Annotated in this window: 50 protein-coding genes; 22 read left to right on the forward strand and 28 right to left on the reverse strand. The window is 64.4% G+C overall.

Annotated features, from left to right (window positions below):
* Window positions 1-280 precede the first annotated feature (280 nt).
* On the reverse strand, window positions 281-670 hold the full coding sequence (locus PMI42_RS25640) for a hypothetical protein (protein ID WP_008139477.1): 390 nt from the start codon (window positions 668-670) through the stop codon (window positions 281-283).
* A 302-nt stretch (window positions 671-972) separates the two neighbouring features.
* On the opposite strand from PMI42_RS25640, the gene PMI42_RS25645 reads away from it, so the two are divergent.
* The gene (locus PMI42_RS25645; RefSeq protein WP_008139478.1) at window positions 973-1,230 is read left to right on the forward strand and encodes a DUF2798 domain-containing protein; all 258 of its coding nucleotides are present in this window, start codon (window positions 973-975) and stop codon (window positions 1,228-1,230) included.
* Between the two features lie 49 nt (window positions 1,231-1,279).
* Here the strand turns inward: PMI42_RS25645 and PMI42_RS25650 are convergent, their stop codons facing one another.
* The 3 genes from PMI42_RS25650 to PMI42_RS25660 all read right to left on the reverse strand — a co-directional run bounded on the left by PMI42_RS25650 (window position 1,280) and on the right by PMI42_RS25660 (window position 4,547).
* On the reverse strand, window positions 1,280-3,067 hold the full coding sequence (locus PMI42_RS25650; protein ID WP_008139479.1) for a chloride channel protein: 1,788 nt from the start codon (window positions 3,065-3,067) through the stop codon (window positions 1,280-1,282).
* A gap of 8 nt (window positions 3,068-3,075) precedes the next feature.
* On the reverse strand, window positions 3,076-3,729 hold the full coding sequence (locus PMI42_RS25655) for an L-fuculose-phosphate aldolase (RefSeq protein ID WP_193376349.1): 654 nt from the start codon (window positions 3,727-3,729) through the stop codon (window positions 3,076-3,078).
* Between the two features lie 191 nt (window positions 3,730-3,920).
* Window positions 3,921-4,547: a MarC family protein gene (locus PMI42_RS25660; protein WP_008139481.1), complete on the reverse strand. Its 627-nt coding sequence runs from the start codon at window positions 4,545-4,547 to the stop codon at window positions 3,921-3,923.
* Window positions 4,548-4,690: 143 nt separating this feature from the next.
* Between PMI42_RS25660 and PMI42_RS25665 the strand changes: the two genes are divergently transcribed.
* The 4 genes from PMI42_RS25665 to PMI42_RS40115 all read left to right on the forward strand — a co-directional run bounded on the left by PMI42_RS25665 (window position 4,691) and on the right by PMI42_RS40115 (window position 8,417).
* A complete protein-coding gene (locus tag PMI42_RS25665; protein ID WP_008139482.1) occupies window positions 4,691-5,260 on the forward strand; it encodes a YciE/YciF ferroxidase family protein in 570 nt (189 codons plus the stop codon).
* A gap of 186 nt (window positions 5,261-5,446) precedes the next feature.
* Entirely contained in the window at window positions 5,447-5,830 is a 384-nt protein-coding gene (locus tag PMI42_RS25670; RefSeq protein WP_008139483.1) for an Hsp20/alpha crystallin family protein, read from the forward strand.
* Window positions 5,831-5,838: 8 nt separating this feature from the next.
* Window positions 5,839-8,256: an endopeptidase La gene (gene lon / locus PMI42_RS25675; RefSeq protein ID WP_008139484.1), complete on the forward strand. Its 2,418-nt coding sequence runs from the start codon at window positions 5,839-5,841 to the stop codon at window positions 8,254-8,256.
* Between the two features lie 5 nt (window positions 8,257-8,261).
* Complete coding sequence (locus PMI42_RS40115) at window positions 8,262-8,417, forward strand: hypothetical protein (RefSeq protein WP_008139485.1); 156 nt, start codon at window positions 8,262-8,264, stop codon at window positions 8,415-8,417.
* A gap of 70 nt (window positions 8,418-8,487) precedes the next feature.
* Here PMI42_RS40115 and PMI42_RS25680 read toward each other — a convergent pair whose 3' ends face one another.
* The 9 genes from PMI42_RS25680 to PMI42_RS25720 all read right to left on the reverse strand — a co-directional run bounded on the left by PMI42_RS25680 (window position 8,488) and on the right by PMI42_RS25720 (window position 20,112).
* Complete coding sequence (locus tag PMI42_RS25680) at window positions 8,488-8,790, reverse strand: HU family DNA-binding protein (RefSeq protein WP_008139488.1); 303 nt, start codon at window positions 8,788-8,790, stop codon at window positions 8,488-8,490.
* 357 nt (window positions 8,791-9,147) lie between these two features.
* Window positions 9,148-10,380: an acetyl-CoA C-acetyltransferase gene (locus PMI42_RS25685; RefSeq protein ID WP_008139490.1), complete on the reverse strand. Its 1,233-nt coding sequence runs from the start codon at window positions 10,378-10,380 to the stop codon at window positions 9,148-9,150.
* A gap of 125 nt (window positions 10,381-10,505) precedes the next feature.
* Complete coding sequence (locus PMI42_RS25690; protein WP_008139492.1) at window positions 10,506-11,969, reverse strand: GH1 family beta-glucosidase; 1,464 nt, start codon at window positions 11,967-11,969, stop codon at window positions 10,506-10,508.
* 126 nt (window positions 11,970-12,095) lie between these two features.
* Window positions 12,096-13,178: a DUF3376 domain-containing protein gene (locus PMI42_RS25695; RefSeq protein WP_008139494.1), complete on the reverse strand. Its 1,083-nt coding sequence runs from the start codon at window positions 13,176-13,178 to the stop codon at window positions 12,096-12,098.
* Window positions 13,179-13,225: 47 nt separating this feature from the next.
* Window positions 13,226-15,475, reverse strand: coding sequence for a patatin-like protein (locus PMI42_RS25700; protein ID WP_008139496.1), 2,250 nt, complete (start codon window positions 15,473-15,475; stop codon window positions 13,226-13,228).
* A gap of 185 nt (window positions 15,476-15,660) precedes the next feature.
* Window positions 15,661-16,638: a Bug family tripartite tricarboxylate transporter substrate binding protein gene (locus PMI42_RS25705; protein ID WP_008139498.1), complete on the reverse strand. Its 978-nt coding sequence runs from the start codon at window positions 16,636-16,638 to the stop codon at window positions 15,661-15,663.
* A gap of 107 nt (window positions 16,639-16,745) precedes the next feature.
* On the reverse strand, window positions 16,746-17,591 hold the full coding sequence (locus tag PMI42_RS25710) for a fumarylacetoacetate hydrolase family protein (protein ID WP_008139499.1): 846 nt from the start codon (window positions 17,589-17,591) through the stop codon (window positions 16,746-16,748).
* Window positions 17,588-19,216 (reverse strand): bifunctional 3-(3-hydroxy-phenyl)propionate/3-hydroxycinnamic acid hydroxylase, encoded by a 1,629-nt coding sequence (locus PMI42_RS25715; RefSeq protein ID WP_008139501.1) that lies wholly within the window; start codon window positions 19,214-19,216, stop codon window positions 17,588-17,590. The genes PMI42_RS25710 and PMI42_RS25715 overlap by 4 nt, the downstream gene beginning before the upstream one ends.
* Window positions 19,213-20,112 carry a VOC family protein gene (locus tag PMI42_RS25720; RefSeq protein ID WP_008139504.1) on the reverse strand — a complete coding sequence of 300 codons (900 nt, stop codon included), beginning with the start codon at window positions 20,110-20,112 and terminating at the stop codon, window positions 19,213-19,215. Before PMI42_RS25720 ends, PMI42_RS25715 begins: the two co-directional genes overlap by 4 nt.
* Window positions 20,113-20,244: 132 nt before the next feature.
* Between PMI42_RS25720 and PMI42_RS25725 the strand changes: the two genes are divergently transcribed.
* Window positions 20,245-20,943, forward strand: coding sequence for a GntR family transcriptional regulator (locus PMI42_RS25725; RefSeq protein ID WP_008139505.1), 699 nt, complete (start codon window positions 20,245-20,247; stop codon window positions 20,941-20,943).
* A gap of 31 nt (window positions 20,944-20,974) precedes the next feature.
* Here PMI42_RS25725 and PMI42_RS25730 read toward each other — a convergent pair whose 3' ends face one another.
* The 7 genes from PMI42_RS25730 to PMI42_RS25755 form a co-directional block, all read right to left on the reverse strand.
* Window positions 20,975-21,382 (reverse strand): hypothetical protein, encoded by a 408-nt coding sequence (locus tag PMI42_RS25730; RefSeq protein ID WP_008139507.1) that lies wholly within the window; start codon window positions 21,380-21,382, stop codon window positions 20,975-20,977.
* Window positions 21,383-21,443: 61 nt separating this feature from the next.
* Complete coding sequence (locus PMI42_RS40120) at window positions 21,444-21,611, reverse strand: hypothetical protein (protein ID WP_008139510.1); 168 nt, start codon at window positions 21,609-21,611, stop codon at window positions 21,444-21,446.
* Window positions 21,612-21,744: 133 nt separating this feature from the next.
* Window positions 21,745-21,978: a hypothetical protein gene (locus PMI42_RS39750; protein WP_008139512.1), complete on the reverse strand. Its 234-nt coding sequence runs from the start codon at window positions 21,976-21,978 to the stop codon at window positions 21,745-21,747.
* Entirely contained in the window at window positions 21,975-22,274 is a 300-nt protein-coding gene (locus tag PMI42_RS39755; RefSeq protein WP_008139516.1) for a hypothetical protein, read from the reverse strand. The genes PMI42_RS39750 and PMI42_RS39755 overlap by 4 nt, the downstream gene beginning before the upstream one ends.
* A 159-nt stretch (window positions 22,275-22,433) precedes the next feature.
* Complete coding sequence (locus PMI42_RS25745; protein ID WP_008139518.1) at window positions 22,434-22,847, reverse strand: hypothetical protein; 414 nt, start codon at window positions 22,845-22,847, stop codon at window positions 22,434-22,436.
* Window positions 22,848-22,907: 60 nt separating this feature from the next.
* The gene (locus PMI42_RS25750; RefSeq protein ID WP_008139520.1) at window positions 22,908-25,385 is read right to left on the reverse strand and encodes a TonB-dependent receptor; all 2,478 of its coding nucleotides are present in this window, start codon (window positions 25,383-25,385) and stop codon (window positions 22,908-22,910) included.
* Window positions 25,386-25,548: 163 nt separating this feature from the next.
* Entirely contained in the window at window positions 25,549-26,907 is a 1,359-nt protein-coding gene (locus PMI42_RS25755; protein ID WP_008139522.1) for a histidine kinase, read from the reverse strand.
* A 192-nt stretch (window positions 26,908-27,099) separates the two neighbouring features.
* Here PMI42_RS25755 and PMI42_RS25760 point away from each other — a divergent pair, with 192 nt between their 5' ends.
* Together PMI42_RS25760 and fghA are read left to right on the forward strand one after the other, a co-directional pair.
* A complete protein-coding gene (locus tag PMI42_RS25760) occupies window positions 27,100-27,720 on the forward strand; it encodes a response regulator (protein ID WP_008139523.1) in 621 nt (206 codons plus the stop codon).
* A 78-nt stretch (window positions 27,721-27,798) separates the two neighbouring features.
* Window positions 27,799-28,644 carry an S-formylglutathione hydrolase gene (fghA, locus tag PMI42_RS25765; RefSeq protein WP_008139525.1) on the forward strand — a complete coding sequence of 282 codons (846 nt, stop codon included), beginning with the start codon at window positions 27,799-27,801 and terminating at the stop codon, window positions 28,642-28,644.
* A 185-nt stretch (window positions 28,645-28,829) separates the two neighbouring features.
* On the opposite strand, the gene PMI42_RS25770 is transcribed toward fghA, so the two are convergent.
* Window positions 28,830-29,396: a DUF3280 domain-containing protein gene (locus PMI42_RS25770; RefSeq protein WP_085969775.1), complete on the reverse strand. Its 567-nt coding sequence runs from the start codon at window positions 29,394-29,396 to the stop codon at window positions 28,830-28,832.
* 57 nt (window positions 29,397-29,453) lie between these two features.
* On the opposite strand from PMI42_RS25770, the gene PMI42_RS25775 reads away from it, so the two are divergent.
* The 6 genes from PMI42_RS25775 (at window position 29,454) to PMI42_RS25800 (ending at window position 34,305) form a co-directional block, all read left to right on the forward strand.
* The gene (locus PMI42_RS25775) at window positions 29,454-30,635 is read left to right on the forward strand and encodes a lanthanide ABC transporter ABC transporter substrate-binding protein PedA1 (RefSeq protein WP_008139529.1); all 1,182 of its coding nucleotides are present in this window, start codon (window positions 29,454-29,456) and stop codon (window positions 30,633-30,635) included.
* Window positions 30,636-30,643: 8 nt separating this feature from the next.
* On the forward strand, window positions 30,644-31,612 hold the full coding sequence (locus PMI42_RS25780; RefSeq protein WP_008139531.1) for a YVTN family beta-propeller repeat protein: 969 nt from the start codon (window positions 30,644-30,646) through the stop codon (window positions 31,610-31,612).
* Complete coding sequence (locus PMI42_RS25785; RefSeq protein WP_008139533.1) at window positions 31,609-32,415, forward strand: lanthanide ABC transporter ATP-binding protein PedB/LutE; 807 nt, start codon at window positions 31,609-31,611, stop codon at window positions 32,413-32,415. The genes PMI42_RS25780 and PMI42_RS25785 overlap by 4 nt, the downstream gene beginning before the upstream one ends.
* Window positions 32,412-33,260 (forward strand): lanthanide ABC transporter permease protein PedC, encoded by an 849-nt coding sequence (locus PMI42_RS25790; protein WP_008139536.1) that lies wholly within the window; start codon window positions 32,412-32,414, stop codon window positions 33,258-33,260. The genes PMI42_RS25785 and PMI42_RS25790 overlap by 4 nt, the downstream gene beginning before the upstream one ends.
* The gene (locus tag PMI42_RS25795) at window positions 33,257-33,871 is read left to right on the forward strand and encodes a hypothetical protein (protein ID WP_008139538.1); all 615 of its coding nucleotides are present in this window, start codon (window positions 33,257-33,259) and stop codon (window positions 33,869-33,871) included. Before PMI42_RS25790 ends, PMI42_RS25795 begins: the two co-directional genes overlap by 4 nt.
* A 134-nt stretch (window positions 33,872-34,005) precedes the next feature.
* Window positions 34,006-34,305: a copper-binding protein gene (locus PMI42_RS25800; protein WP_008139540.1), complete on the forward strand. Its 300-nt coding sequence runs from the start codon at window positions 34,006-34,008 to the stop codon at window positions 34,303-34,305.
* A gap of 98 nt (window positions 34,306-34,403) precedes the next feature.
* Here the strand turns inward: PMI42_RS25800 and PMI42_RS25805 are convergent, their stop codons facing one another.
* Window positions 34,404-34,961 carry a PQQ-dependent catabolism-associated CXXCW motif protein gene (locus PMI42_RS25805; protein ID WP_008139541.1) on the reverse strand — a complete coding sequence of 186 codons (558 nt, stop codon included), beginning with the start codon at window positions 34,959-34,961 and terminating at the stop codon, window positions 34,404-34,406.
* Entirely contained in the window at window positions 34,958-35,839 is an 882-nt protein-coding gene (locus PMI42_RS25810; RefSeq protein ID WP_008139542.1) for a substrate-binding domain-containing protein, read from the reverse strand. Before PMI42_RS25810 ends, PMI42_RS25805 begins: the two co-directional genes overlap by 4 nt.
* Before the next feature lie 128 nt (window positions 35,840-35,967).
* Here PMI42_RS25810 and PMI42_RS25815 point away from each other — a divergent pair, with 128 nt between their 5' ends.
* Together PMI42_RS25815 and PMI42_RS25820 are read left to right on the forward strand one after the other, a co-directional pair.
* A complete protein-coding gene (locus PMI42_RS25815) occupies window positions 35,968-36,894 on the forward strand; it encodes a quinoprotein relay system zinc metallohydrolase 2 (RefSeq protein WP_008139544.1) in 927 nt (308 codons plus the stop codon).
* A gap of 97 nt (window positions 36,895-36,991) precedes the next feature.
* Window positions 36,992-37,810, forward strand: a complete 819-nt coding sequence (locus PMI42_RS25820; protein ID WP_008139547.1) for a quinoprotein dehydrogenase-associated SoxYZ-like carrier — start codon at window positions 36,992-36,994, stop codon at window positions 37,808-37,810.
* Window positions 37,811-38,013: 203 nt separating this feature from the next.
* Here the strand turns inward: PMI42_RS25820 and PMI42_RS25825 are convergent, their stop codons facing one another.
* Window positions 38,014-38,373 carry a hypothetical protein gene (locus PMI42_RS25825; RefSeq protein WP_008139550.1) on the reverse strand — a complete coding sequence of 120 codons (360 nt, stop codon included), beginning with the start codon at window positions 38,371-38,373 and terminating at the stop codon, window positions 38,014-38,016.
* Between the two features lie 87 nt (window positions 38,374-38,460).
* Between PMI42_RS25825 and PMI42_RS25830 the strand changes: the two genes are divergently transcribed.
* The 4 genes from PMI42_RS25830 to PMI42_RS25845 are packed head-to-tail and all read left to right on the forward strand — an operon-like array spanning window position 38,461 to window position 41,281.
* Window positions 38,461-39,441 (forward strand): ABC transporter substrate-binding protein, encoded by a 981-nt coding sequence (locus tag PMI42_RS25830; protein WP_035966627.1) that lies wholly within the window; start codon window positions 38,461-38,463, stop codon window positions 39,439-39,441.
* 1 nt (window position 39,442) lies between these two features.
* Entirely contained in the window at window positions 39,443-40,180 is a 738-nt protein-coding gene (locus tag PMI42_RS25835) for an ABC transporter permease (protein WP_008139553.1), read from the forward strand.
* Window positions 40,170-40,880 carry an ABC transporter ATP-binding protein gene (locus tag PMI42_RS25840; RefSeq protein WP_008139555.1) on the forward strand — a complete coding sequence of 237 codons (711 nt, stop codon included), beginning with the start codon at window positions 40,170-40,172 and terminating at the stop codon, window positions 40,878-40,880. Before PMI42_RS25835 ends, PMI42_RS25840 begins: the two co-directional genes overlap by 11 nt.
* Window positions 40,881-40,927: 47 nt before the next feature.
* Complete coding sequence (locus tag PMI42_RS25845; protein WP_008139557.1) at window positions 40,928-41,281, forward strand: hypothetical protein; 354 nt, start codon at window positions 40,928-40,930, stop codon at window positions 41,279-41,281.
* An 8-nt stretch (window positions 41,282-41,289) separates the two neighbouring features.
* Here PMI42_RS25845 and PMI42_RS25850 read toward each other — a convergent pair whose 3' ends face one another.
* From PMI42_RS25850 to lanM, 4 genes are all read right to left on the reverse strand, one after another.
* Complete coding sequence (locus tag PMI42_RS25850) at window positions 41,290-41,499, reverse strand: hypothetical protein (protein WP_008139558.1); 210 nt, start codon at window positions 41,497-41,499, stop codon at window positions 41,290-41,292.
* Window positions 41,500-41,588: 89 nt separating this feature from the next.
* On the reverse strand, window positions 41,589-42,494 hold the full coding sequence (locus PMI42_RS25855; protein ID WP_008139560.1) for a DUF6662 family protein: 906 nt from the start codon (window positions 42,492-42,494) through the stop codon (window positions 41,589-41,591).
* 25 nt (window positions 42,495-42,519) lie between these two features.
* Window positions 42,520-42,600 (reverse strand): pyrroloquinoline quinone precursor peptide PqqA, encoded by an 81-nt coding sequence (gene pqqA / locus PMI42_RS25860; RefSeq protein WP_012029362.1) that lies wholly within the window; start codon window positions 42,598-42,600, stop codon window positions 42,520-42,522.
* A gap of 171 nt (window positions 42,601-42,771) precedes the next feature.
* Window positions 42,772-43,164 carry a lanmodulin LanM gene (gene lanM, locus PMI42_RS25865; RefSeq protein WP_008139562.1) on the reverse strand — a complete coding sequence of 131 codons (393 nt, stop codon included), beginning with the start codon at window positions 43,162-43,164 and terminating at the stop codon, window positions 42,772-42,774.
* A 342-nt stretch (window positions 43,165-43,506) separates the two neighbouring features.
* On the opposite strand from lanM, the gene PMI42_RS25870 reads away from it, so the two are divergent.
* Together PMI42_RS25870 and PMI42_RS25875 are read left to right on the forward strand one after the other, a co-directional pair.
* On the forward strand, window positions 43,507-45,171 hold the full coding sequence (locus PMI42_RS25870; protein ID WP_008139564.1) for a methanol/ethanol family PQQ-dependent dehydrogenase: 1,665 nt from the start codon (window positions 43,507-43,509) through the stop codon (window positions 45,169-45,171).
* A gap of 10 nt (window positions 45,172-45,181) precedes the next feature.
* Window positions 45,182-45,538 carry a c-type cytochrome gene (locus PMI42_RS25875; RefSeq protein WP_008139566.1) on the forward strand — a complete coding sequence of 119 codons (357 nt, stop codon included), beginning with the start codon at window positions 45,182-45,184 and terminating at the stop codon, window positions 45,536-45,538.
* The last annotated feature ends 108 nt before the right edge of the window (window positions 45,539-45,646 follow it).

The raw sequence follows: 45,646 nt of genomic DNA on the forward strand, positions 1-45,646 counted from the left end.
CCGGCTCGCGAACAAGACGACCACATGATCGCCCCTCAAGGATGAGCCGGGATGGGCGATACATACGACAAATCCGAATTTCGGTAAAGTGGAATATTTTTACAGCAGAGGATTGACACGCGCGCGAAACAGGGGCGAACGGCGGATCGTCCGCAAGCAATAAAAAGGAGCGGTGCCGGGCACCGCTCCTGAAATGAAACCGGGAAACGCGTGGGTCAGACCAGTGAACCGGTCCGCGCCGGTACGACGACGTCGAAAGCGAGCGCCCGATACGGCCGTATCAGTAGCCCGGATCGTAATAATAAGGATTACCGCCGTAATAGCCCTGACCGCCGTAATAGGGACGCGGGCGATAATAATAGTGGTCCTCATAATAGTCGCGGCGCCGCTGCTCGGCGATCACCCCGCCGATGATGCCTGCCGCGGCGCCCATGAAGGCAAGGCCCGCTGCGTTCGAGCCGCGACGATAGTGGCGACGGCGTGCGGCGCTGAAATCGGTGACGTCCGAGGAGGCCTGGCCGGCCGTGACCGCCTTTGCGGACTCCGCCCTGGCCGCTCCCGAGGACGCCGCAGCCGAGGGCGATGCAGAGGTCGCGACCAGTGCCAGGCTGGCGAACGCAGCCAGGACCGCGTTGCGGCCGGCGGCGGAAATCATGGGTCTACCACTCATCTTGACCTTCCTCTGTTCTTACCTAAACACACGTCAAACACACATATGAAAGCGGTCCATAACGCGCAAACCACTGAAATGGTTTCGTGATCGCGGCAATCTGCCACGCTTTGAACGATTGTAAACCGAACGGCCTGATCCAGCTTGCACCACTCAACCTGAGCGGATAATGAACAGCCGCGCCGTTTTTCGGTCGCCGTAAGCGTTTCACGTGAACCAACGCATCAACCGACGCCGTCGGGATCGATGCACTTTTCAGGGTTCAACGTGACTGACGCGTCCTTTTCTTCAAGAGAAATCAGATGATTGCGGTTCGCAAACTGCCGGCGCGCTATGCGCCGATCGTAATGCCATTCGTGCTGTCCATCCTCATGACGGCCGTGGTGTCGGTCATTTCGACGCTCCGAAGCCTCGGCGCGACGCCGGCCTTCCTCGCGACATGGCCGGGCGCCTGGGGGCTGTCATGGCTCGTCGCCTTTCCAACGCTGCTGATGGTGCTGCCGCTGGTCCGCCGGATCGTGGCCTGTATCGTAGCTTCCCCATCTCAACCAGGCCGATAGAAGGCGCGGACGGCGGCGATGACGCCCGCCGTCCCGCTTCCGCGTGACCTTACGACAGCGCCCCCAGCACGCCGCGCGTGGCCTTGTCGATCTCCTCGACATAGCGGCGGCGGGCGAAGGTCTCGGTGAGGAAGCCGACCACCTTGCGGCTGTCGGTGGAATCGACCACCGCCAGCATTTCGGCTTCGGCCTCGTCGAACACCGCCATCGCCGATTTCACGTTCATCTCCGGGATCAGCACGATGTCGATCAGGCGGGCGAGCTCGATCACCTGGATGTCGTCGGCGATGGTGTCGAGATCGCTGGAGAACAGGTCCGGCAAGAGGACGAGGCCGACATATTCGTCGGCATTGTTGACGATGACGACGCCCGGCCGCGAGCCCAGCGCGAATTCGCGGCGCACTGCGGCAATGGTCGTGGTCGACGGCACCTTGCCGACGTCGGAGCGCATCAAGCGCTCGACGGTGAGGTTGCGCAGCCAGCCGACGTCGTTGGCGCTGCGGATGGTCTCGCCGCGCAGATGCAGGCGCCAGGTCGAGAAGGAATGGCCGAACATGAAGCGGACGCAGATCGAGGTGACGATGCAGCCGGCCAAAACCACGGCGGTGACGTCGACGTTTCGGGTCATCTCGAGCACGAGGAACGACATCGTCAGGGGACCGCCGACGATGGCGACCCCGAGCGTCGCCATGCCGGTCAGCATCGCCACCAGCGGATCGATGACGAAGTCCGGACTGATCAGCAGGAGCACCGCGGCAAAGAACTTTCCGATCAGGCTGCCGACGAACAACGAGGCGAAGAACAAACCGCCGCGGAAGCCCGAGGCGAGCGAGATGAGACAGGCCGTCACTTTGAGGGCGATGATCAGCGCGATCAGGCCGATCGTCATGTCGTGAAACAGATCGAGCACCATGGCGCCGTGGCCGGCCGCCAGCACCTGCGGCGTGATGATGGCAAAACCGCCGACGATGAGGCCGCCGATCGCGGGGCGGAGCCAGACCGGCAGCCATTTGAACAGGCGCTCGAACATCGAGGACGAGCGCATCACGGCAATGCCGACGCCGCTGGTGACGAGCGCAAGCCCGATCAGCGCCAGATATTGCTCGACGCCGACGGCGCTGACCTTGGGTATCTCCAGAGAATACGGCGCGCCGCCGAGCCATTGCGCCGTCAGCGCACCGGCAAGCGAGGCCGCCAGGATCGGCGCGGCGCTGCCGACCGAATAGACGCCGACGATCAGCTCGCAAGCGTAGAAAGCACCCGTGATCGGCGCGCCGAAGGCAGCTGCGATCGCGGCGGCGGCCCCGCAGCCGACGATCAGGCGCAGATCGTTGCGGCGCAGGTTGAAGAACTTGCCAAACAGCGAGGCGATGCCCGAGCCGATCTGGGTATAACCGGCCTCGAGGCCGACCGAGGCGCCGCAGCCGTTGGAGATCAGCGTCTGGCTCGACACCACCACGCTGTCGCGCATCGACAGATTGCCGCCGCGCAGCGCGTTCGCCTCGATCGGGTCCACGGCGCTGGAGATCTTCATCCGCCGCCGCGACCATTCCATGATGCCGAGCGCCAGTCCGCCGAGCGCGGGCGCGATCAGCGCCGCCCAGGGACTGACACGCGCATTGGCGGACAGGCGGACATCGACGGGAATGCCGTAGATGACCATATGGGCGATCTGCGCGATCTCGGCCATCAGCGTCACGATGGCGCCGGCCAGCGCGCCGATCACGAGGGCCAGCGGGATCAGGTAGAACTCGTTGCTGCGCAACAGCGCGCGCAGCCGAACCATGACGCGGTTCGATCCCTTGCGATCGGTGAGATGTCTGATCCGCGCGAACACCGCCTGCCCTAACCTTCCGACAGGCCGTAGCCGGCCATGCGCTGGCGGACCCGCTCGATCTCGTCGCTGGAGAGCAGCGGCGGTTTCCCGATCTGGAGGCAGCCGTGATATTGCCGCGCCAGCGTCTCGACCTCGACGGCGAGCCACATCGCCTTGTCCAGCGTCCTGCCGATCGCGATCATGCCGTGATGGTCGAGCAGGCAGGCGAGCCGGCCTGACAGCGCCCGCAGCGCGTGCTCGGACAACTCCGCCGTGCCGAAAGTGGCATAGGGCGCGCAGCGGATGCTGTCGCCGCCGGCGGCCGCGATCATGTAGTGCACCGGCGGGATGTCCATGCCCATGATCGCCAGGATGGTGCAATAGGTCGGGTGGGCGTGGACGACGGCGCTGACGTCGTCGCGCGCTTTCAGGATGTCCAGATGGAAGCGCCATTCGCTGGACGGCTTCTGGTGGGGGGCATGCGAGCCGTCCATCGCCATGAAGACGATCTGGTCCGGCGTCATGGCCTCATAGGGCACGCTGGTCGGCGTGATCAGGAGCCCGTCCGCATGCCGGACGCTGATATTGCCCGAGGTGCCCTGGTTGATGCCGAGCGCGTTCATGCGGCGGCAGGCGTCGATGATGGCCTGTCTCTTGGCGAGCTCGTCCGCTGTCATCGACATCCCGATTTCATCTCGATTTCATCTCGCTTTCTTGGCGATGCACGTTTGTTAGACCGGGAGTACGTCAAAGCAATGCGGCAGTGCAAGCGAAAGCGGCCCGGATCGCGCGCCAACGTCCCGACAGGCCGCGCGCCTCACGAAATAGACCGTAAAATCAATAATTTAACAGATTGTCGCAGCCTGATGGCAGGCTAAGACAGGCTCGCCCGTACCGCCGCAATTCCGTTGATCACGAACTGCACCGAATAGGCCGCGAGCAGCATGCCGAGCACGCGCGACAGCACCGCATTGCCGGTGCGCCCGAGGGTGCGCGCGATCAGGCTGGCGGAGACGAAGCACAGCATGCAGAGCGCGCACACCGCGAGGACGATCGCGATGATGATCGCGAGCTTCGCTCCGTAGCCGGCATCGCCCGTCAGCAGCAGCGTGGTCGCGATCGCGCCGGGGCCGGCCATCATGGGGATCGCCAGCGGGAACACCGCGACGTCGGAGGCGTGCTCCGAGGTCGCCTTGTCGGCCTCGCGGGCCTCGCGATGCGGGCGGTCGCCGAAGATCATCTGGTAGGAGACGCCGAACAGCAAAAGCCCGCCGGCGATCTGGAAGGCGGGGATGCCGATCCCGAGCTGGCGCAGCAGCCAGTTTCCGGCCAGTGCGATCATGATCAGGATCGAGGCCGCGATCAGCGGCGCCCGCAGGGCGATCGTGCGCTTGACCGTGTCGGGCATGCCGGAGGTCGCGGCAAGGAAGGCCGGCGCAAGGCCGACCGGATCGACCACCAGCAGCAGCGTCACGAAGGCGGACAGGGCGAAGTCGAGCATGCGGCGGGGTCTCATTCGGGGTGCAGCCGCAATCCATAATGGCTCGAGACGGCCTTCGCGAGGAACATTTGCCCTCGCAGAGTCTTGGTCGCGCGAGGATTGAGGACGGGATCGCCTTCCCGTCCCCCTCAAGAGGAGGATTTATGGCTAGACAAGCAAAGAAACGTGCGAACCCGAAAAAGAGCGCGGCGCGCCGCCCGCGTCAGGCGCCCAAGATGCTGAGCGACCTGTTTCTGGAGACGCTGAAGGACATCTATTACGCCGAGAACAAGATCATCAAGACGCTGCCCAAGATGGCCAAGGCCGCGCATTCGAAGGACCTTTCGGCGGCCTTCAACAAGCATCTGCGCGAGACGCAGGGCCAGGTCAAACGTCTGGAGCAGATCTTCAAGATGCTGGACAAGCCGGCGCGCGGCAAGCCCTGCGAGGCCATCAACGGCATCACCGACGAGGGCGCCGAGATCATGAAGGACTTCAAGAACGCCCCTGCCCTCGACGCCGGCCTGCTCGCAGCCGCTCAGGCCGTCGAGCATTACGAGATCTCCCGCTACGGCACGCTCCGCACCTGGGCCGAGGAGCTCGGCATGCCGGAGGCGGCAAGGTTGCTCCAGGCGACGCTGGACGAGGAGGAGGCAACCGATCACTCCCTGAGCGAGCTGGCGACTTCGGTCATCAACCTCGAAGCGGAAGAAGAATACCGCGAAGCCGCCTGATCGGCGCGGCTCGCCCCATTGTTGCCTTTGACGCCGCGGAGCATCTCCGCGGCGTCGATGCGTCTGGCCGCAAGGGTCTGTTACGGTTCGAGAGGCAGGCATGCCCAAAACGCGCGATGCTGGAATTCCGGGGAACCGTCCCCATATCCTCGTTTTCCAACCGCAGCGCCTTCCCCGAGTTTTGCCATGCAACCGAAAAATCCCCTCGACTGGATGCTGTCCGAAGCCCTGGACTCGCTCACCCGCGCCGAACGGCTGCGCCAGCAGTTCGGCCGCCAGGAAGCCTGCTGGGAGCCGCCGATCGACGTGCTCGAGACCGAGCATGAGCTTCTGATCCTGGTGGCACTTCCCGGCGTCAATCCCGACAATGTCGAGACTGTCATCCTTGACGGCGTGCTCGTCATCTCCGGCCAGCGCACGCTTCCGCCGGAGCTTCGCAACGCCCGCATCCACCGGCTCGAATTGCCGCAGGGGCGTTTCGAGCGCCGCATTGCATTGCCCCTTGGCCGCTACGCCATCAGCCGCTTCGTGATGGACGGCTGCGTCGCGCTGCGCCTCGCCAAATCCTGAGGTCGATCATGGCCACCGAACAGATGAATAACGAACCGACGAATTCCCAGAACGGTCCCGACGTGAAGATTCCCGAAGACGCACTGATCATCATTCCCGTGCGCGAGATGGTGCTGTTTCCCGGCGCCATCGCGCCGATCGCGATCGGCCGGGCGAAGTCCATCGCCGCCGCGCAGCAGGCGCTGCGCGAGCAGCGGCCGGTCGGCATCGTGCTGCAGCGCAGCCCCGAGATCGAGGAGCCCGGGCCGGACGATCTCTACCGGGTCGCGACCATCGCCAACATCGTGCGCTACATCACCGCGCCCGACGGCACTCATCACATCGTCTGCCAGGGCGTGCAGCGCGCGCGCATCCTCGACTTCCTGCCGGGGACGCCGTTCCCTGTTGCGCGCTTCCAGCAGATCCCCGAGCCGACCACGAGTTCGCCCGAGATCGAGGCGCGCGCCCTGAACCTGCAACGCCAGGCCATCGAGGCGATCGAGCTGCTGCCGCAGGCGCCGCCCGAGCTGGTCGCGATGTTCCAGAGCACCACCGCGCCGGGGGCGCTGGCGGACCTGGCGACCTCGTTCATGGACATCAAGCCGCAGGACAAGCAGGAGGTGCTGGAGACCATCGACCTCACCTTGCGCGTCGAGAAGGTGTCGAAGCACCTGGCCGAGCGGCTGGAGGTGCTGCGCATCAGCAACGAGATCGGCCAGAAGACCCGCGCCACCTTCGACGAGCGGCAGCGCGAGGCGATCCTGCGCGAGCAGATGGCGACCATTCAGCGCCAGCTGGGCGAAGGCGACGGCAAGGCGGCCGAGGTCGCCGAGCTGACGGCTGCCATCACCAAGGCCAGCATGCCGCCGGAAGCGGACGCGCATGCGAGGAAGGAGCTGCGCCGCTACGAGCGCATGCCCGAGGCTGCCGGCGAGTCCGGCATGGTCCGCACCTATCTGGACTGGCTGATCGAGCTGCCCTGGGCGCTGCCCGCGGAGAAGCCGATCGACATCAAGGAGGCGCGCCGCATCCTGGATGCCGACCATTTCGGCCTGGAGAAGATCAAGAGCCGGATCATCGAATATCTGGCGGTGCGCAAGCTCGCCCCGCAGGGCAAGGCCCCGATCCTGTGCTTCGTCGGCCCGCCCGGCGTCGGCAAGACTTCGCTCGGACAATCCATCGCACGCGCGATGGATCGCCCCTTCGTGCGCGTCAGCCTGGGCGGCGTGCATGACGAGGCCGAGATCCGCGGTCACCGGCGTACCTATATCGGCGCGCTGCCCGGCAACATCATCCAGGGCATCAAGAAGGCCGGCAGCCGCAACTGCGTCATGATGCTGGACGAGATCGACAAGATGGGCCGCGGCGTGCAGGGCGATCCCTCGGCCGCCATGCTGGAGGTGCTCGATCCCGAGCAGAACGGGACGTTCCGGGACAATTACCTGGGCGTGCCCTTTGACCTGTCGCGCGTGGTCTTCATCGCGACCGCCAACATGCTGGACCAGATTCCGGGTCCGCTGCTGGACCGCATGGAGCTGATCAGTCTCGCCGGCTACACCGAGGACGAGAAGCTGGAGATCGCTAAGCGCTATCTGGTGCGGCGGCAGCTGGAGGCCAATGGCCTGACGGCCGAGCAGGCCGAGATCGAGCCGGAGGCGCTGAAGCTGGTCGTCAAGGGCTACACCCGCGAGGCCGGCGTGCGTAACCTCGAGCGCGAGATCGGCAAGGTGTTCCGCCACGCCGCGGTGCAGGTCGCCGAAGGCTCGGCTGCGAAGGTCGTGGTGACGCCCAAGGACATCGCCACGGTGCTCGGCCAGCCGCGCTTCGAGGGCGAGATCGCGCAGCGCACCAGCATTCCGGGCGTGGCCACCGGCCTTGCCTGGACGCCGGTTGGCGGCGACATCCTGTTCATCGAGGCATCGCGCGTGCCTGGCCGCGGCGGCATGATCCTGACCGGCCAGCTCGGCGAGGTCATGCGCGAGAGCGTGCAGGCGGCGCTGACGCTGGTGAAGAGCAAGGCGCCGCAGCTCGGCATCGATCAGTCGCTGTTCGAGAAGAGCGACATCCACGTTCACGTTCCCGCGGGCGCAACCCCGAAGGACGGACCGAGCGCGGGCGTTGCGATGTTCACGGCGCTGACGTCACTGCTCACCAATCGCACGGTGAGGAGCGACACGGCGATGACCGGCGAGATCTCGCTGCGCGGGCTGGTGCTGCCGGTCGGCGGCATCAAGGAGAAGGTGGTGGCTGCGGCCGCTGCCGGATTGAAGCGGGTGATGCTGCCGGCGCGCAACAAGCGGGATTACGACGACATCCCGAAGAGCGCGCGGGACAACCTCGAGTTCATCTGGCTGGAGCGCGTCGATGAGGCCATTGCGGCTGCGCTCGAACCGGTCGAGGCCCAGGTCGGTGCGAAAGTCGGTGCGAAGGTCGAAGCAGCGGAGTGAAGGCGATGAAGAAACTGCTGGAAAAAGCGAAGAACTCGGGCATAACGCAGCGGCTGCGCCAACTGCTCGATCGTGCCATCGACCGGGTTCGCGATGCACTTGCGGCACCGGAGCCGCGGCTTCAGCCGGTCCCGGTCCGGATCAGGCGCCGCAAGGGCTGAACCCCTCCGCTTCAGCCCTCGCGGTCGTCGAACATAAAAGGCCCCCTCCTGCGAGGGGGCCTTTGCGTTATCAGGCCACGGCGTCCTTGGCGGCCTTGACCGGGCGGGCGCGGACGATCTTCCGGGCCGGCTTGGCCTTGAACATCATCTCTTCACCCGTAAACGGGTTGGTGCCCTTGCGCGCCTTGGTCGCGGGCTTCTTGATGACCACGAACTTGGCGAAGCCCGGCACCAGGAACAGGCCGTTCTTCTTGAGCTCCTTGTGGCCGACGTCGGTCAGCGTCTCCATGACGCTCTTGACGTCGCGCTTGGAAAGCTCGGTGGCGGTCGCAATCTTTTCGATCAACTGCGATTTGGACATTTGGGCTGGCATCGTGTCTCCTCTGATTCGTTGCCGGTTGCATATTAGACCAACCGGAGAAGGCCTATAGCCTTCTGCACAGTTTTGTCGCGGTTTTACGGGCTTTTTTGGCCCCCTGTGGCAAAAAACCCTGCATTTTAGCTGCTTCCAGAGCGGGAGAAGCCTCAGGCAGCGGATTTTACCTTGTTTCAAAGGCCCGCACGCAGCCTTGCTAAAGCTGATTCGCGGCTTTCGACAAGCGATGAACGGCCTCTTTGTGTGAGGAGAAGCGCGTTTCGCCCTAGAAAATAAGGGTCAGATCGCACCGCAGCCGCGTTTGCTGGTGCTCTCCCTCTCCCCGTTCTCACGGGGAGAGGTGAAGAAAGAAGGCTAAATGCGCTCGATGATGATGGCTGGCGCCATGCCGCCGGCCGCGCACATGGTGACGAGACCGCGCTTGAGGTCGCGCCGTTCGAGCTCGTCGAGCACGGTGCCGATCAGGATCGAGCCGGTCGCGCCGATGGGATGGCCGAGCGCGATCGAGCCGCCATTGACGTTGACCTTGGCGCGGTCGAGCTTGAGGTCGCGGATGTATTTTACCGCGACCACCGCAAAGGCCTCGTTGATCTCGAACAGATCGATGTCGTCGATGGTGAGCCCCGCCTTCGCCAGCACCTTGCGCGTCGCCGGCACCGGCGCATTCAGCATCAGGGTCGGCGAGTCCCCCATATTGGCCATCGCCACCACGCGGGCGCGGGCTTTAAGGCCATGCGCGCTGGCGTAAGCCGGCGATGCAAGAAGGATCGCGGCGGCGCCGTCGACGACGCCGGACGAATTGCCGGCGTGATGCACGAAGTCGATGTTCAGGTCCGGATATTTCTGCAGGATCAGGCCGCGATAGGTCGTGCCCTTGTCGTCGAGCGCATAGTCGGCGATGGCGGGGAATGCCGGCTTCAGGCTGCTGAGCCCCTCCATCGTGGTCTGCGGCCGCGGATACTCTTCGTGGTCGAGCGCGAGGCTGCCGTCCTCGCGATAGACAGGCACGAGGCTCTTCTTGAAGTGGCCGCCGGCAATCGCCTGCGCGGCGCGCTTCTGGCTTTCGAGCCCGAGCGCATCGACGTCGCCTCGCGTGATGCCTTCCATCGTCGCGATCGCGTCGGCGCAGACGCCCTGATGCGATTGCGGGTGCCGTGCGCGAAGGCGCAGATTGCCCGAATCCATCATCATCGGACCGCCGCCGCGACGTCCTTCCATCGACATCATCTCGCAGCCGCCGGCGATGACGAGGTCTTCGCTGCCCGACATGATCGAGCTTGCTGCCATGTTGACGCTGGTGATGCCGGAGCCGCAAAAACGATCCAGCGTCACCGCACTGGCGCGGACGTCGTAGCCGGCATCGAGCGCCGACATGCGGCCGAGATCGCCGCTTTGCGTTGCAACCTGCGCGCTGCAACCCCAGACGATGTCGTCGACGTCAGCCGTGTTGATGCCGGTGCGATCGGCGAGCGCGCGCAGCACGGTTGCGCCCAGCTGCTGCGGATGAATGCCGGAAAGTGCCCCCTTGCCGGCCTTGCCGACGCCTCGCGGGGTGCGGCAGGCATCGATGATCAGCGCGTCGGTCATGGGCGTCGTCCTCTTGTTATGAGTGTTGAGGACGGTTTTGAATCAGGGGGCCAGTGGAGTCAATGTGCGGCGTTCACGTCCCTCACCCGGATTTTCCGCTGCGCGTAAAATCGGACTGCCTCGCGCTACACTCCCGCAGCGTTCCTTGCGATGACGTTGCGATAGTAGCTGGCGCTGAGCTTGGCCGTCCGCACCTGGGTGTCGAAATTGACGTGATAGAGCCCAAAGCGCTTGCTGAGCCCGAACACCCATTCAAAGTTGTCCATCAGGCTCCAGAGGAAATAGCCGCGCACCGGCACGCCTTCGGCGGTGGCGCGCTGGAGCTGGGCGAGATAGTTGCGCAGATACATGATGCGGTCGGTGTCGTAGATCTTGCCGTCGGGCGACACGACGTCGTCACCGGAGGTGCCGTTCTCGGTGATGTAGATCGCATCCGTCTTCCAGATCTTGGCCGCCAGCTTCGGCACCCAGTAGATCGTCTCAGGCGCAATGCGCAGCCAGTCCGAACTCATGTGCGGGAACGATTTCGGGATCGGCAGCGGCATGAACCCCGCGCCCTGGTCGGACGGCACCACGTAGTTCTGCGGCGCGTAGATGTTGAGGCCGAGGAAGTCGACCGGCGATCCGATGATCTTCAGCTCCGCGTCGGAGTATTTCGGCGCGTCGGCACCCGCATATTTCAGGAAGGCGTCGGTGTACCGGCCCGTCATGATGACGTTTAGATAGCCGGCATTCATCTCACGCAGCGCGATCTCGGCGGCGCGGACATGCTCGGGCGTGTCGAGCGCGGGAACGCAGACGTCGATATTCTCGGCCGGCCCGACCCTTGTGCCGCGGCGGCCGCGCGCGCGCACCGCCTGCACCGCGATCCCGTGCGCGAGCGCGCTGTTGTGCCTGACCTGGTTGACCTCTCGCTGCGGCAGCGTCACGCCGGGCGCGTCGATGCCGAGGCCATAACCGAACTGCACGAAACGGCCGCTCTCGTTCAGCGTGAACACGTTCCTGACGCGATCGGTCAGCCGCTCGGCGACGTAGCCGGCGTAATCGCCGAAGATCTTGCAGGTCTCGGTCGACCGCCAGCCGCCAAAACGGTCCTGCAGCGATTGCGGCAGGTCCCAGTGATAGAGCGTCGCCCACGGCTCGATGCCGTTCTTCAGGAGCTCGTCGACGAGGCGGTTGTAGAAGTCGAGCCCCTTCGGGTTCGGCTTGCCGTCGCCGTCGGGGAACACCCGCGGCCACGCGATCGAGAAACGATAGGCCTTGCAGCCGAGATCCTTGATGAGCGCGATGTCTTCCTTATAGCGATGATAGTGTTCGTTGGCGCGGTCGCCGGTGGTGGCGTCCTCGATCTTGCCGGGGATGCGGACGAACTTGTCCCAGATCGAGGCCCCTCGCCCGTCCTCGTCGACCGCGCCCTCGACCTGATAGGACGAGGTCGCCGTGCCCCAGACGAAGCCCGCCGGGAAACCGCTGCCGCGACGCGATACCGCGGCCGCCTTGGCCTCGGCGAGTTCAAGAGGACCTGCCACACTGGCTGCGGACAGCCCCGCGATTTTCGCGAACTGGCGACGCGAGACCTTGTCCGACATTGATGCTGCTCCGCTTCTCTTCGTTTCGGGCCGGCACAATGACCAGCCGGAGCCGGTTTGAAAAGTGGGGTCAGCACATTCCTGATAGCAGGAATTCTCCTTTCCATGACCTCATGGCGCCGGCTTCTACAGGATCTTGCATAGCCCCCATCGCAGCCACTCCTGCGCTTCGGGCGCAACCGGGCATGTGATCACGCGAAGACCCCCACTACGAAGCGCCAGCAAGCCCAGGGCAGCCAGCACGAGCACCACAAAAGAGAGCAGGAACACGGCGACCTTGACCCACCCTCGTCTACCCACGATCAGGTCCCCGGTGATCAGGCTGGCCATGTGCAGGAAGAAGGTTACGGCAAGAGCGGTCAAGCCGAAGGTGCGGGCCGGCTCTGCGGACAACAGCAGCGCACCGACGATGATGACCGCCTCGAAAACGTAGAGCAAGACGAGCCAGTGACGGTACAGCGACTTGCTGAGGCTGCCGGGCGTCGAAACGGTGAGCAGCGCCTGGAGCGCGCGGCCCCCGCGGGCGACCCATATCATCCGCGACATTGGCAGCCGATATCGCTTCTCGGATTCCTCCAGCATCTGACCGGTAATGGCCAGCGCACGAGCGCTGGTTCGCAGCGTCGCCCCGCTATCGAGCTTGCGGTCGACTTCATAATGATCCCGCACATAGTTGAGCATTCCCTCGTCGCCCAGAACCGCCTTCAATGCCTGTGCGATCTGCGTGCGTCGCAGCCCGCTGGCGGTCAGCGAAAGCCGGCCCCAGAGAGCCTCGAAGGCCCCCTCGAGCGACGCGTTCTTCTGCTCCGCGAGCGCACCGGCGAAACGATCGATCAGCTCGTCATATCCCTCGGGCTGCATCTCCTCGCGCACGATCGTGCGTTGCGCCTCCCGGAGCAGCGCATCTCTGATCGGCTTGACGTCAGGCGCTGGAAACAGCGTGTCCAGGATCCGCTCGCAACCGTCCAGCCGGCCCCACATGATGTCGTTCCGCCGCCACTGCGCATCGAGAAAGGCTCCGAAATGAAACAGGGCCGTACCGGCAAGCTTGCGCCGCTGATGGGCGACGGCGCCCTGGTCGTGGCGCTCGTCGATCAAGCTCGAGGCATCTTCGGGGCTGATACGAACCACCTCGACGGTCGACGGCTCGCCGGTTCCGGTGTCGTAGTAGAGCGGGAAGCTCACCTGGTCGTATTCGTCGAACCGCATGTAATAGGCGGCGAGAAACTCGCGCAGGGCTCTTCCTTCGACCGTGTTCAGGCATTCCTCGTAGCCGAGACCGCGACAACCCCGATCTCGATGATCACCTTGTACCGGTCCTCATTCAGCTTCGGGACGAGCCTCGGCTGGCCGAGCAATCCATGAACCGACAGGTCCGTCGGGAGCGGAGGATGGACCGCCTTGGCGTAGGCACCTCGCATATACTCGATGTGACCTTCCAGCTCCGCTTGGAGGCGGGTCTGGTTTGCCGCCGACGCGTATTCAAACAGTTTCTTTGCTCTGGCGAACACGTTTTCCTGGAGGGTGCGCAGCGGACTTGGAGTCGGCAAGTCGTTCGAGACCGGCACCGTCGTCCCCGGCCCGGCCCCCGCCGCCAATTCCGAAACGGTCCCCTCGCCAAGAAGGAGACAGAGCACCGGATCGAGCTCGCTTCTGACGTCGTCACGAATCCCGGGAAATGGCAGCTGCATGACTTTACGGATCTCGTCGATCGCTTTGCCAAGCCCATCGGCCAGGCAAACCATCGCAGCGAGGAGAGGCTCGCGTTCGATGGCTCCAAGCTCTTTCCATCGCTCGCGGAGGTGCTTCTCGATGTCGGATAAATCCTGCTTTGCCTCAGGCAGCTTGAGCTTGAGCACAAGGCTCCGGAGCTGGTGCACCTTGCGCAGAATGAAGCTCGCACGCCTCAGGTAATACTTGATGTCGTAGTCTTCGAGAAACGCGTTCACAGAGTCGGCTCGACCGTCCGCGTTATCCCTGGTCTCGTAGTATCGCCGCTCGCGCCACAGACGGGCCATGGCCTTCAATGCGTAGAGACGATCGGATTGACGATCGACATCCCACCAGACGGCCAATTGCTCCGCGATATAGTCCGTCGCGGTCATCATCCGCAGGTGTCGATATGGCAGGAACGCAGCGCCGTAATACCTGACCATGTCGCGCAAGTCGCGAGAGCGCCAGGAAGGCACCTGGTTGTTCTTGCCTAGCTGAATACGCGCGAAGGGGTCCTCATCGCGCTCCTCGATTTCGATTTCGACCTGACGGACGATCCGTTCGACCCGCTCGATGCGCCGGTTGCGGGCCAGCACGGCCTCGAGATCCTCCCTGATCGTCTCGTCCTGCGGGATCGTGAAGAGCGCCCCCAGGGCGTTTTCGATCGCATCGGGCTTTCGGTCGTAATCCTGGCGATCCAGTTCCGGATTGGTCGGAGACGGCTCGACGTAGATCAGCTTGCGTTCCATCGGAAGCCCGCCGAGGCGCGATGACAGCGCATCGACGACATAGGTGAACGGCTTGTTGTCGAGATAGCCGCCGTCCCCAAAAGCGCGCTTGCGCCAGCGGTCACCTTCGGTATCCGCAGCGGCCAGCCCGGTGAAAAACGGCTTCCATTCGTCGAAATCGATTCTGCCGCCGATCGGGCGCGCGTCGTTCAGGCGTTGCGCGTCCGCCACGGACATCGGCTCGAACGCGAACGGGAAGGACGAGGTACAGCGCGCGGCGAAGGCGAGAAACGGAATGTACTTGTCCGCAAAATGAGGGGCCTGGAAGTGGTAGACCTGCTTGTACCGCTTCTCGTAGACCACCTTGTCGAACAGGCGCAGGGGGACGACGGCACCGCGAATGTCCGTCGTCGTGATGAACAGGTCGATCTCGTCGACGAGTGGATGCTCAGCCGCGCCCGTCGCGGGAGGGGCCTTCGTCATGCCCTGAAACGCTTCGACCAGCTTGACGTACATGCGATCGCTGTTGAGCAGCGATTGCGGCGGGCCATCGGTCCTGGCGTATTCCAGGCCCTCATAGGAAGCCTTGTCGTTGAGCAGGCCGTCGATATCGCCCTCCTGGATCCACAGCCGCTTCAGGGGCGCGAATTCCTGCCCTTTGGCAAGGGCCTTGGCGAGAAACAGGCCATTGATCCCCCCGGCCGATGTGCCCGCAATCGTATCGACCACGAAGCGCGTCCGCGGGCCCGGAGGCGCCGCCACCCGCTCGTCGAACGGGTCGCAAACGAGGTCCGGGTGCAGCTGGTGCGTGAGATAGCGTGCAGCCAGATCCTCGTCGCGCAGCAGCCAGGACGCCTTGCGGTAGACGTCGCGCGTGCGCTTGCTGCGCGGCTCGTCACCGCCCTTCGGCGTCGCGCAGGCCATCTCGTACAGCTCGTTCGTCACGCCGTTAATGTAGATCGCGAGCGAAACGCCGCCATACATGACGACGCCGAAGCGCACCTCGCGCGAATAGAGATTGGTCCGCGTCGCGGACGTGCAGGCAACCGTCGCTGGTCCAGTCATCCTCGCCTCCCAGATTCAAGCAATATTTGATCCGGCGGCCGACCCTCTGATCTTACGGCGCAATTAAAACGATCTGCAGCTCTCCATATGGACGGGTCTGCCGTGCCTGCAATTTGTAGGAGATAACGGACATTTACGCAACCATTTCGTGGAATTGCGGCACGGCGCGCGCCGCCATCCGTGCGCTATTCCGGCTCGATGCCGAGCCCCTGAATGATCTTGCCGGACGAGACCAGCTGGTCGTCGAGGAAGCGCTTTGCGCCGGCCGTCGTCACGGCATCGCCGACGCTGACATCGAAGCCGAGCGTGGGCGCGCGCTCGCGGACATCCGCCGAGTCCAGGGCGCGCGCAATCTCGGTGCTCAGCTTCTCGACGATGTCGGCGGGCGTGCCGACCGGGGCCATGAACATGAACCAGCCCTGGAGATCGACGCTTTGCAGCGTCTCCGCAATCGCGGGAACGTCCGGCAGGGAGTCGATTCGCTTGGCTCCGGCAACGGCAACCGGTCGCAGCGTACCCGCCTTGATGAAGGCCTCGGCGATCGATGCCGACTGGATCGTCACCTGGATCCGGCCCGAGATGGCGTCCTGCACTGCATTCGTGGTCGTGTTGTAGGGGATGAGGACAAAGCCGGTCCCGGCGCTCTTGTTGATGGCTTGAGCGATCAGGCCCGAGAGGTTGCGCGCACCGTCGACGGCGAGGCTTAGCGAACCCGGCGCCGATTTTTCGAGCTTGATCAATTCCGGCAGCGTATTGGCCTTAACCTCGGGATTGACGAGAAGGACGTGGTTGCTCTTGGCCACCATCGCGACCGGCACGAAGTCCTTCACGGGATCGTAGGGGAGTTTCTTGAAGGTGTAGGGGTTGGTGACGAGCGCCGCCGATGTTGCGAACAGGAATGTGTAACCGTCCGGCGCCGCACGGGCGACCGACTGCGTGCCGACGAGGTTTGCGGCCCCCGGCCGATTCTCGACGATGAACTGCTGCCCGAAGACCCGCGAGAGTTTTTCGGTGATGAGGCGGCACATCACGTCGGGGCTGTTGCCCGCCGGCTGCGGCACGACGACGGTCACGGGCCGCTGCGGCCACGATTGCGCGAAGGCCGGAACAGAGCAGCAGAGCGCAACGCCGGCGAGCAGCAGACGACGGGATAGTCCAGACATGGTGTTCCTCCCTGGGGACGCCGCTTTGCGGGCTTTTATTGTTGGTCTGCATTGAGGAGCGTACGGGGCAGCACGCTCCTCACGCCGTCGCCGGCTGCCGTCTTCGATCAGGTTTCGTCTGCGACGACATTCCTGAGCACGCCGAGGCGCTCGACCTCGATCTCGACGACATCGCCGGGCTTCATCCAGAGCGGCGGCTCGCGCCGCGAGCCAACGCCCCCCGGCGTTCCGCTGACGATGACGTCGCCGGGCTCGAGCCGCGTGAACGTGGAGCAGTATTCGATCTGCCGCGGGATATCGAAGATCATCTGCTCGATGCGTGCTTCCTGCATGACCTCTCCATTCAGACGGGTCTGCAAGCGGAGCTTGTCGAGCGGACCGAGTTCGTCCGGCGTCATCATCCAGGGACCGAAGGCGCCAGTGTCCGCAAAATTCTTGCCCGGCGTGAACTGGCTCGTGTGACGTTGGAAATCGCGGACGCTACCGTCATTGTAACAGGCGTAGCCCGCGACATGGGTCATGGCGTCAGCGCGGGAGATGTAGCGACCGGCCTTGCCGATGATGACCGCAAGCTCGCCCTCGAAATCGAGGTCGGTCGAGACGCGCGGCCGCACGATCGGCTGCAGATGTCCGGTCTGGCTGTTGGCGTAGCGTGGGAAGATGGTGGGATGCGCGACTTCCGCGCGGCCGGTTTCCTTGCGATGGGTCTCGTAGTTCAGACCGACGCACAGGATTTTGTCCGGATTCGGAATGACCGGCAGAAAGGTGACCTTCGAGGTCGGGGTGGCAGCAGCCCCCGATCTTGCGTCTGCCACGCCCGACAAGCCGGCGCCGATGGCCGCCCTGAGGTCGGCATAGCGCGACTTGAGCGCTGCACCGACATCGAAGAAGGTCTCGCCTTCGACAAGGCCCCAAGTGGTACGGCCGTCGATCGCTACAGTCGTCAGTTTCACGGTGTTCTCTCCATTTTCAGATCGGAAATGTCGTTGTCTCGCCCGGCCGGGACGTCGTGAAGCCGCACGTCGATCTCATGCAGGAGATCACCGAGCTCGGTGGCGTCGCGCGCGGTGCCGAAGACGTAATGGTCGGGCCGCACGATCGCCGCGATAACGCCGTGACGGTCGAACCAGCTGGCCAGGACTGCCTCGGTTTCCTCGAGCGCGTTCGGCACGCCGGCCCTGAGCGGCGCGACTGCAGCCGCCGAGATGTCGGGGCGCATAGCGACCAGCGAGAGCATGAATAATGATGCGACATCGTCTCTGCGGCCATCGATGAGCAGCCGCCAGCCGGATCCGATGACTTCGTCCAGCAGGCGAACCGTCCCGCCGGTCGCGATGCGCGGCTGCGGAAACAGGCTGCCGCGCGCCGGCGCGTCATGATCCGACAGAAATCCCGCGCGCAGCGGCGGAATGATCTCCTGCCGCGTCAGGAGCAGCGGCTTGCCGCCGCCATCGGCCAGGGCCCGCGCGTCACGCCGCCGCGCCGCCACGGGATTGCGCTCGCAGATCGATTGGCCGATCGCCTTGATCTTGCCGGTCAGCTCGATGACGTGCTGCTTGCGCTCGACCGTGTAGCTGTCGAGCAGGCTGTCGGAGGACAGGCCCCTGAGCACCCGATCCAGCTTCCAGACCAGGTTGGTCGCGTCGCGCAGGCCCTGGCACATGCCCTGGCCGATGAAGGGAGGCTGCTGATGCGCGGCGTCGCCGGCAATCAGGATCCTGCCGTTGCGCCAATCGTCGGCAACGAGGGCGTGGAAGCGGTAGGAGGCCGCCCGCCACAACTCCCCGTCCTGCGGCGTGAGCCAGGGCGCGAGCAGCTTCCAGACATGATCGGGCCGCTCCATCTGCCGCGCGTCTTCGCCGGGCAGCAGCATGATCTCCCAGCGGCGGTGGTTATTCGGGCCAATCAGGAAGCTCACGGGGCGCGCCGGATCGCAGAATTGCGCAGAGCATTGCGGCAATTTGTGAAGCGCGCTCGCGTTCACGCGCACGTCGACCACGAGCCAGGGTTCATCGAAGACGAGATCCTCGAGCCCGAGACCTGCGATCTGCCGCACGGTGCTCGAGGCGCCGTCGCAGCCGAGCACATAGCGCGCGGTGACGGAACGCTGCCGTCCATCGGGGTCCTTCAGGCGTGCCTCGACGCGATCCGGCATTTGAACGAGATCGAGCAATTCGACGCCAAGCTCGGCGCGCACATTGGAAAAGCTTGTCGCATGGCGGCGCAGCTCGGCCTCGACCGCGGGCTGGCTGAACACCATGCTCGGCGTGTAGCCGAGCGGATAGGGCTTTGCGACCATGTCGATGCGCCGGATCAACTGGCCATCGACGCCAAAATGCTCCGATGCGGTGAAGGGCTCGACGTGGGGCGAGATCGCCTCGGCGAGACCCATATTGTCGAAGTGACGGAAAATCTCGTGATCGAGCGCGATCGCGCGTGGCTTGTCATAGACATCCGTGAGCCGGTCGATGACCAGCGTGCGATGACCGAGGCGGCCGAGCTGGCCTGCGGCAACGGCGCCTGATGGCCCGAAGCCGACGACGAGCACGTCATAGTCGGTGGCGCCAGCCGTCATCATGCGCGCGCCGTCGTGAAGGGAATTGCGAGCTGCGCTGTCTTGCAGGCGTCGGACTTGGGCGGCGCGATGCCCCACTGATCGGTTCGTCCCGGCGGCCAGACCCAATCGTTCGGACCTTTCGCGACATAGCTGTCGTCGATCTGGAGGACTTCGGCGGTGTATTCGATAACGGCACCGGCCGGATCGACGAAATAGGCGAACACGTTGTCGCCCGGGCCGTGACGGCCGACGCCCCAGCCGATCGGATGGCCGTGATCCACCATGCGACCGGAGCCGCGCATGACGGACTCCAGATCAGGCATCAGGAAGGCGATATGATTGAGGCCGTTGCGAGGGGCTTCCGCAAGCACGATCGCATGGTGATCGCTGTTGCAGCACAGGAACGCCATCAGCTTCGACCGGTCCGACAGCCGAAAGCCCAGAACGTCCCGATAGAAGGCCGAGAGCTGTTCGATATCGGCGCTGTTGATGTTGACATGCGCCAGCCGCTCGGGGCGATCGGCGATCACGCAAGCAGGTTTGGTCCGATCGCCATGGACGAACTCCATGGTGCAGCCCTGCGGTTCGCGAACCACAAAACTTGTCCCGCCCGACGGCGCAGGCGATGGCGCGGGCGAGCTGATCACCACACAGCCGGCCTGCTGCGCACGCGCGAGCAGGCGATGCAGGTCTTCGTGCGAGCGGACGCGGAAGCTGATCTTGCGGAGCGAAGTCGCCTCACCCGGCGTGAGCTCGAGAACGTGGAAGTCGCTGCCCGTTGCGGCAAGGTACACCGTGCCATCCGCTTCCGCCGCGACGTCGAGGCCCCAGACCTTGCGGTAGAACTCGACCGAGCCGGCGAGGTGCGGCGTCGTGACCTCGACGCTGCGCAGGGCCGTCACCGGAAAGTCGGACATGGAGCTTCCTCGTCGGGGGACGCGAACGCCAATGCTTTAATCTGTACAAAATTTATCGTAAAGCCAAAATTTATAAATAATTGGGCCGAACTCTGCTAATGTACACAAGCGCAGAGATTCCGATGGATGCCCATGAGCTCTGACCTGCCAAGCCAGAAAGTGGACCAGCCGGCAACGCTGGCGACCACGATCTACGCGCGCCTCAAGGCCGACATCCTGACCACGCGGCTTGAGCCCGGACGAAAGCTGCAGTCGCGCTTCCTGATGGAGCAGTACAATGTCGGGCAGACCCCGCTGCGCGAGGCCCTCAACCGCTTGACGACCGAGGAGTTCGTCGTCGGCATGGAGCAGCGCGGCTTCTATGTGAAGGAGGTCAGCAAGGAGGAGCTCCAGGAACTGACCAAGACGCGATGCTGGGTCGAAGGCCTCGCACTTCGCGAGTCCATGCAGAATGCGACCCAGGCTTGGGAAGAGGCTCTGCTGGTGGCGCATCACCGGCTCGACCGCACGCCGCGCTCGCTTCAGCCCGACACATTCGAGGACAATCCGGACTGGGAGAAGGTGCATCGCGCGTTTCACGCGACGCTGATCGGTCTTTGCGGTTCACGGCCTCTGCTCGGCTTCTGCGAGCAACTCGCCGACCGGCTCTATCGCTATCGCATGATGTCGATCGCGAAGGCCTACCCCGCGCGCAAGGTCGGCGCCGAGCACAGTGACATCCTTCAGGCGGTTCTCGCCAGGGACAGCGAGCAGGCCGTGCGTCTGCTTCAGCAGCACTATCGCCGCACCGCCGACGTCATCTATTCCGACCTCGACGGATTGCTGGCGTAGCCCCGTCTTGGGAACATAGAGCGCACCGCGATCAGCGCGAGCGCTTCGGCAGCTTTGGAAGCCTGTCCGGATTGAACGGTGGGATCTGCCCGGTTGGTTCAGGGGCCGGCTGCGGCTGCTCCGTCCGAATGAGCGTTCCCTGCAGGACGACGCCCGGCGCCTGTCCTGCGGTCGCGGTGTAAGTCGCGATCTTGCCGGGGCACGTCCCCTCGATCTCCAGCGTGAGGTCGTCTTCGACGCCGAAGACCGTTGCGCGCCCGTCGGTATGACGCTTGGTCGACACGGTCGCGGTGAAGCGATCGCCGTCGATCTTGCAGGAGCCGTGATACGTCATCAGGCTGTCGCGGCCCCAGATCTGGCCATCAGCGACATGGACGATCCCGGTGCCCTGGTCGAGCGGCGTCTTGTACCACGCCGCGTAGGTACCGTCCTTCAGCATGGGAGCAGTCTCCCCTGGTCTTCCCACGCCGATCATCCACATGATCAGCGCTAACAAAGCGTTAATCCCGCCGCCCGTGCCAATCCGGATGGTCCTTGCGCAGCCCGGCTTCGAGATCTTCGATGATGATGTGAAGCAGACCCACGGCCAGCGGATCGGTGACTTCGCGCTCCAGGCGCCTGTAACGCGCGATCTGGAATTCCTGCTCTCTTAACTGGTGCTCTGTCATCAGACGGGCCCTCCGGTGAACCGACGCGGAGAAGGCCGAACAGTTTCGTTAAAGTTTTCGGATCATTTGCCATGGTTTCCGATCGGTAAAGGGCAAAGGGCGCCAAGCTCCGCCCGCGTGCCGCCACGCAATCTCACGACACGCCGCCGTTCCTCCGACTCGCGCCGATGCTGTGCGGCTTGTTGAGGAAGAACTCCCGATTGCCGAGCGCCGCCTCCGCGTATTGGTCGATCGCGACCTGGATGGCCTCGATGTGCATCCGGCACCAACCCTCATAGCAGGACAGGCGCCGCGCATGATCGAGCGCCTTCAGAAACTCCGGCGGCTCCTGCATATCGGAGAAATAGGCCAGCCCCTCGACTTTCATGCCTGGGCCACCTCTCGCGGCGGCACAAGGCGGCGCGGCTCGAGACGACCACGCGATGGCGCCGGCCGCCGGCGCGGAACGAAGAGGCTGGCGACGACGATCGGATCGGTATCCCCAAGAGCGGCGCGCTCCTGAACAAGCCCGCTCATGACGACGCGCATCTTCATGACCTCCTCGGCGACGAAGGTGCAGTCCTCGTCGCGGTTGATCTGCTCGTGCATGATGGCTTCAGCCTCACGCATGCTGACACGCAACGCTCTGATAACTCGGCGGATTTCGTTGATTCTGTTGTCCATGGCTCGCTCCCTGGCTGGACGACCAGCATAAGAACAAATCATGAACATTGTGTCAATCGGCCTAAGGTAGAACGTAAGCCGGCCGCACGTCCCGTCAGGGGCGCGGCGCGATGGATCTCGGTGATGCAGGCCCCGAGAAACGCAACGCTCCGGCGCTCCCTAGGAAGACAGACGAAGCCAGATATCCCTGCTCGCCAGCACGCCGTTCGGGGTCGCAATCTCCATGTCCACGACATGGAGGGAGCCGGGCTGGTCTCCATAAATGTATTTGAGGTGCCACACGCCGCCGAGATCAGGCGAAATGACGAAATCGTCCAGTCCGTCGGTCATTGCTTTCACCGCTTCGCGGTGGGTCAAAGACGCGGAAAACATTGCATCGATCAAGTTGGCGAGACTCATGCCCTCGACGAGCATCAGGCGCGCGACCTCGTCACCGTAAACATGTCGAAGCGCCGCAACGATAGCGGCGACTGCGTCCGGATTTTTCAACGCCACGGCAGTGCGAGCCTCCGGCAGCATGATGCCGGAAGCAGGATATTTTATGCAAGCCGTCCGCGCGGCGGTGCGGCGCATGGACCTTCCTGCCCTGCCCCCGCTCTCAGCCCAGGCACAGGCAATTGCAGCTCGACGCAGCTAGAACGTCACCCGCATCCCCGCATAGAACGCGCGCGGTCTTGCCGGGCTCAGCGAGCGCGGGTCGTTGAAGTCGGCGCCCCCATTGGCGAAGTTGGGCAAGGCTCCGGTGTCGAAGAAGGTGCCGTAGGTGGCATAGCGTCTGTCGAAGATGTTGTCGACGCGGCCGTAGAGCTGAAAATTCCTGGTCACCTGGTAGGAGGTGTGGAGATTGAACACCGTATAGGACGGCAGCTTCGCATATTGATTGGACTCGTCGCCGACCAGATACTGGCTGGAGACGAAGATCGCGTTGCCGCCGACCTTCCAGACATCGGTCACGGCATAGTCGACGCCGACCTTGATGCGGTGGCGCGGGATGGCGGGGATCTGGTTGCCGGGCGAGACCTGGATGTTGCCGTCGCCATCCGCGAACGGACTGTTGGAGCCGAGCGTCAATGCGTCGAGGAAGCGGGCGTCGACGAAGGCGTAGCTCGCCTGGAACTGGAACGTCGGCGACTTGATGTTGACCTCGGCCTCGAGACCCTGCCGCCTGGTCCGGCCGACATTGGAGAAATAGCCAAAGCCGGTGCGGCCGGGAACGGGAATGGCGAGGATGTCGTCATAATTGGTGGCACGGAAGCCGCCGATCTTCCATCCGAGCGTGCCGATGTTCAGCTCCTTGGCTCCGCGCAGGCCGGCTTCCACGGTCTTGGACACGACCTGCTTCAACGGCGGATCAGAGACGAGAAACGCCGCGATGAGGCAGGGATTGTTCGGATCGGCGCAGCCGAGCTCGAGCGGCGTCGGGACCCGGTTGGCCTCGGAATAGCCGGCATAGGCGGTCAGCTCCGGCGTGATCTTGTAGGTGCCGCCGATGACGGGATTGAAGCGGGTGAAGGTGTAGTCGCCGTTGAGCGCGGTGCCGAGCTGATCCTCCAGCGAGATCCGCGCCACGTTGAAACGGCCACCGCCGGTGATGGCGAACGCATCCGTGACGTTGAACGTGTCCATCGCGTACAGGCCGTTGTACTGGTTGACGGTCCGCAGCGAGACGGGACCGGCAAGACCGGTGTCAGGCGTGCCCGTTGCTCCCAGGAAGACACCGCTGCCGCTGACGACGTAGTTCTCTCCCATCGCGCCGATCTCGGCAGTGGCATTGTAGCGCGTGACGCTGGCGTCGTAGGTTGTGCCCATCACGAAGCGATTGTCGTGGCCGAACAATTGATCGGTGTTGGTGGCCTGTCCCGACACGCCGAAGGTGGTCGAGCGTATCGAGCTGCGGTCGATCTCGCCAAGGATCGTTCCCGGAGCAAAGGGATTTGCGAGCTGAAGGCCGTTCACGCCGTTCGCCGGCGTCGCGCCGTCACCGAAGCACAGCAGCGTCGCGTCGCCGGTGCATTCGCCGACGTCGGTCGGGTTGCCGTCGACGAGCTTCTGCTCGTACCTGCGCACATGGGCGGTGCCCTCGAGCGTCCAGGTCGGCGTCGCATCGACCTTGCCGGTCAGATTGACATAGCCGACGCGGTTGGAGGTGGTCTGCGGCGTGGTGTAGGTCGCGCCCCAATATTTATCGAGCAACTCCGCCGGAACGGTCGCGCTTGCGCCGAAATCGTTCTTGGCGACGCCCATATTGACGTGGAATTCACTGTCGCCGGCCTTGTAGCCGACATCGCCGTAGAAGCGGCGCACGTCCGATTGCGAGAAGTTGCGGAAGCCGTTGTCGTGCAGGCCTTCGAGCGCGGCGTAGACGCCGTAGTTCTTCTCGACCTGCTTGCCCCATTGCGCCGAACCCTGGATGCGGCCGAACGAGCCGCCCATCAGGTCGAGTTCGGCGCCCTGATAGGTGAAGCCGTCCTTCATTTGCAAGTTGATCGCGCCGCCCAGCGCATTGAGGCCGAAGGCGGGGTTGTTGGTCACGAGCGTCACCGACCTGATCGCGGCGGTGGGAATCAGGTCCCAGTTGACGGCGTCCGAGAAGGCTTCGTTGATGCGGACGCCGTTCTGGTACACGGCGAGGCCTTGCGGCGTGCCCGTCACCGGCGAGGCGACAAAACCGCGGAACTCGACATCAGGCTGAAACGGATTGCCGGTGACTTCGCTGATGTTGACGCCGGCGATGTTGTCGCGCAGCGCGTCGGTGATGTTGAGCGAGCCGGTGCGCTTGATCTGGCTGGCATCGACCGCGTTGATCGCCGACGGAACCTTGTCGACGTCGAGACCCCTGCCGGTGCCCGGCGAGGTCGGATAGACGTAGATGCGAGTCTTGGGGCGGTTCGACGACGATGCCCCTGCCACTCGCGCGACCGGACGCGATGGCGTGGTCCGCCTCGTGGTCGAGGGCGGCGGTGCTGCCACCTCGACCGGTGGCAGGTTCTGAACGTTGGTCTCCTCGTCCTGCGCGGCCCCGGCCGGACTCGCGAAGGCCAACCCCGACAGCAGCCCGGTCGACACCGAGGCCATCAACACATGACGCTTGAACAAAAGAGGCCTGCCCATCCCTGTATTCCCATCCGCGACCATCGGCTGTTTTGAGTTTCGCCGTTTGGTCGAGACGAGTGTAATCGGCAGCAGCTCGCGCGCCAGCCACAAAAGGTCGGGCGATATCCGCACCCGTTTTCCCGACCAAATCGGGAATTTTTCCCGATTGCCCTGAATGCGATCAGGCCGCCGCCGTCGGCACCAGCGCCTCGACGGTCAAGCCGCCGTCGCCGGAGACGACGCTGAGCGTGCCGCCCAGCGCCAGAATCCGCTCGCGCATGCCGACGAGGCCGAAGCCGAGCTTCTGGCCCGGCTCCATGCCGCGGCCATTGTCGCTGACCCGCACCCGCGCACAGAGGCGGCCGTCGCGCGTCGGTTGGTCCGCGGGCTCGATGACGACATTGACCGTGGTCGCGCCGGCATGGCGGAACACGTTGGTGAGCGCCTCCTGCACGACGCGGTAGATGGTGAGGTCGGCGGTCTCGCCGGTCTCCCCCAGCTTCGGCGAGATCGCGGTTTCGATGGTGACGTCGGGATGCGATTCCCGCCACAGCCGCGACAGCGATTCGAGCGCCTGGCCGAGGCCGAGCTCGGCAAGGCCGACGGGCCTTAAGCGCTCCAGCACGCGGCGGGTGAATTGCTGGAGAGCGTTGATCTGCTCCAGCAAGGCGCTGCCATGCTTGCGCACCGCCTCTGCACTTGGCGCCTTCCCGTCCGCAAGCTTTGCCAGCGCGCTGGCATGCGCGCGCAGCGAGAACAGATAGGGCCCGAACTCGTCATGCAGCTCGCGCGCGATCTCCTTTCGCTCGATGTCCTGGAGCGACACCGTGCGTTCGGCAAGGCGCCGCTTGTCCTCGACCGCCTCCCCGAGCGTTGCCGCAAGATGGTTGAGCTTGGTGCAAATCGCGGCCAGCTCCGGCGCGCCGCCCGCTATGACGCGCGCCTCGTAGTGCCCGCCCTCGAGCTCGGCCATGGCTTGCGACAATGATTGGAGCGGCGCCAGCGCCCGACCGACCACCGTCATCATCACCAGGAACAGCGCCAGCGCGATCACCGAGCCGACCTCGAGCTGGGTCACGATGCCATCCCAGATCTCGGCGATCTCGTCGTCGGGATGCGAGGTGATCCGGAGCGAGCCGGGCTTGCCGTGGATCGAGACCGGCACGCTGACCGCAGTCTGCTCGGGGTGAACCAGGCTGACGAACCAGGCCGGCGGCGCGCGCGTGTCCTCGTCGGCATCAGGCCGGGGCGGCGTCAGCGGGTTCCCGCCGGAATCGTGCAGCGCGATGCTGACATGGCGCAGGCGGCTGAGATCGCGCGCGATCTGGTTCAGCCGCGCATCCGGATCGGGCGCCTCGTTCAGATCCGCCACGATCATCTCGATGAATTCGCGGGCAAGCCGGATCACGCTCTGGTCCTCGGCCTGTACGCGGGGACCTGCTTCCGCGACCTGGCGGCCGATATTGACGGCGAGCCCGAGCGCCAGCAGCAGCGCCAGCAGCACGTTAATGCGCGCGCGCAGGGAAAGATTTTGCCACATGGGTGCCGTCCGTGCCTCGCGAAGGTTGGCCCGCGCCTGTCCGATGACGTTGACAGAGGCGAAGCGCCCGATATCTAATCGAAAGCGTACAGCAATCGCGGCCGGGTTGCATGAGGCGACATGAGACGCGCGCGGCGTTCTTGTTCGGATCATGCGGCGCAAAACAGGCCGAAGCTGTCGCGAGGAACGCCTATGCGCATTCTGATCGTTGACGATCATCCCATTGTCGCCTCCGGCTGCCGTGCCGTGCTGGCCGACGAGGGCGAGATCGAGATTTTGGAGGCCGCCGACGCCGAAGACGGCGAGTGCGTCTTCATCGTCGAGCGCCCCGACCTCTGCGTCATCGACATCAACCTGCCGACCGTGTCCGGCTTCGAGCTGGCGCGTCGTATCCTCGAACGCGCGCCCGAGGCCCGCATCATCATGTTCAGCATGAACGACGACCCGGCCTTCGCCGCGCGCGCGATCGAATGCGGCGCCAAGGGCTACGTGTCCAAGACCGGCGACCCCGACGACCTCGTCGAGGCGATCCGCACCGTCGGGGGCGGTGGCACCTACCTGCCGAGCGCGATCGCCCGCAGCATCGCCTTTGCGGGGCCGACGCTGGCGCAGAGCCCTCTCTCCAAGCTGAATGCGCGCGAGATGGAGATTTTGCGGCTGCTCAGCGCCGGAAAGAGCCTGTCCGAGATCGCATGGCTGGTGCAATCGTCCTACAAGACGGTCGCCAACACCTCCTCGATCATGCGACAGAAGCTCGGCGTGAAGACCTCGGTCGAGCTGGTGCGATTGGCGATCGACAGCGGTGTCGCCTGACGGCACGCGTCTCGCCACGAATTCAGTCACACAAGCGTTGCAATCCTGATGTGGCTTGATGCCACGGAGCATAATGGCATGACGATCCAGACTGTCTCGACCAACACATCCTATGGCGGCGTGCAGGGCGTTTACCGCCACGCGAGCGCTTCGACCGGAACCGACATGGTGTTCTCGGTCTATGTTCCCCCGCATGCCGCCGGCGCAAAGCTCCCCGTGGTCTGGTATCTCTCCGGCCTCACCTGCACCCATGCCAACGTCACCGAGAAGGGCGAATTTCGCAAAGCCTGCGCCGAGCTCGGCCTGATCTTCGTCGCGCCCGACACCTCACCGCGCGGGCCGGACGTGCCGGGCGACGCCAACAATGCCTATGATTTCGGCCTGGGCGCCGGCTTCTATGTCGATGCGACGCAAGAGCCGTTCGCGCGCAATTATCGCATGTGGAGCTACGTCACCGACGAGCTGCCGAAGCTGGTGGCGGGAAATTTTCCCGTCGACGCCAAACGGCAATCGGTGATGGGCCATTCCATGGGCGGCCATGGCGCGCTGACGGTCGCGCTGCGCAATCCGCACCGCTATCGCGCGGCGAGCGCGTTTGCGCCGATCGTGGCGCCCTCGCAGGTGCCCTGGGGCATCAAGGCACTGACGGGCTATCTCGGATCCAACAAGGACAATTGGCGCAGCCACGACACGGTGGCGCTGATCGAGGACGGCGCGAAGTATTCCGGCTTCCTGGTCGATGTCGGCGATGCCGACAATTTCCTCAAGGAACAGCTGCGTCCCGAGTTGCTGGAGGCCGCCTGCAGCAAGGCGAACATCCCGCTGACGCTGCGACGGCAGCCGGGCTACGACCACAGCTATTATTTCATCTCGACCTTCATGGGGGATCACCTACACTGGCACGCGGAGCGATTGAAGGGGTGATGCTCTCGTCGCATGCGGCGCGCTGCCCTTCCCTTCTCCCCTTGTGGGAGAAGGTGGCGCGAAGCGCCGGATGAGGGGTTGCTTCCGCGCTTTCAAATAAGAGTTGGACTCGCGGAGAGAACCCCTCACCCGTCTCGCCGCTACGCGGCGAGCCACCCTCTCCCGCAAGGGGAGAGGGAAAAGGCCTACTCCACCTTGCCGTAATTCGGCGCCAGCAGGCGGTTGCGGATCAGGTAGCTCATCGTCCGCGTCCAGGACTCATCCGTATTGCCGCGCATGTCGGCACTGGCGGCGGTGATCATGGCGCCGGTCTTCACGTCGCGCAGATAGATGTTGAGGTTGATGATCAGGTTCGAGACCTTCTGCACCATGCCGGTGATCTCGAGCTCGGCGCCCAGCTCTCCCGCGAGCTTGAGGTCGCAGCCGCCGCAGGCCTGCAGATTGGCGCGGCGGGCGGCGTCCCTGACCGGCGCGATGTCGAGCACGAGGAACTTGCCGGAGTCGGCCAGTTCCTTGCGCAGCTGCTCGCTGATGCGTAGCAGCCGCCCCTCCTCCGGCTTGGAGCCGTAGAACTCACCCGGCAGGCTGGTGTCGATCAGCTCAAAATCGAACACCGCGAGTTTTGGCGGATCGGCGAACGCGACCGAGGCCGTCAACAGCAAAGCTGCGAAACATATCAACGCTCGCATGATTGTGATTCCAGTCCGCGCGAGGACGAAATGCGGGGTTGCATGCCCTGACAAATCGGTCATGCTTCAGCAGAAACAATTCTCCACCGGCGGTCAAGCCGGGGAGCGCACGGAGGAAACATGATCCGATGGTTGGTCGGCCTGATCGGCTGGAGTCTTGCCGCGACAAGCGCGCTCGCGGCGGAGCCTGCCATGATCGGTGTCGGCTATCTCGGCATCGCCGGCACCAGATCGACCCTGTCTCTGGTCGAGCAGCCGGCCGAAAATGACGGCGTCGCCGGCGCGCGCCTCGCCATCGAGGACAACAACACCACCGGAAAATTCACAGGCCAGCGGTTTGCGCTGGAGGAGCGGCGCATCCGGGAAGGCGAGGACGTGGTGCAGGCCGCGACCGCGCTCGCCGAGAAAAACGGCTTCATCATCGCCGACCTGCCGGCGGACGCGCTGCTGAAGGTCGCGGACGCCCTGCGCAATCGCGGCACGCTGCTGTTCAACGCCGGCGCCATCGACGAGCGGCTGCGCGAGGTCGATTGCCGTGCCAACGTCATCCACACCGCGCCGACGCGCGCGATGCTGGCCGACGCGCTCGGCCAGTATCTGGTGTGGAAGCAGTGGAAGCGCTGGCTGCTCGTGGTCGGCTCGCATGACGAGGACAAGCTGTTTGCCGATGCGCTCCGGCGCACCGCCACGCGGTTCGGCGCCAAGATCGTGCAGGAAAAGACCTTCGAGGACAGAGGCGGCGCGCGGCGCACCGATAGCGGCGTGACGCTGATCCAGCGCCAGATGCCGGTGTTCACGCAAGGCGCGCCCGCCTACGACGTGCTCGTGGCTGCCGACGAGAGCGAGGTGTTCGGCGCCTATCTGCCCTATCGCACCTGGGATCCCCGCCCCGTCGCCGGCTCGGCCGGCCTCGTGCCGCGCAGCTGGGATGCATCGCAGGATCAGTGGGGCGCGATCCAGATGCAGAACCGCTTCATCAAGCTGAACGCCCGCCGCATGACGGCGCTCGACATGCAGGCCTGGACCGCGGTGCGCATGATTGGGGAAGCCACCTCGCGCACCAATTCCGGCGACGTCAAGAAGGTCGCCGACTTCATCAAGGGCCCGGATTTCTCGGTCGCCGCCTTCAAGGGCACGCGGCTGACGCTGCGCGACTGGAACCTGCAATTGCGCCAGCCGATCCTGCTGGTCGACGGCCGCATGGTGGTGTCGGTCTCGCCGCAGGAAGGTTTCCTGCACCAGGTCTCCGAGCTCGACACGCTCGGCTACGATCGCCCGGAGAGCAAATGCAAGCTGAAGTGAGGATACGGATGTTGCGCATCTGGCGTGTGGGGCTTCTCTCCGGTCTGGCGCTCGCGGCGGCGCCGGCGCAGGCCTTCGTCGCCTATGTCTCGAACGAGAAGAGCAACACGGTCTCGGTAATCGACACCGACAGCTGGACCGTGACCAAGACCATCAAGGTCGGCCAGCGCCCGCGCGGCATCGAGTTCACGCGTGATGGAAAATTCGTGATGGTCGCGGTCGGCGACGACGACACGATCCAGGTGATCGATGCCAAGACGCAAGCCGTGGTGGACAGCCTGCCTTCCGGCCCCGACCCCGAGCTGTTCGCCCAGGATGCGGCGGGAAAAATTCTCTATGTCGCCAATGAGAACGACAATACGGTGACCGTGATCGACCTTGAGAAGCGCGCACGGCTGGGCGATATCCAGGTCGGTGTCGAGCCCGAGGGGATGACCATCAGCCCCGACGGCAAGATTCTGATCAACACGTCCGAAACGACCAACATGGCGCATTTCATCGACACCGCGTCACGCCAGATCGTCGCCAATGTGCTGGTCGATGCGCGGCCGCGCTTTGCCGAGTTCAAGCACGACGCTTCCGAAGTGTGGGTGTCCTCGGAGATCGGCGGCACCGTCTCGGTGATCGATCCACAGAAGCATGAGGTGATCGGAAAGGTCACATTCGAGATTCCGGGCCTGCGGAAAGAGGCGATCCAGCCGGTCGGCATCGGCATGACCAGGGACGACAAGACCGCCTTCGTCGCGCTCGGCCCGGCCAACCGCGTCGCGATCGTCGATGTCGCGACGCGCAAGGTGACGAAGTATCTGCTTGTCGGACAGCGGGTCTGGCACATGGCGTTCACGCCGGACGAGAAATACCTTCTCACGACCAACGGCGTGTCGAACGACGTTTCCGTGATCGACGTCGCCGCGCAGAAGGTCATCAAGACCATTCAGGTGGGCGAGCTGCCCTGGGGCATCACGATCGCGCCATGACCAGCCCTGCCCCCATCGCCGAACCGCGTGCGACGCCAAGGCCGGATCCGGCGGTGGTGCCGGCGCTGTCGATCGACGGCGTCAGCCATGCCTATGGTCCGCGCCAGGCGCTGATGGATGTCTTCTTCAACGTGCAGCCTGCGAGCTTCACGGCGCTGCTCGGGCTCAACGGCGCCGGCAAGAGCACACTGTTCTCGCTGATCACGCGGCTGTTCGGCATCCAGACCGGCCGCGTCTGCATCTTCGGTCACGACATCAGCAAGAGCCCGGGCGAGGCGCTGCGGCTGCTCGGCGTCGTGTTTCAGCCGCGCACGCTCGACCTCGACCTGTCGCTGACGCAGAATTTGCTCTATCACGCCGCGCTGCATGGCATCAGCCGCCGCGAGGCCGCGACGCGCAGCGCCGAGCTGCTCGGCCGCATCGGGCTCTCCGAGCGCGCTGCGAGCAAGGTGCGCGATCTCTCCGGCGGCCAGATGCGGCGGCTGGAGATCGCGCGCGCGCTGCTGCACCGGCCGCGACTGCTGCTGCTGGACGAGCCGACGGTCGGCCTCGACGTCAAGGCCCGCGCCGACATCATCAGCCATGTCCGCCAGCTCGTGACCGAGCAAGGCATCGGCGTGCTCTGGGCCACGCATCTGTTCGACGAAATCACCGCGGGCGACGACCTCGTGGTGCTGCACCAAGGCAAGGTGCTGGCGCAGGGGCCGATGGCCCGCGTCATCGCAGAAGCCGGCGCGCAGGACGTCAACACCGCCTTCATGCGCCTGACCGGGGCGCAGACCATGCCGGGAGGCGGCGCATGAGCAGCATCACCACGCGCGAGGCGCCGCGCGGGTTCTCGGCCGGCGAGTACATGACCTGCCTCACCGGCATCGTCTGGCGCGAGGGGCTGCGCTTCCTGCATCAGCGCGAGCGTTTCGTCTCGGCGCTGGTGCGGCCGCTGGTGTGGCTGTTCATCTTCGCCGCCGGCTTCCGCCAGGTGCTCGGCATCTCCATCATCCCGCCTTACGAGACCTACATCCTCTACGAGGTCTATATCGCGCCCGGGCTGATGGCGATGATCCAGCTGTTCAACGGCATGCAGTCCTCGCTCTCGATGGTCTACGACCGCGAGATGGGCAATATGCGCACGCTGCTGGTGAGCCCGCTGCCGCGCGGCTTCCTGCTGTTCTGCAAGCTGCTCGCGGGCACCGCCGTGTCGCTGCTCCAGGTCTATGCGTTCCTGCTGATCGCCTGGTTCTGGGACATCAGCCCGCCGCCGATCGGCTATCTCACCGTGCTGCCGGCGCTGATCCTGTCCGGACTAATGCTGGGCTCGCTCGGCATGCTGATCTCCTCCGGCATCAAGCAGCTTGAAAGTTTTGCAGGTGTGATGAACTTCGTGATCTTCCCGATGTTCTTCGCCTCCTCCGCGCTCTACCCGCTCTGGCGGGTGCAGGAGGGCAGCCCTTATCTGTACTATCTCTGCGAGGCCAATCCGTTCACCCATGCGGTCGAGCTGATCCGTTTTGCATTCTACGGTCAGATCGACTGGCTCTCGCTGGCGGTGGTGGCGGGCTGCACAATCGTCTTCATGATCGGCGCGATCTATGCCTATGATCCCTCGCGCGGGCTGGCGCGACGAGGGCCCGCGGGAGGCGAAGGATGACAATTCGGGTTCTGGCCATCGCCGCTTTGGCGCTCGCAGCCGCGAGCACAGCCGCGCGCGCGGCCGATCCGCGCTATCCCAACTGGCCCTGCACGCAAGCCAAGGTGCCGGAGATCTCGCTCGCCGCCGTCTGGACAGGCCCCGCGCTCGACGACGCCGAGACCAAGTGGAAGGACGATGCCAAGGTCACCGCATTGGTTTCAAAACTGTCGGCGCGCAAGACGCCGATGGACGAGGCCGAGAAGTCGGTGAAGGAGTTTCTGGCCGCCTCCGCCGCCGACAAGACCGCAAATGCAAAACTGCTGTTCGCCGGCCTGTTCGACACGCTCAATGCGCAGCGCTCCCAGGTGATGAACGGGCTCGAGCGCGTCAGCCGCAAGCAGCGCGAGGCCGCCGACAGGATCCGTGAGGAAACGATCCAGCTCCAGGCGCTCCAGGGCGCGGCGTCGCGTGACGACAGCAGGGTCGAGGCGCTCAGCAACGAGCTGATCTGGAAGACCCGCATTTTCGAGGACCGCAACAAGGTGGTGCGGTTCGTCTGCGAGGTTCCGACGGCGATCGACCAGCGCCTGTTCGCACTCGGGCGCGTGATCCAGCAGGAAATGGAATAGCGTCAGTTTCACTGACAGCTCGGCAGGAGTTCCGCGATCTCATTGCGGCCATTAACCTTTGTCGCGCTATCTGCCGGAACCAAATCGCTCTAGGATGTCTTGTCGATGTGAATCTCGAACGCCGGGAGGCCTCGATGGGAACCACAAGATCTATCCTCGCAGGCGCTGCGGTCCTCAGCATGCTCGCATCCAGCGCTTTTGCCGACGACATGACCGGAATGGTCACCAGGATCGATCGGCTCAACAGCACGATCTCGATCCAGCAGACGCAGAAGGGCACGGTCGGCAGCAGCGCAGGCGGCGCCGGCGCGCTCCAGGAGTACAAGGCCAAGGACGCCGTGATGCTGGACGCCGTGCATGCCGGTGACCGGGTGACGTACTCGGCGACGGACAATAACGGCACCGGGACGCTGACGAAGCTGCAGAAGCAGTAGATGCGGCGTCATGGCCGGCCTTGTGCCGGCCATCCACGCCTGACCGCACAGCACGAAGAACGTGGATGCCCGGGACCAGCCCGGGCATGACGGCCTCCCTACTGCTCCGGCCTCAGCTCCGGCTGCGCCTCGTCGGTCGGCAGTTTTGCCCGTTCCCAGCCGTCGGTGCCATCAGGATACCAGGCGATGTTGGCGTAGCCGTACGCCAGCGCCCGCTTGGCGGCGTTCCACGACATCCAGCAATCGGCCAGGCAATAGATCACCAGCAGCGCGGCCCTGTCGCCGTGCGCGGCGCGCGCCAGGCCGCGCTGGAAGTAATCGTCCATGGCTGGCGGCAGCGTGCCGTAGCCGGTATCCGGCAGCCAGATGCTGCCCGGGATATTCTTGCGCGGCGCATCGCGCCACACCGTGCCTTCAGGCAGGTTCTTCGGCTTCGGCGCGCGCGGCAACACATCGATGAACGCGCCGCTCCTGGCCCGCCAGATCGCTTCGGCCTCCGCCGTCGTCAGCACGCGCGCACCGGCGAGCGTCGCCGGCACCGGCGCGCGGTAATTGTCGGTGCGATAGCCCTCGGGCTCGAACGGCTCCTGCTGCTGCGCCGATGCCGGGGCCAGCAGCGCCGCAGCGACGAACGCAACGGCAAGACGCCGCCTCATGGCGCCTTCTTGGCCGTCTCCGCGCCGAGCGGCCGGTCGCTCTCGTCCAGCAGCGGCACGCCGAAGTCGAGCAGGATCTTGTTGATCTCGCCCTGGTTCTCCTGGATCAACTTGTTGAGCTGCCGCTTCCAGTTCTGGTCGGCGGGACGCACGCCCATGCCGATGCGATAGACCAGTTTTGGTCCGGTGGTTTCCTTCACCAGCGGCGTGACGTGCATCGCGCCGACCTTTTTCGCATAGTACCCGGCCATCGGTCCCCACAGCACGCCGGCGTCGATCTTGCCGGCAACGAGATCGTCGATCATCGCCTGCGCCGAATTGTCGAATCGCGTGTCGATCATCAGCGGATAGGGCTTTGCATCGCCCATCAGGCCGGCCAGCGCCATGTTGGTCGCGGGCGGCGTGCCCGCGACGATGCCGACATGCTTGCCCTTCAACTTCGCGTCTTCGAGCGTGTCGACTTCCTCCAGCCCGCTGCCGGTCTTCGCGACCAGCGCGTAGGACGTGCGGTAATAGGGATTGGTGCCCTGCACGAGGTCGTCGCCTTGCGGAAAGCCCATGATGACGTCGCAGCGATGCGCGCCCAGCGTCATGCGCACGAAACCGGTGGCCTGCGGAAAGAAGACATAGTCGAGCTTCTTCCCGAGCTTGTTTGCAAAGAACTCGGCCAGCTTGTTTTCGAACCCCTCGCCCTTCTCGTTCGAGAACGGCAAATTGCGCGGGTCCGCGCAGACGCGCAACACATTCGGGTCAACCAGCTCGAACGAGAGGTCGCCGCTGTCCTTGGTCTGCGCCATGGCGACATCGCCGAGCGCGCAGGACGCAACCAGGGCCCACAGTGAAAACAACCAGCGACAATGTCGCCCGGCCTCCGTCATCGCGCTTCCTCCATCTTTTGTTCGAATGCTATCCATGCAACGCAGAACGCGCCATGTTTTGCCAGACTTTGCGCCGGCTTTGCTTTGTTGCAGTGCAACGCGTAAACCCCTTGAACTGAGGCGGAAAAGTGTCTCGCATCGCTCTCGTGATCGCAGCCTTGGCCCTGCTGGGGCCAGCGACGCTAACACCTGCCGGGTCGGCCGAATTGCCTGTGAGCGAAGTCGCGCCGGGAATCTTCGTACACTCCGGGACCATCGCCCTGATGACCCGTGACAACGAGGGCGACATCGCCAATGTCGGCTTCATCGTCGGCGAGGACTCGGTGGCCGTGATCGACACCGGCGGCAGTTTTCGCGAGGGCGAGGCGATGCTGGCGGCGGTGCGAGCCCGCACCAGGAAGCCGATCCGCTACGTCATCAACACCCACGGCCATCCCGACCATGTCTTCGGCAATGCTGCGTTCGTCGCCGAGGGGACCAGTTTCGTCGGCCACAGCAAGCTACCGCAGGCGCTGGCGACGCGCGGGCCTTTCTATCTCGACAATTTTCGCCGCATCATGGGGAACGCGTTAATCGATCCCGTGAAGATCGTACCGCCGACCCTGGTCGTGCAGGACACACTGACGCTCGACCTTGGATCGCGCCGCCTGACCTTGCGGGCGTGGCCGGCCGGGCATAGCGACAACGACCTGACGGTGTTCGACGAGACGAGCAAGACGCTGTTTTCCGGCGACCTCGTCTTCCTCCGCCATATTCCGGTAATGGATGGGAGTATCCGTGGCTGGCTCAACACCCTCGGGGAACTCGCGAAAATTCCGGCGCAGCGCGTCGTTCCCGGTCACGGCCCTGTGAGTGACTGGCCGGCCGCGCTGGACGACGAACGGCGTTATCTTGCGATGCTGCTGGCGGACGTCCGGGCGTCGAACAAGAAGGGCGAGCCGATCCGGACCGCCGCCGACAAGGCATGCGCGTCGGAACGATCGCATTGGGAACTGTTCGACGACTACAACGCCCGCAACGCAACCGCAGCATTTTCGGAAATTGAATGGGAGTAGCGGACGCGCTACGCTGGCGTCACGGGATCAGCTATGCTGACCCGGACTGCTTCGTCGGCACGGGCGATCAGCTTCGCTGACGCCGGGGACCATGACCATGACGGGATGCACACGCCGCCTGACGATGATCGCCGCATTGCTCGGCATCGCCTTCGCTGCGCCGGTGAGCGCCGAGGAAGCCTACGATCCCTGGCCGGGCCTGGTGCAGGACATCTTTGCCAACCGTGCGATGAACGATGGCGCCGACGTGATCGGCATCGAGATGCCCTATCGCGCCGAGGACGCAGCCATTGTGCCGGTCACCCTGCGCAGCAAGCTGTCGCCTGGTGACAGCAGGCGCATCCGCTCGATCACGCTGGTGATCGACCGCAATCCCGCGCCGATGGCTGCGAAGTTCGAGCTCGGCGCCGATGCCAATGTCACCGAGATCTCCACACGCGTGCGCGTCAACAATTACACCGACGTTCACGCAGTCGCCGAGCTCAGCGACGGCCAGCTCTATGTCTCAAAGGTTTACGTGAAGGCCTCCGGCGGCTGCTCGGCGCCGGCCGGAAAGAATGCCGAGGAAGCCAACAACCGCCTCGGCCAGATGCGCTACCGGCAATTCGCGCGCGAGGAGGCGCCGGCGAGCCGCGTCCGCGAGGCGCAAATCATGATCGGCCATCCCAACAATTCAGGCCTGCAAATGGACCAGGTCACGCAGCTCTATATCCCGGCCTTCTTCGTCAACCAGCTCAAGCTGACGCAGGACGACAGCCCCGTGCTGTCGATGGAAGGCGGCATCTCGATCTCGGAAGACCCCAATCTGCGCTTCACCTACGTCTCCAACGGCGCCAAGCGTTTTCGCGCAGAGGCGAAGGACACGGACGGGCATGTGTTCCGCAATGAGTGGGATGTGGAGAAGCCGGGGACGTGAGGCGCAAGGCTTGCGCCGACTGTCCCTCTCCCCTTGCGGGAGAGGGTGGCTCGCTGCGCGGCGGCGAGGCGGGTGAGGGGTATCTCTCCGCAAGTGAAACTCTCAAACGCCTGAGTATGAGGAGAGATACTCCTCATCCGGCGCTTCGCGCCACCTTCTCCCGCAAGGGGAGAAGGAAAAGTGCACCGTCCATGCCGCAATAACTAGAAACACCTCACCTCGGCTTCCGCCTGCGCCCGACGCAAATCATTCACCGCCGAGTTCGCCTGCTCCGACGTGCGGAACTGAACCCCAAGATTGCCGCGCACCTGCGACATGCTCAGCGCGGTTTCCGCGGTGACATAGCGGTCGTAGGTGACGATCGAAGCCACCACGTCGATCGAGCAGGAGCATTGCTCGATCGACTGCCGCGACTCGCCATTGGCTTTCATGCAGCCATAAACGTATTCGGCGCGCGCGGAGGTCGGATAATCGTTGGCCTCCTCGGCGCGCGCGGCGTACATGGTCGCAGCCCACACCGCCAATGCGGCGACAATCGGTCGTAGCCGTCCCGCCAGATTCATGCACGTCCTCCCGCTGGTTGCGACGAAAGCTATGCTATGCGTATTGTCCTGAAAAGCACCCTATCCGAGGAAACGGCTCACAAGGTGATGAGAGTTTTGGGACGAACATTGGCGCTCGCGGTAACGCTGGCGCTGACGCCAGCGTTACCCGGTTACGCTGCGGATACGATCCGCCTTGCGGTGCAGAAGACCGGAACATTCTCCTGGGAACTGGCTGCGATCCGCGCCGGCGGGCTCGACAAGGAAGCCGACCTGTCGCTGGACGTCACCGAGCTTGCGAGCCCCGAAGCCGGCAAGATCGCGCTGCGTGCCGGCAGTGCCGACATCATCCTGTCCGACTGGCTATGGGTGTCGCGCGAGCGCGCCCTCGGCGCCAGGCTCACCTTCTATCCCTATTCCAGCGCACTCGGCGCGGTGATGGTGCCGGCGGCCTCGCCGCTCAAGACGCTGGCCGATCTGAAGGGACGCAAGCTCGGCGTCGGCGGCGGCGCGATCGACAAGAGCTGGCTGCTGCTGCAGGCGCGGATGAAGCAGGACGGCATCGACCTGAAGTCGGATGCGAGCATTGTCTATGGCGCCCCGCCCCTGATCGCTGCCAAGGCGCTCGATGGCGAGATGGATGCGAGCCTCAATTTCTGGAATTTCTGCGCCCAGCTCGAGGCCAGGGGTTTTCGGCGCCTCGCAGGCATCGAGGACATTTTGCCGAAACTTGGCGCCAAAGGCGCCGTCTCTGCTGTCGGCTATGTCTTCGACGAAGGCTGGGCGACGAGCCATCGCGACGCCGTGGCGCGCTTCATCGCGATGACCCGCAAGGCCAAGCAGCTGCTGATCACATCGGATACCGCCTGGGACAAGATCGCGCCGCTCACCGGCACCAGCGATGCCACCATGCTCCGGACATACCGCGACCGCTATCGCGACGGCATTCCGCGCCGGAGCATCGCCGATGAGGAGGCGGATGCGCGCGTGCTCTATCGCGTGCTGGCCGAGATCGGCGGCCGCGACCTGGTCGGGCCGGCGGCGGAGCTCGACCCCGGCACGTTCTATCACGCAGTCCCTGGAGACTGAGGTGCTGCGTCTTCTCTCGTTTGCCCTGTTTCTCGCGATCTGGTGGATTGCCGCGCTGTTCGTCGGCGGCGCCAAGCTGCCCTCCCCGCCCGCCGTGCTCAACGTCATCGTCGCGGAAGCATCGAGCGGCGCACTGTTCCTGCATCTGGGTGCGACGCTGGCGCGTGTGATCCTCGCCTTCGTGCTGGCGATGTCGCTCGGTAGCGCCATCGGCTATCTGATGGGACGGGTGAAGCTCGCCGACCGGCTCGGCGACCCCTGGCTGATCCTGCTCCTGAACCTGCCGGCACTGGTCGTGATCGTGCTGGCCTATATCTGGGCCGGCCTCACCGAGGCCGCCGCGATCGCGGCGATCGCCATCAACAAGCTGCCGACCGCCATCGTCACCCTGCGCGAGGGCACGCGCGCGCTCGACCGTTCGCTCGACGAGATGGCGGCCGTGTTCGCGATGCCGCGCTGGCGGGCCTTCCGCCATGTCGTGCTGCCGCAGCTTGCGCCCTATATCGCGGCCTCCGCCCGCTCCGGATTGTCGCTGGTGTGGAAGATCGTGCTGGTCGCCGAACTGCTGGGACGGCCGAACGGCGTCGGCTTCGAGATCGGCGTCGCCTTCCAGCTGTTCGACACGCCGCGGCTGCTCGCCTATTCGCTGACCTTTGCCGCCGTCGTGCTCGTGATCGAGACGGTGCTGGTGCAGCCTTTCGAAGCCCGCGCAACACGGTGGCGGCCCCGTGCGGCTTGAGGTCGAGATCACAGGCAAGACGTTCAAAAGCGTCGCGGGCGGGACGCATGAGGTGCTGGCGCCGGTCAAATTCGCGCTTCAATCCGGAGAGGTCGGCGTGCTGATCGGCCCGTCCGGCTGCGGCAAGAGCACGATGCTGCGCATCATCCTCGGACTGGACCGCGATTTCGCCGGACGCATCGCGAGGCCGCCGGAGGCGCGGATCGGCATGGTGTTCCAGGAGCCGCGGCTGCTGCCGTGGCGCTCGGTCGAGCAGAATGTGCGGCTGGCCGCGCCTGATATCACCGACGCCAAGCTGTCGGAGCTGTTCAGGATCCTGGAGCTGGAAGCGCATCGCAGCCACTTTCCCGGCGAGCTATCGCTGGGGCTCGCCCGGCGCGTCGCGCTTGCCCGCGCCTTCGCGGTCGAGCCCGATCTGCTCGTGCTCGACGAGCCGCTGGCTTCTCTCGACGACGCACTGGCCGGCCGCCTGCGCGACGAGATCGCGACATTGGTGGCAAGCCGTCCGATCATGACGCTGCTCGTCACCCACAGCCTCGATGACGCGATCCGTCTCGGGGACCGCCTGTTCGTTCTGTCGGCACGACCGGCGCGCATCGTGCAGGAAGTACCGATCGCCGTTCCGCGTGCTGCGCGCACCGAAGCGGAGCTCGGCAGGATCAGGGCCGAGCTCGCGGCGGTGCAGCTTGAATCGAAATGATAACTCGTGGTCAACTGCACCAAACGAGATTGCCAGGGAGGTTCACCATGCGGCGTACGCTGATTGCGATCGGCATCCTGTTGGTTGCGATGCCGGGCACGGCGCTCGCGCAGGCCAAGGGCAAGGGCATCCGTCTCTGGAACCTGACGACGGAGACGATTTCCGGCTTCCAGCTCTCACCGGCCGGCAAGACCGACTGGGGACCGAACCAATGCCTGAACGACAAGGACAAGGAGGTCGACCACGACGAGCGGCTGCGCATCACCGGCGTCGAGCCCGGCCGCTACGACGCCAGGGTCAGCTATCCCAATGCGCGGCAATGCGTCGTTCGCGACATCGAGATCAAGGCCGACGCAGTGTTCTCGATCGCCGACAAGGATCTGAAGGACTGCACCAAGTAGCCCGCGCCTCACGCCTTGTCGTTCGGGTGCGGGTATTCGCAGCGCCAGCGCACCGCCTGCCATTTCGGATGGTCGCCGACCCATTGCGCGATATAGGGCTGCGCGCCCATCACGCATTGCTTGGGCGACCCCGCATAGTTGAACACCAGATGCTGCTCCTCGCAGGTCGCAGGCGAGAGCACCACACACACAGTCACCACCAGGTCGATCGGGTTCATGCCGGGATCCTCGCGCGGGGGGCGATTGAGATTAGCACGAAGGAATACGCTTCGGGGAGCGGGAAGTTTCAGTCGGGGACGCAGCAGCGCTAGAAATTCACCCCGAACACCAGCCTCGCCTGGTGGCGCTCGAAATTGACGAGATCGAGATTGGCGCCTGATCCGGCCGGGCGGCCCCAGGCCTGCATGCTCCAGCTCAGGGTGAGCCGCGACGTCTCCGACAGCTGGACATAGGCGGTGGGCCCGACGAACAGGGCCTGCCCTGCAAACTCGCCGAGGCCGATGCCTTCATACTGCCGGAAGTAACGCATCTCGCCGCCGAGCAGCAGGTTGGGCCGCACCCGGACCAGGCCGGCGAAGGCGGCGCCGATCGTGGAGCTTTTTTCCGATACCCCCGCGACCTCGAAGCGCGCCCATTCCGGCTGATAAATCAAATTGAGGGCGCCGATGGCGAAATTCGGGATCAGCTCGCGGTCGAAGGCGAGCGTGAAGTCGGTGCCGTACATCCGGCCTTTTGCACCAGAGGTTTCGTCGATGCGGTCGCCATGAAGCTCGGCGGCGACCGTCAACCCAAATGGCGCGCGCGCCCGGTCGAGCAGGCGATAACGCAGGTCGAGCGAGGCGCCCTGGAAATTGAACTGGCGGCGATCGTCGATATCGGGGACGCCGGTGATGTCGTGCAGGGTGGCAGCGCCGCCCAACTCGATGCGAAAGTTCGGCAGCGGCACGACCTCGATCTCGATCTCCTGCTGGAGGGCACGATAGGTGCCGCCGCCCTTGCCAAAGCGCCCCGTGGTCTGGGTCTGGAATTCGCGTTCGCCGGGATTGCCGACGTCGGTGCCGATCATGAAGCCGAAGATATGCTCCGTATCAAAACCCTCTTCGGCGCGGACGCAGGCCGGTGCAAGCGCAACGCTGCACGCGACCACTGTCCAAACTGTCTGGGCTCCGATGCGCATCGTGAACACTACCACGGCTTCGATGGCATTCGCCACCGAAGCCGCGGCAGGTTCGTCGGTCCTACTTGCGCGCAGCGCAGGCGTACATGTTGATTTCCATGCCGACCGGCACTTCCACGATCTTCGGAGCTTTCCAGGCCATTCGGGGTCTCCCAAGGTATTGAGCGCGACATCGCGCCGGGCAAAACCTAGGGCTGGGTCAAACGCAGTGCAAGTCTGGAATCGAAGCGCAAACACAGCGAACTGTCGCATTGTGCTGGCGAATTTCCCTCTCGGGCAAATCGGCTTCGCTCCCAGTCAAGCGGCGCGCCTCTCATCGCAACAAGCGCAGCAGCGCACGGCCGGCGGGCGCATTCAGCTCCTTTGCGTCCAGCGTTCCGTCCTTGTCGGGATTTGCAGCGTTGAAGCGCTGCTCCACGACGGACAGATATTCATCGAGCGTGAGAGTCCCGTCGCGATCGGGATCGGCGGCGGCGAGTTCTTTCGGCGTTAACCGCCCGCGCAATTCGCGCGCATCCAGCGTGCCATCGTGATCCGGATCGAGCTTGGCGAACAGCGCGGCTGCCGCCTTCTTCACCTCGGCGAGATCGAGCGTGCCGTCATTGTCGGTATCGAACATTTTGACGGCGTTGCCGGAAGCAGCCCACGCCGGGCCGGACAGCACTGCAACCGTGAGCGCAAGCACAACTGAGCGACGTGAAATCATTTCGACCTCCCTGACCAAGAGTCCCGATTCGCGCGGGATCGAAACGACATAAGTCTACAAGCCAGCCCCGGTTCAAGTGCGGAATTGCAGCCTGCGCACCGCACAACTCGCGGAACCCGGCTTGCCGAGACGAACGAGCCGAAGCTGCCACCGCGCCACGTCACGGAATTTTTCCAGCGTCTGCGCGCAAGTGAAAGTCGTTTGTCAGGTTTCTGTCAGGTGACCGGCATCTGGCATCCAACATATCGGCAGCACGCCTGCGACTTTCGTATTGACGGGTTTTGCAATCGGGCGGAGTGTTGCCATCGCAGCGTCAAAAGGCGCGCATATTGGGAGGAACGGATGAAACGCTTAGCGATGGCCGCGAGCCTCGTCATGCTTGCATCGACTTGTGCAAACGCACAAACCAACGAGCAGCTGGTCAAGGGTGCGACCGATACATCGAACGTTCTCAACTACGGGATGGGCTACAATCTCCAGCGCTTCTCGACCCTGAACCAGATCAACAAGGACACCGTCAAGAACCTCGTCCCGGTCTGGAATTACAGTTTCAACGACGATCGCAGCGAGGAATCGCAGCCGCTGGTGTACCAGGGCGTGATTTACGTGACCTCGCACAACGCGACCATGGCGGTCGACGCCAAGACCGGCAAGCAGATCTGGAAGAGCAAGATCGAATATCCCGCCGAGACGCCGCGCATTGTCTGCTGCGGCATCATCAACCGCGGCGCGGCGCTCTACGACGGCAAGGTATTCCGCACCACGCTCGATGCCAACGTGGTCGCGCTCGATGCCAAGGACGGCAAGGAGCTGTGGCGGCAGAAAGCGGCCGACATCAAGGAAGGCTATTCGATGACGGTGGCGCCGCTGGTCGCCGACGGCGTGGTCATCACCGGCATCTCCGGCGCCGAGTTCGGCACCCGCGGCTTCATCGACGGCTGGGATCCGGCCACCGGCAAGCATCTCTGGCGCACCCATTCGATCCCCTCGCCGGACGAGCCCGGCGGCGACACCTGGAAGGGCGATACCTGGAAGCTCGGCGGCGGCTCGACCTGGATCACGGGCTCCTACGATCCCGAGCTGAACACGGTCTATTGGGGCATCGGCAATCCGGGCCCGTTCAATTCGGCGGTGCGGCCCGGCGACAACCTCTACACCTGCTCCGTGCTGGCGATGGATCCCAAGACCGGCAAGATCAAGTGGCACTACCAGTTCTCGCCGAACAATCCGTTCGACTATGACTCGGTGGCCGAGATGGTCCTCGCCGACATGAATGTCGAGGGCAAACCGACCAAGGTGCTGATGGATGCCAACCGCAACGGCTTCTTCTACGTGCTCGACCGCACCAACGGAAAGCTGCTCGCGGCCAATCCCTACGTGAAGGTGAACTGGGCGACCGGCATCGACATGAAGACGGGACGTCCGATCGAGACCGACGTTTCGAAGGACGCGCGCGACGGCAAGAAGGTCACGGTCTATCCGTCGATCCTCGGCGGCAAGAACTGGGAACCGATGTCGTTCAACCCGCAGACCGGCCTCGCCTACGCCAACACCCTCGCCTTCGGCGGCAGGTACAAGACCGAGCCCGCCACCTTCAAGCAGGGTGAATGGTATCTCGGCATGGACCTCACCGATCTCTGGGAATGGGGTGACGGTCCGCGCGGCCATCTGAAGGCGATCGATCCGATGACCGGCAAGGCCAAGTGGGAAGCGCCAAGCGACATCCCGCGTTTCTCGGGCGTGCTGTCGACCGCAGGCGGCGTCGTATTCTCCGGCGCGCTGACCGGCGAGTTCGAAGCCTTCGATGCCGACACCGGCAAGAAGCTCTGGCAGTTCCAGACCGGCTCCGGCATCGAGGGACAGCCGGTGACCTGGCAGCAGGACGGCGTGCAGTACGTCGCCGTCACCAGCGGCTATGGCGGCGTCTATTCGCTGTTCTCCGGCGACGAGCGGCTTGCAAAAGTGCCGCCCGGCGGCTCGCTGTGGGTCTTTGCGGTCAAGCAGTAAACACGGCACGATGCTGAAAGACATATCTCACAAGACGGTGGCGACCATCGCCACCGTCGCGGCGCTGACGGTTGCGCTTGCAGCGACCGTTTGTGCCGCGGACGACACAAATGGCAATCCCGTGCAGGCACAGATCGACCACGGCAAGTCGACCTATGCTTCGAAATGCTCGCACTGCCACGGTCCCAACATGATGAACTCCGGCACCATCACGCCGGACCTGCGCGCCTTTCCCGACGACAAGACACGCTTCGTCACCACCGTGAAGAACGGCAAGAACAACAAGATGCCGCCCTGGGCCGACATCCTCAGCGACGACGAGATCACCGATCTCTGGGCCTTTGTCTCGAGCCGGAGGAAGCCATGAGGCCCTGGCTCGTCGCGTGGAGTGTTGCCGCGACGCTGGCGGCGGCCACGGCCGCGCAAGCGGCCGACGATCCGCTCAAGGTCTGCCTCGACGAGGACCGGCCGGGGG

The sequence above is a fragment of the Bradyrhizobium sp. YR681 genome (assembly GCF_000282615.1).
Classification (GTDB): domain Bacteria; phylum Pseudomonadota; class Alphaproteobacteria; order Rhizobiales; family Xanthobacteraceae; genus Bradyrhizobium.

Coding starts and splice junctions, on each gene's coding strand:
- PMI42_RS25640 (WP_008139477.1), bottom strand. CDS start 670: ATGAGTGGTAGACCCATGATTTCCGCCGCCGGCCGCAACGCGGTCCTG.
- PMI42_RS25645 (WP_008139478.1), top strand. CDS start 973: ATGATTGCGGTTCGCAAACTGCCGGCGCGCTATGCGCCGATCGTAATG.
- PMI42_RS25655 (WP_193376349.1), bottom strand. CDS start 3,729: ATGTCGATGACAGCGGACGAGCTCGCCAAGAGACAGGCCATCATCGAC.
- PMI42_RS25660 (WP_008139481.1), bottom strand. CDS start 4,547: ATGCTCGACTTCGCCCTGTCCGCCTTCGTGACGCTGCTGCTGGTGGTC.
- PMI42_RS25665 (WP_008139482.1), top strand. CDS start 4,691: ATGGCTAGACAAGCAAAGAAACGTGCGAACCCGAAAAAGAGCGCGGCG.
- PMI42_RS25670 (WP_008139483.1), top strand. CDS start 5,447: ATGCAACCGAAAAATCCCCTCGACTGGATGCTGTCCGAAGCCCTGGAC.
- lon (WP_008139484.1), top strand. CDS start 5,839: ATGGCCACCGAACAGATGAATAACGAACCGACGAATTCCCAGAACGGT.
- PMI42_RS40115 (WP_008139485.1), top strand. CDS start 8,262: ATGAAGAAACTGCTGGAAAAAGCGAAGAACTCGGGCATAACGCAGCGG.
- PMI42_RS25680 (WP_008139488.1), bottom strand. CDS start 8,790: ATGCCAGCCCAAATGTCCAAATCGCAGTTGATCGAAAAGATTGCGACC.
- PMI42_RS25685 (WP_008139490.1), bottom strand. CDS start 10,380: ATGACCGACGCGCTGATCATCGATGCCTGCCGCACCCCGCGAGGCGTC.
- PMI42_RS25690 (WP_008139492.1), bottom strand. CDS start 11,969: ATGTCGGACAAGGTCTCGCGTCGCCAGTTCGCGAAAATCGCGGGGCTG.
- PMI42_RS25695 (WP_008139494.1), bottom strand. CDS start 13,178: ATGCGGTTCGACGAATACGACCAGGTGAGCTTCCCGCTCTACTACGAC.
- PMI42_RS25700 (WP_008139496.1), bottom strand. CDS start 15,475: ATGACTGGACCAGCGACGGTTGCCTGCACGTCCGCGACGCGGACCAAT.
- PMI42_RS25705 (WP_008139498.1), bottom strand. CDS start 16,638: ATGTCTGGACTATCCCGTCGTCTGCTGCTCGCCGGCGTTGCGCTCTGC.
- PMI42_RS25715 (WP_008139501.1), bottom strand. CDS start 19,216: ATGATGACGGCTGGCGCCACCGACTATGACGTGCTCGTCGTCGGCTTC.
- PMI42_RS25720 (WP_008139504.1), bottom strand. CDS start 20,112: ATGTCCGACTTTCCGGTGACGGCCCTGCGCAGCGTCGAGGTCACGACG.
- PMI42_RS25725 (WP_008139505.1), top strand. CDS start 20,245: ATGAGCTCTGACCTGCCAAGCCAGAAAGTGGACCAGCCGGCAACGCTG.
- PMI42_RS25730 (WP_008139507.1), bottom strand. CDS start 21,382: ATGCTGAAGGACGGTACCTACGCGGCGTGGTACAAGACGCCGCTCGAC.
- PMI42_RS40120 (WP_008139510.1), bottom strand. CDS start 21,611: ATGACAGAGCACCAGTTAAGAGAGCAGGAATTCCAGATCGCGCGTTAC.
- PMI42_RS39750 (WP_008139512.1), bottom strand. CDS start 21,978: ATGAAAGTCGAGGGGCTGGCCTATTTCTCCGATATGCAGGAGCCGCCG.
- PMI42_RS39755 (WP_008139516.1), bottom strand. CDS start 22,274: ATGGACAACAGAATCAACGAAATCCGCCGAGTTATCAGAGCGTTGCGT.
- PMI42_RS25745 (WP_008139518.1), bottom strand. CDS start 22,847: ATGCGCCGCACCGCCGCGCGGACGGCTTGCATAAAATATCCTGCTTCC.
- PMI42_RS25750 (WP_008139520.1), bottom strand. CDS start 25,385: ATGGGCAGGCCTCTTTTGTTCAAGCGTCATGTGTTGATGGCCTCGGTG.
- PMI42_RS25755 (WP_008139522.1), bottom strand. CDS start 26,907: ATGTGGCAAAATCTTTCCCTGCGCGCGCGCATTAACGTGCTGCTGGCG.
- PMI42_RS25760 (WP_008139523.1), top strand. CDS start 27,100: ATGCGCATTCTGATCGTTGACGATCATCCCATTGTCGCCTCCGGCTGC.
- fghA (WP_008139525.1), top strand. CDS start 27,799: ATGACGATCCAGACTGTCTCGACCAACACATCCTATGGCGGCGTGCAG.
- PMI42_RS25770 (WP_085969775.1), bottom strand. CDS start 29,396: ATGACCGATTTGTCAGGGCATGCAACCCCGCATTTCGTCCTCGCGCGG.
- PMI42_RS25775 (WP_008139529.1), top strand. CDS start 29,454: ATGATCCGATGGTTGGTCGGCCTGATCGGCTGGAGTCTTGCCGCGACA.
- PMI42_RS25780 (WP_008139531.1), top strand. CDS start 30,644: ATGTTGCGCATCTGGCGTGTGGGGCTTCTCTCCGGTCTGGCGCTCGCG.
- PMI42_RS25785 (WP_008139533.1), top strand. CDS start 31,609: ATGACCAGCCCTGCCCCCATCGCCGAACCGCGTGCGACGCCAAGGCCG.
- PMI42_RS25790 (WP_008139536.1), top strand. CDS start 32,412: ATGAGCAGCATCACCACGCGCGAGGCGCCGCGCGGGTTCTCGGCCGGC.
- PMI42_RS25795 (WP_008139538.1), top strand. CDS start 33,257: ATGACAATTCGGGTTCTGGCCATCGCCGCTTTGGCGCTCGCAGCCGCG.
- PMI42_RS25800 (WP_008139540.1), top strand. CDS start 34,006: ATGGGAACCACAAGATCTATCCTCGCAGGCGCTGCGGTCCTCAGCATG.
- PMI42_RS25805 (WP_008139541.1), bottom strand. CDS start 34,961: ATGAGGCGGCGTCTTGCCGTTGCGTTCGTCGCTGCGGCGCTGCTGGCC.
- PMI42_RS25810 (WP_008139542.1), bottom strand. CDS start 35,839: ATGACGGAGGCCGGGCGACATTGTCGCTGGTTGTTTTCACTGTGGGCC.
- PMI42_RS25820 (WP_008139547.1), top strand. CDS start 36,992: ATGACGGGATGCACACGCCGCCTGACGATGATCGCCGCATTGCTCGGC.
- PMI42_RS25825 (WP_008139550.1), bottom strand. CDS start 38,373: ATGAATCTGGCGGGACGGCTACGACCGATTGTCGCCGCATTGGCGGTG.
- PMI42_RS25830 (WP_035966627.1), top strand. CDS start 38,461: ATGAGAGTTTTGGGACGAACATTGGCGCTCGCGGTAACGCTGGCGCTG.
- PMI42_RS25845 (WP_008139557.1), top strand. CDS start 40,928: ATGCGGCGTACGCTGATTGCGATCGGCATCCTGTTGGTTGCGATGCCG.
- PMI42_RS25850 (WP_008139558.1), bottom strand. CDS start 41,499: ATGAACCCGATCGACCTGGTGGTGACTGTGTGTGTGGTGCTCTCGCCT.
- pqqA (WP_012029362.1), bottom strand. CDS start 42,600: ATGGCCTGGAAAGCTCCGAAGATCGTGGAAGTGCCGGTCGGCATGGAA.
- lanM (WP_008139562.1), bottom strand. CDS start 43,164: ATGATTTCACGTCGCTCAGTTGTGCTTGCGCTCACGGTTGCAGTGCTG.
- PMI42_RS25870 (WP_008139564.1), top strand. CDS start 43,507: ATGAAACGCTTAGCGATGGCCGCGAGCCTCGTCATGCTTGCATCGACT.
- PMI42_RS25875 (WP_008139566.1), top strand. CDS start 45,182: ATGCTGAAAGACATATCTCACAAGACGGTGGCGACCATCGCCACCGTC.